This is a genomic window from Actibacterium pelagium (assembly GCF_002285415.1).
Taxonomy (GTDB): domain Bacteria; phylum Pseudomonadota; class Alphaproteobacteria; order Rhodobacterales; family Rhodobacteraceae; genus Actibacterium_B; species Actibacterium_B pelagium.
This window is the reverse complement of record NZ_NSBU01000004.1, coordinates 1-57042: the sequence shown is the minus strand read 5'-3', so window position 1 is coordinate 57042 and position 57042 is coordinate 1. Positions and strand designations below refer to the sequence as shown.

General features: G+C 58.8%; 53 protein-coding genes and 1 tRNA gene (1 of these 54 only partly in view). 30 read left to right on the top strand and 24 right to left on the bottom strand.

Annotation, left to right across the window (positions count from 1 at the left end):
* Together queG and CLM58_RS00550 are read left to right on the top strand one after the other, a co-directional pair.
* Positions 1-225, top strand: the end of a protein-coding gene (gene queG / locus CLM58_RS00555) for a tRNA epoxyqueuosine(34) reductase QueG (RefSeq protein ID WP_095593970.1). 819 nt of this gene lie to the left of the window's left edge; the window shows 225 of its 1044 coding nt (coding positions 820-1044); its start codon lies off the left edge, out of view; its stop codon occupies positions 223-225.
* Positions 226-301: 76 nt separating this feature from the next.
* Positions 302-1486: a PQQ-dependent sugar dehydrogenase gene (locus CLM58_RS00550; protein WP_095593969.1), complete on the top strand. Its 1185-nt coding sequence runs from the start codon at positions 302-304 to the stop codon at positions 1484-1486.
* On the opposite strand, the gene CLM58_RS00545 is transcribed toward CLM58_RS00550, so the two are convergent.
* Complete coding sequence (locus tag CLM58_RS00545) at positions 1483-2280, bottom strand: DUF4198 domain-containing protein (RefSeq protein WP_095593968.1); 798 nt, start codon at positions 2278-2280, stop codon at positions 1483-1485. The genes CLM58_RS00550 and CLM58_RS00545 overlap by 4 nt on opposite strands.
* On the opposite strand from CLM58_RS00545, the gene CLM58_RS00540 reads away from it, so the two are divergent.
* Both CLM58_RS00540 and CLM58_RS00535 read left to right on the top strand, forming a co-directional pair.
* Positions 2270-3415, top strand: coding sequence for a HupE/UreJ family protein (locus CLM58_RS00540; protein ID WP_095593967.1), 1146 nt, complete (start codon positions 2270-2272; stop codon positions 3413-3415). The genes CLM58_RS00545 and CLM58_RS00540 overlap by 11 nt on opposite strands.
* 64 nt (positions 3416-3479) lie before the next feature.
* Positions 3480-3662: a hypothetical protein gene (locus CLM58_RS00535; protein ID WP_095593966.1), complete on the top strand. Its 183-nt coding sequence runs from the start codon at positions 3480-3482 to the stop codon at positions 3660-3662.
* A 12-nt stretch (positions 3663-3674) separates the two neighbouring features.
* Here CLM58_RS00535 and CLM58_RS00530 read toward each other — a convergent pair whose 3' ends face one another.
* The 3 genes from CLM58_RS00530 to CLM58_RS00520 all read right to left on the bottom strand — a co-directional run bounded on the left by CLM58_RS00530 (position 3675) and on the right by CLM58_RS00520 (position 7129).
* Positions 3675-4325, bottom strand: a complete 651-nt coding sequence (locus tag CLM58_RS00530; RefSeq protein ID WP_095593965.1) for a histidine phosphatase family protein — start codon at positions 4323-4325, stop codon at positions 3675-3677.
* Between the two features lie 177 nt (positions 4326-4502).
* Positions 4503-5207 (bottom strand): response regulator transcription factor, encoded by a 705-nt coding sequence (locus tag CLM58_RS00525; RefSeq protein ID WP_095593964.1) that lies wholly within the window; start codon positions 5205-5207, stop codon positions 4503-4505.
* Positions 5204-7129 carry a PAS-domain containing protein gene (locus tag CLM58_RS00520; protein ID WP_095593963.1) on the bottom strand — a complete coding sequence of 642 codons (1926 nt, stop codon included), beginning with the start codon at positions 7127-7129 and terminating at the stop codon, positions 5204-5206. Before CLM58_RS00520 ends, CLM58_RS00525 begins: the two co-directional genes overlap by 4 nt.
* A 224-nt stretch (positions 7130-7353) precedes the next feature.
* Between CLM58_RS00520 and CLM58_RS00515 the strand changes: the two genes are divergently transcribed.
* The 9 genes from CLM58_RS00515 (at position 7354) to CLM58_RS00475 (ending at position 17820) form a co-directional block, all read left to right on the top strand.
* The gene (locus CLM58_RS00515) at positions 7354-9327 is read left to right on the top strand and encodes an AMP-binding protein (RefSeq protein WP_095593962.1); all 1974 of its coding nucleotides are present in this window, start codon (positions 7354-7356) and stop codon (positions 9325-9327) included.
* Positions 9324-10166 (top strand): ABC transporter ATP-binding protein, encoded by an 843-nt coding sequence (locus CLM58_RS00510; protein ID WP_229666160.1) that lies wholly within the window; start codon positions 9324-9326, stop codon positions 10164-10166. Before CLM58_RS00515 ends, CLM58_RS00510 begins: the two co-directional genes overlap by 4 nt.
* A 68-nt stretch (positions 10167-10234) precedes the next feature.
* Entirely contained in the window at positions 10235-11239 is a 1005-nt protein-coding gene (locus CLM58_RS00505; RefSeq protein ID WP_095593961.1) for a branched-chain amino acid ABC transporter permease, read from the top strand.
* 3 nt (positions 11240-11242) lie between these two features.
* Positions 11243-11506, top strand: a complete 264-nt coding sequence (locus tag CLM58_RS00500; RefSeq protein WP_095593960.1) for a hypothetical protein — start codon at positions 11243-11245, stop codon at positions 11504-11506.
* A 1-nt stretch (position 11507) separates the two neighbouring features.
* Positions 11508-12584 carry a branched-chain amino acid ABC transporter permease gene (locus CLM58_RS00495; RefSeq protein ID WP_095593959.1) on the top strand — a complete coding sequence of 359 codons (1077 nt, stop codon included), beginning with the start codon at positions 11508-11510 and terminating at the stop codon, positions 12582-12584.
* A 76-nt stretch (positions 12585-12660) separates the two neighbouring features.
* The gene (locus tag CLM58_RS00490) at positions 12661-13944 is read left to right on the top strand and encodes an ABC transporter substrate-binding protein (RefSeq protein ID WP_095593958.1); all 1284 of its coding nucleotides are present in this window, start codon (positions 12661-12663) and stop codon (positions 13942-13944) included.
* 101 nt (positions 13945-14045) lie between these two features.
* Positions 14046-14867, top strand: coding sequence for an ABC transporter ATP-binding protein (locus CLM58_RS00485; protein ID WP_095594765.1), 822 nt, complete (start codon positions 14046-14048; stop codon positions 14865-14867).
* Between the two features lie 49 nt (positions 14868-14916).
* Positions 14917-16092 (top strand): phenylacetate--CoA ligase family protein, encoded by a 1176-nt coding sequence (locus CLM58_RS00480; RefSeq protein WP_095593957.1) that lies wholly within the window; start codon positions 14917-14919, stop codon positions 16090-16092.
* Positions 16093-16137: 45 nt separating this feature from the next.
* Entirely contained in the window at positions 16138-17820 is a 1683-nt protein-coding gene (locus CLM58_RS00475; protein WP_095593956.1) for a peptidoglycan-binding domain-containing protein, read from the top strand.
* On the opposite strand, the gene CLM58_RS00470 is transcribed toward CLM58_RS00475, so the two are convergent.
* Entirely contained in the window at positions 17817-18902 is a 1086-nt protein-coding gene (locus tag CLM58_RS00470; protein WP_095593955.1) for a site-2 protease family protein, read from the bottom strand. The two genes, CLM58_RS00475 and CLM58_RS00470, sit on opposite strands and share 4 nt — an antisense overlap.
* A gap of 126 nt (positions 18903-19028) precedes the next feature.
* On the opposite strand from CLM58_RS00470, the gene CLM58_RS00465 reads away from it, so the two are divergent.
* Entirely contained in the window at positions 19029-19652 is a 624-nt protein-coding gene (locus tag CLM58_RS00465) for a LysE family translocator (protein WP_095593954.1), read from the top strand.
* A gap of 2 nt (positions 19653-19654) precedes the next feature.
* On the opposite strand, the gene CLM58_RS00460 is transcribed toward CLM58_RS00465, so the two are convergent.
* The 4 genes from CLM58_RS00460 to CLM58_RS00445 all read right to left on the bottom strand — a co-directional run bounded on the left by CLM58_RS00460 (position 19655) and on the right by CLM58_RS00445 (position 21453).
* Positions 19655-20479, bottom strand: coding sequence for a hypothetical protein (locus CLM58_RS00460; RefSeq protein ID WP_095593953.1), 825 nt, complete (start codon positions 20477-20479; stop codon positions 19655-19657).
* On the bottom strand, positions 20457-20984 hold the full coding sequence (locus CLM58_RS00455) for a hypothetical protein (protein WP_095593952.1): 528 nt from the start codon (positions 20982-20984) through the stop codon (positions 20457-20459). Before CLM58_RS00455 ends, CLM58_RS00460 begins: the two co-directional genes overlap by 23 nt.
* Positions 20985-21182: 198 nt before the next feature.
* Positions 21183-21308 carry a type B 50S ribosomal protein L36 gene (gene ykgO / locus CLM58_RS00450; RefSeq protein WP_010141322.1) on the bottom strand — a complete coding sequence of 42 codons (126 nt, stop codon included), beginning with the start codon at positions 21306-21308 and terminating at the stop codon, positions 21183-21185.
* A gap of 70 nt (positions 21309-21378) precedes the next feature.
* A tRNA-Val gene (locus tag CLM58_RS00445) sits at positions 21379-21453 on the bottom strand.
* A 150-nt stretch (positions 21454-21603) separates the two neighbouring features.
* Here CLM58_RS00445 and CLM58_RS00440 point away from each other — a divergent pair.
* Positions 21604-22464, top strand: a complete 861-nt coding sequence (locus tag CLM58_RS00440; protein WP_095594764.1) for an N-formylglutamate amidohydrolase — start codon at positions 21604-21606, stop codon at positions 22462-22464.
* A gap of 90 nt (positions 22465-22554) precedes the next feature.
* Here CLM58_RS00440 and CLM58_RS17295 read toward each other — a convergent pair whose 3' ends face one another.
* A complete protein-coding gene (locus CLM58_RS17295; protein ID WP_229666159.1) occupies positions 22555-23124 on the bottom strand; it encodes a thermonuclease family protein in 570 nt (189 codons plus the stop codon).
* Between the two features lie 72 nt (positions 23125-23196).
* Positions 23197-24450: a DNA polymerase IV gene (locus CLM58_RS00430; protein ID WP_095594762.1), complete on the bottom strand. Its 1254-nt coding sequence runs from the start codon at positions 24448-24450 to the stop codon at positions 23197-23199.
* Between the two features lie 137 nt (positions 24451-24587).
* Here CLM58_RS00430 and CLM58_RS00425 point away from each other — a divergent pair, with 137 nt between their 5' ends.
* The 5 genes from CLM58_RS00425 to CLM58_RS00405 all read left to right on the top strand — a co-directional run bounded on the left by CLM58_RS00425 (position 24588) and on the right by CLM58_RS00405 (position 31153).
* Positions 24588-25481: an SPFH domain-containing protein gene (locus CLM58_RS00425; RefSeq protein WP_188720488.1), complete on the top strand. Its 894-nt coding sequence runs from the start codon at positions 24588-24590 to the stop codon at positions 25479-25481.
* The gene (locus tag CLM58_RS00420) at positions 25481-25747 is read left to right on the top strand and encodes an NfeD family protein (RefSeq protein ID WP_095593951.1); all 267 of its coding nucleotides are present in this window, start codon (positions 25481-25483) and stop codon (positions 25745-25747) included. Before CLM58_RS00425 ends, CLM58_RS00420 begins: the two co-directional genes overlap by 1 nt.
* Before the next feature lie 564 nt (positions 25748-26311).
* Complete coding sequence (locus tag CLM58_RS00415) at positions 26312-27400, top strand: TRAP transporter substrate-binding protein (protein ID WP_095593950.1); 1089 nt, start codon at positions 26312-26314, stop codon at positions 27398-27400.
* Positions 27401-27503: 103 nt separating this feature from the next.
* Positions 27504-28502, top strand: a complete 999-nt coding sequence (locus CLM58_RS00410) for a TRAP transporter small permease subunit (RefSeq protein ID WP_095593949.1) — start codon at positions 27504-27506, stop codon at positions 28500-28502.
* An 11-nt stretch (positions 28503-28513) separates the two neighbouring features.
* Complete coding sequence (locus tag CLM58_RS00405) at positions 28514-31153, top strand: TRAP transporter large permease subunit (RefSeq protein ID WP_095593948.1); 2640 nt, start codon at positions 28514-28516, stop codon at positions 31151-31153.
* Between the two features lie 33 nt (positions 31154-31186).
* On the opposite strand, the gene CLM58_RS00400 is transcribed toward CLM58_RS00405, so the two are convergent.
* Entirely contained in the window at positions 31187-31396 is a 210-nt protein-coding gene (locus tag CLM58_RS00400) for a hypothetical protein (RefSeq protein ID WP_095593947.1), read from the bottom strand.
* 155 nt (positions 31397-31551) lie between these two features.
* Here CLM58_RS00400 and CLM58_RS00395 point away from each other — a divergent pair, with 155 nt between their 5' ends.
* Complete coding sequence (locus CLM58_RS00395) at positions 31552-32742, top strand: alpha/beta fold hydrolase (RefSeq protein WP_095593946.1); 1191 nt, start codon at positions 31552-31554, stop codon at positions 32740-32742.
* Between the two features lie 16 nt (positions 32743-32758).
* On the opposite strand, the gene arfB is transcribed toward CLM58_RS00395, so the two are convergent.
* The 4 genes from arfB to CLM58_RS00375 all read right to left on the bottom strand — a co-directional run bounded on the left by arfB (position 32759) and on the right by CLM58_RS00375 (position 36389).
* A complete protein-coding gene (arfB, locus tag CLM58_RS00390) occupies positions 32759-33175 on the bottom strand; it encodes an alternative ribosome rescue aminoacyl-tRNA hydrolase ArfB (protein WP_095593945.1) in 417 nt (138 codons plus the stop codon).
* 371 nt (positions 33176-33546) lie between these two features.
* On the bottom strand, positions 33547-34443 hold the full coding sequence (gene mepA / locus CLM58_RS00385; RefSeq protein ID WP_095593944.1) for a penicillin-insensitive murein endopeptidase: 897 nt from the start codon (positions 34441-34443) through the stop codon (positions 33547-33549).
* On the bottom strand, positions 34410-35786 hold the full coding sequence (locus CLM58_RS00380; protein ID WP_095593943.1) for an MFS transporter: 1377 nt from the start codon (positions 35784-35786) through the stop codon (positions 34410-34412). Before CLM58_RS00380 ends, mepA begins: the two co-directional genes overlap by 34 nt.
* 30 nt (positions 35787-35816) lie before the next feature.
* Entirely contained in the window at positions 35817-36389 is a 573-nt protein-coding gene (locus CLM58_RS00375; protein ID WP_095593942.1) for an acyl-CoA thioesterase, read from the bottom strand.
* Positions 36390-36521: 132 nt separating this feature from the next.
* On the opposite strand from CLM58_RS00375, the gene CLM58_RS00370 reads away from it, so the two are divergent.
* The 3 genes from CLM58_RS00370 (at position 36522) to yaaA (ending at position 39751) form a co-directional block, all read left to right on the top strand.
* A complete protein-coding gene (locus tag CLM58_RS00370) occupies positions 36522-36797 on the top strand; it encodes a YggT family protein (protein WP_095593941.1) in 276 nt (91 codons plus the stop codon).
* Between the two features lie 74 nt (positions 36798-36871).
* Positions 36872-38917, top strand: coding sequence for a DNA helicase RecQ (recQ, locus tag CLM58_RS00365; RefSeq protein ID WP_095593940.1), 2046 nt, complete (start codon positions 36872-36874; stop codon positions 38915-38917).
* 54 nt (positions 38918-38971) lie between these two features.
* On the top strand, positions 38972-39751 hold the full coding sequence (gene yaaA, locus CLM58_RS00360) for a peroxide stress protein YaaA (protein ID WP_095593939.1): 780 nt from the start codon (positions 38972-38974) through the stop codon (positions 39749-39751).
* Between the two features lie 3 nt (positions 39752-39754).
* Here yaaA and CLM58_RS00355 read toward each other — a convergent pair whose 3' ends face one another.
* Positions 39755-42214 carry a response regulator gene (locus CLM58_RS00355; RefSeq protein ID WP_095593938.1) on the bottom strand — a complete coding sequence of 820 codons (2460 nt, stop codon included), beginning with the start codon at positions 42212-42214 and terminating at the stop codon, positions 39755-39757.
* An 82-nt stretch (positions 42215-42296) separates the two neighbouring features.
* The gene (locus CLM58_RS00350) at positions 42297-43472 is read right to left on the bottom strand and encodes an acetyl-CoA C-acyltransferase family protein (protein ID WP_095593937.1); all 1176 of its coding nucleotides are present in this window, start codon (positions 43470-43472) and stop codon (positions 42297-42299) included.
* A 214-nt stretch (positions 43473-43686) separates the two neighbouring features.
* On the opposite strand from CLM58_RS00350, the gene CLM58_RS00345 reads away from it, so the two are divergent.
* The 3 genes from CLM58_RS00345 to tdh all read left to right on the top strand — a co-directional run bounded on the left by CLM58_RS00345 (position 43687) and on the right by tdh (position 46570).
* Positions 43687-44256 (top strand): helix-turn-helix domain-containing protein, encoded by a 570-nt coding sequence (locus CLM58_RS00345; RefSeq protein ID WP_095593936.1) that lies wholly within the window; start codon positions 43687-43689, stop codon positions 44254-44256.
* Positions 44257-44348: 92 nt separating this feature from the next.
* Positions 44349-45536, top strand: coding sequence for a glycine C-acetyltransferase (locus CLM58_RS00340; protein ID WP_095594760.1), 1188 nt, complete (start codon positions 44349-44351; stop codon positions 45534-45536).
* A gap of 8 nt (positions 45537-45544) precedes the next feature.
* Positions 45545-46570, top strand: coding sequence for an L-threonine 3-dehydrogenase (gene tdh / locus CLM58_RS00335; RefSeq protein WP_229666205.1), 1026 nt, complete (start codon positions 45545-45547; stop codon positions 46568-46570).
* 66 nt (positions 46571-46636) lie between these two features.
* On the opposite strand, the gene zapE is transcribed toward tdh, so the two are convergent.
* Complete coding sequence (zapE, locus tag CLM58_RS00330) at positions 46637-47725, bottom strand: cell division protein ZapE (RefSeq protein WP_095593934.1); 1089 nt, start codon at positions 47723-47725, stop codon at positions 46637-46639.
* 112 nt (positions 47726-47837) lie between these two features.
* Here zapE and CLM58_RS00325 point away from each other — a divergent pair, with 112 nt between their 5' ends.
* Positions 47838-49079 carry an MFS transporter gene (locus CLM58_RS00325; RefSeq protein WP_095593933.1) on the top strand — a complete coding sequence of 414 codons (1242 nt, stop codon included), beginning with the start codon at positions 47838-47840 and terminating at the stop codon, positions 49077-49079.
* A gap of 32 nt (positions 49080-49111) precedes the next feature.
* On the opposite strand, the gene CLM58_RS00320 is transcribed toward CLM58_RS00325, so the two are convergent.
* The 4 genes from CLM58_RS00320 to mbfA form a co-directional block, all read right to left on the bottom strand.
* Positions 49112-50254 (bottom strand): hypothetical protein, encoded by a 1143-nt coding sequence (locus CLM58_RS00320; protein ID WP_095593932.1) that lies wholly within the window; start codon positions 50252-50254, stop codon positions 49112-49114.
* A gap of 223 nt (positions 50255-50477) precedes the next feature.
* Entirely contained in the window at positions 50478-50933 is a 456-nt protein-coding gene (locus CLM58_RS00315) for a YaiI/YqxD family protein (protein ID WP_095593931.1), read from the bottom strand.
* Positions 50930-51856, bottom strand: a complete 927-nt coding sequence (locus tag CLM58_RS00310; protein ID WP_095593930.1) for an AEC family transporter — start codon at positions 51854-51856, stop codon at positions 50930-50932. Before CLM58_RS00310 ends, CLM58_RS00315 begins: the two co-directional genes overlap by 4 nt.
* Positions 51857-52834 (bottom strand): iron exporter MbfA, encoded by a 978-nt coding sequence (mbfA, locus tag CLM58_RS00305; protein ID WP_095593929.1) that lies wholly within the window; start codon positions 52832-52834, stop codon positions 51857-51859.
* A gap of 151 nt (positions 52835-52985) precedes the next feature.
* On the opposite strand from mbfA, the gene CLM58_RS00300 reads away from it, so the two are divergent.
* On the top strand, positions 52986-53603 hold the full coding sequence (locus CLM58_RS00300; protein ID WP_095593928.1) for a TetR/AcrR family transcriptional regulator: 618 nt from the start codon (positions 52986-52988) through the stop codon (positions 53601-53603).
* Positions 53604-53688: 85 nt separating this feature from the next.
* Here the strand turns inward: CLM58_RS00300 and CLM58_RS00295 are convergent, their stop codons facing one another.
* The gene (locus CLM58_RS00295) at positions 53689-54135 is read right to left on the bottom strand and encodes a YHS domain-containing (seleno)protein (protein WP_095593927.1); all 447 of its coding nucleotides are present in this window, start codon (positions 54133-54135) and stop codon (positions 53689-53691) included.
* A 627-nt stretch (positions 54136-54762) separates the two neighbouring features.
* Here CLM58_RS00295 and CLM58_RS00290 point away from each other — a divergent pair.
* A partial coding sequence (locus tag CLM58_RS00290) for a hypothetical protein (RefSeq protein ID WP_198950941.1) occupies positions 54763-57042 on the top strand: 2280 nt, incomplete at its 3' end.

The window sequence follows — 57042 nt, the reverse complement described above, 5'->3', positions numbered from 1 at the left end:
GCCGAATTGGCGACGCTGGATGATGCGGGGTTCCGGGCGTTGTTTTCGGGCTCTCCGATCAAACGGATCGGGCGGAACCGGTTCGTGCGGAATGTGCTTTATGCGATCGGCAATTCGGACAGCGGACGGTTGCGGGCTGTTGCGCAGGGCCTGTGTGACGATCCTGACGCGACGGTGGCCGATGCCGCACGTTGGGCGGTGGCTCGGTTAGAGGCTGAGGATTAAGGTCACGGAAATGTTGTGCGTGGCAGGTTCGATTTCGTGCCCGCCGCCCCTATCTTTCAAGGCAAGGAGATTGCCCATGGTTCGTTTCACCCTTTCCGCCCTTGCCCTGACCCTCGCCACCACGGCCCAAGCCGATCCTGTCGCCCAAGGCGCGCCCAATGTTCCCAGCTTCAAACCTGCCTTCGAAGGCCAGACCCGCGTGGAAGAGCAGGTCTCGGGCTTTGAGCCGCAGTTGGAAATCTTCGCCACCGGGCTGGAACGTCCGTGGGGCATCACGCCCTTGCCCGAAGGCGGCTATCTTGTGACCGAACGGCCGGGGCGGCTGCGCTATGTCTCGGCGGCAGGTCAGGTGTCTGATCCGCTGACCGGGGTGCCTGAGGTGCTGAACAAAGGGCAGGGCGGGTTGCTGGATGTGACGCTGGGGCCGGATTTTGCAAACACACGGATGGTTTATCTGACCTATGCGAAACGTCTGCCCGGCCTGCGAGAGCGCAATGCAACCGCCGTGGCGAAGGGACGACTGGCGGACGACATGAGTGGCTTGGAACAGGCGGAAGATATTTTTGTCCAATCACCGCCCAGCACCAGCCCGATGCACTATGGCTCTCGTATCCTGTTCGGCGATGATGGGCTGGCGTTTGTGACCTTGGGCGAACACTCTTCGCGTGGCGAACGAGAGCTGGCGCAGGATTTGGGTACAACCTATGGCAAGGTCATCCGCATCGCGCCTGACGGATCGGTGCCCGAGGGCAACCCATTTTCAGGCGAGAACGAAATGCCGGAGATCTGGTCCTACGGTCACCGCAACCCCCAAGGCGCGGCGCTACACCCGGAAACCGGGGCGCTCTGGACGATCGAACATGGCCCCAAAGGCGGGGACGAGTTGAACCGAATTGATCCCGGCGCGAACTATGGCTGGCCGGTGATCACCTATGGTGAGAACTACAGTGGTCTGGCCGTTGGTGACGGGATCACGCAGGCTGAGGGGATGGAGCAGCCGGTCTATTACTGGGACCCGGTCATCGCGCCCTCTGGCATGACCTTCTACGACGGAGAGATGTTTCCCGAATGGCAGAACGACCTGTTGATCGGCTCGCTCAACCCCGGAGGGCTGGTGCGTTTGCGGATCGAGGACGGCAAAGTCACCGGGGAGGAACGGTTTCTCGTAGGAGAGGCGCGGTTCCGCGATGTCGAGGTTGCACCTGACGGGTCCGTTCTGGTCCTGCTGGATCAGGGATACATCTTGCGCCTGTATCGTTAGGGCGTCGCGAAGCTAAGGCCTGCCCAAAGCGACTCCCAAACGGCGCCTTCAGACGGGTCATCTGCCCCGGTGTCGCGCAGGACGACCGCATCCAGGAGATAGCTGTGGCCGGGTTTGACCGGGATGATCGCCCGCCCGGCCTCATCGGTACGTGTGAAGAAGACGTTGACCGTTTCGCCCTGTTTTTCGAACACCTCGACCTGCGCGTCGACGCGTGGTTCCCCAAGATAGAACACCTGCACCGGCATGCCATCGCTTAGGTCGTCGGTGTATGGGTTGGCCAAGGCGACGATCTCTGTCTGAAGGCCGAACGCCCGGTCCTGGCCGGACCCGCTGCCGACCGAGACCAATGATTTGACGTGACGCGTATAGCTTTCGACAAACCCTGTTTCAGGCAGGCCCCGCGCGGCGTGGTCTTCCAGTGCCGTGGCAAAATCCTTGTGCTCGACGAAAGATTTGAACTTTTCCCAATCGCGATAGGTCAGCCGGTCGGGTGTGGTTTCCAAAGTGATGATGGCCAGCCCGTCCTGTTCCGGCAAAGCCCGGATTGCTGGCCGGTCACCAAGTCGGGACGTCACTGCAACCGCACTGTCGCCTTGCCAAATGGTGGTCGAGCCATATCGATTCTCAAACCAGGACATCCTTACGCCCTCAAAGTTCTCTCCCACCCTTATGTGCGCAGAAAGAGAGGTTGACGGCTCGAGCATAAAATCTTCTGGTTCGATCCAAAGCTCGTGCGCGAGCGTAGGAGTAGTGACGTTAAGAAGCAGGAGCGTGGACAGAATGCGGATCATTGGAAAAGCCTTTCGGGTTGCCCGAGACTTGGCCCGGGCGGCGCTGCTGTCAAGCTTTGTCGCCGCGCCTGCTGTCGCGCATGAGGTGCAACCGGCGGTCGCAGATGTGACGGTGGATGCCGAAATCATCACGCTGCAGATCGAGCTGACAGTCGAACCGATCCTTGCCGGGATAAGCCTTGCCGGGTTGGCCGATACCAACGATTCTCCGCTTTCGGGCCTGTATGACCAGATCCGCGCGCAGGACGGCGAAGCCGTGACGCAGGCCTTTCTGGCCCGCTGGCCGGATATGCGTGACAAGCTGGTACTGGATGTCGAAGGCGAACGCCTTCTGGCCGAAGTCACAGAGCTGCGCGTACCGCCCGTCGGCAATGTAGAGCTGGCGCGACTTTCGACATTGATCTTGTCCGCTGGTCTGCCTGCCGGGGCTGACCCGGTACGCGTTGGCTGGGCAGAAGAATTGGGACCGTTGGTCGTGCGTCAGATGGGGGAAGGGGATGACCTGTATACCGGTTATCTCACCAAGGGTGCGCTAAGCGACCCATTGCCCCGCGCTGGTGTGGCCGAAGTGGGCGGGTTTGAGAGCTTCCTGCGCTATGTCGTGATCGGGTTTGAACATATTCTGCCCAAAGGGCTGGACCATATCCTGTTTGTGCTGGGCCTATTTTTCTTCTCTTTGAAGATGCGTCCGCTGTTGATCCAAATCACCGCCTTTACACTGGCACATACGGTGACGCTGGCCTTGGCGACGCTTGGGCTGGTGACCGTCTCTCCCGCGATCGTAGAGCCACTGATCGCAGCCTCGATCACCTATGTCGCGATAGAGAATATCCTGCGCCCCAAGCTGGGCTGGTGGCGCACGGCTGTCGTGTTCGGATTTGGCCTGTTGCATGGTCTGGGATTTGCCAGTGTGCTGGGCGATATCGGGCTGGATCCGTCGCGCTTTATCGCCAGCCTGATTGCTTTCAACATCGGGGTGGAAATCGGCCAATTGACGGTTATCGCCGCGGCCTTCCTGTTGGTCGGCCTGTGGTTTGGCAATCGCAGCTGGTATCGCGCGGCCATCGCGATCCCGGTGTCCTGCATGATTGCTGTCATCGGCGGATGGTGGGTGATCGAGCGGACCTTGCTATAGATCATTTGGGAACTCGCGCGCTTCATGTTAGCCTGCCTGCCCACCCTGAAAAGAGGAGGACAGGATGGCCAAGCATATTCTCGATAACTCTGAGAAAGCGGAAACCGATAGCCGGGCGGCCCAGTTTACCCGGATCGAGCGCGATCAGGCCCCGCGGCCGCAGACCAAGACATTGCAGCAACGCGCCGCCGATCGCGACGATGGGTCCCGCGCCAAAGCCTATACAAAGATTGAGCGCAAGGGGTAAGCCGCGCAGTCTTTAGAAATGTGATTTCAGCGCCTGCCGCACTGGCGTGTCCAGATGCGGCGTGGCCCCGAACTGGTTCAGGAACAGCTCGTCTCCGCGCCATTCGAACTTGTGAACAGAGGTGTTCTGGACGCTGAGGAACATCTTTGATTTCGCCTCGATTTCCAGCCGCAAGGCGATGGCCACAAGGGTCGAGATTACGCCGGTCGAGGTCACCAGAACCGCGGGCCCCTCTGCGGCGGCATCGCGTAGCGCGGCTAGGATGCGCGTGCGAAAGGCCTCGAAGCTTTCCAACCCTTCATGCACGCCATCGTCTCGCCAGACCCGCAGGACCTGCGGGATTTGCGCAGCAAAAGCTTCCTGACTGTCGGGGAATTCGACCCCGTGGCTGGCTTTCACGGCGTGGGACAGGCCAAAGTAGTCCAGCTCGTTCAACCGAGGGTCGGTGACATGGGGTTTGCCATCAAGGTTCAGCTCTTCGGCGGTTTGGATTTGTCGGCGCATCGCGCCCGAGATCACGCGATCAAACCCACCGGTTTCTTGCAGATACATCCCCAGACACTGCGCCTGTTTGCGGCCAAGCTCTGACAGGTTGTCATAGCTTTCTTCATCCTTGGCCTGAGAGTTTGCCTGCCCGTGGCGAATGAGTGTGAGTTCTGTCATCGGCGTCTCGCTTTCGCGACAGACAGACACGGGATTGGCCCGAAGTTCAAGGGTGGTTATGGGCGGGTGGCCGCTGCTGGGACCCCGGCCGCCGTGTCCAAAGCATCATCTCAGAACGCAAGAAAGGCATCGGGTAAACCGGAACATCAAGCTGCTTCTGGCGTCTTTGCCGGAAGATCAGCTCCAGCGGACCTCGCCCAGAAAGATATAGCCCGCGCCGTAGATGGTTTTGATCAGGCGGGGGTTCTTTGGGTCTTCGTTCAGCTTGGTGCGCAGCCGAGAGATGCGCACATCCATCGCCCGGTCAAAGCTTTCACCGGCAGCGCCGCCCAGCTCTTCCTGCATTTGAGCGCGCGAGATCAGGCGGCGGGGACGTTCTAGAAACAGGCGCAAGACCTCGCCCTCTGCATGGGAAATCGCGCGTTCCTCGCCATCGGGGCCGGTCAGGACATAGCGGTCGAACTGCGCGGTCCACCCTTCGAAATGGGCGGTGTTGCCGGTGCCCTGATTGTCATCGCGATCCCGACGCAGGCGGGCGCGGACGCGGGCGACGACCTCTGTCGGGTCAAAGGGTTTGATGATGTAGTCATCGGCCCCCAGTTCCAGTCCGGTGATACGGTCCTGCACTTGGGCGCGGCCCGAGATGATGATGATCGCCGCGCCCGATTCCAGTGCCAGACGGTGCACCAGTGCCAGCCCATCCTTGTCGGGCAGGCCAAGGTCCACAAGGCAGACATCGGGCGCGCCCGAGGCCAAGGCGGCCTCGAATTCCGTCGCGCGGGCATAGGTCGTGGTGCGGAACCCGGCCTCGGTCAGTGCCTCGGACAGCATGTGACGGATCTGCGGCTCGTCATCCAGAATGGCGACATGGGCTTGGGTCATTGGGCAGGGTCTTCCTTCAGGGCCTTGGCCAGTTTGTGGGGGGCGAAGGGTTTCGACAGGATCGGAAACACACCTTCGGCGGCCTGCCGGCGCGCGTCGTTTTCGGGCAATGAGGTCATCAGGCACATACGCCCCGCGAACCCCTGGGCCTTGAGATCGGTCAGCAGGTCGAACCCGGTGCGCTCTCCGGCCAGAATGAAATCAGACAGCACAAGCGTCAGGCCGGGCAGGTCGGCCATGGCGGCGGCTTCTTCAGCCGAGGCGGCCTCGATCACGCTGTAGCCATGGGCGATAAGCTCTTCGCGAATGGTTTCGCGCAGAACGGGGCTGTCTTCGACCAGAAGGATCATGCCCGGCGTCTCGGAATGAGTGACCTTGCGAAGCGGATAGCGCAGGCTGACGCGCGCGCCCTGTTCGGTATTGGTCAGGATGACACGGCCCCCGGCCAGTTTGGTGGCATCGACGACCATTGTCAGACCCAGACCGCTGCCCTCTTCGCCCTTGGTGGTGAAGAACGGGTCGGTCGCGTGGCCAAGGGCAGTGTCGGAAAAGCCGGGGCCTGTGTCGCTGACGCTAAGCTCGACCCAGGTATCGCCGACAGGGCGTGCAGCCACGGTGATCCGGCCTTCGGTGTCGCCGATTGCGTCACGGGCGTTCAGGATCAGGTTCAAAAGCGAATCCTGCAGGCTGCCGGCGTCCAGCATCAGCGGCGAGGAAAAACCGCTACACGCTTGGTTCAGTGCAATCTGTTTGCCCAAAGAGGGTCGCGCCATCGTACAGATCTCGCGCAGAAGGCCCGGCAGGTTCACGGGCTCTGGTCGCACTGGGCGCAGGTCGGACATGGTCGCGATCCGGTCCAGCAGCGTGCCGCCTCGGCGCACGGCGGCCTTGGTGGCGGCGATCAGCTCAGCGGATTCGTCGGCGGGGTTCAGGCGTTCAAGCTGGCTTTGCAGGCCAAGGATGATCGTCAGCAGGTTGGCAAAGTCATGGGCCAGCCCGCTAGTCAGCTGCGCGGCCAGTTCGCGGCGGTGGGTCTGGGCAAGGGCCGACCGCGCCTGCGCCTCTTCGGTCACATCGGTGGACAGGATGTAAACGCCATTCGTGGTGCCGTCGGGCGCGACGTCGGGCGTGGTCGCGACACGGATGCGCCTGCCCGAGGTGTCATGTGTGAACTCGCAGACCCCGGCCGTGCCCTGCATGGCGTCTTCGAAGGTCGGTCGCAGCTTGCTAAAGGCGTCGTCGCCCAGAACCTCTGCGATCGGCAGGCCGATGATCTCTTCCCCGCGTCCGGGCAGGATCGTCGGCAGCTTGCGGTTCGAGAACGTATACAGCCCATCGGGATTCACATGGGCGATGTGGGCGGGCATCATGCGCGTGACGGTTCGGGTGCGCGCCTCTGTCTCTGTCAGCTGGCGCTGAACCTCGGACAGGGCGGTGTTTGTCGCGGCCAAGGCGCGGTTCGATTGGCCCAACTGGTCGGTATAGGTCATTAGCTGGTCAGACAGCTCTTCCGAGCGCAGGCGCAGCAGCTCTTCCTGACGACGAATTTCGGTGATGTCCGTATAGACCGTGACCCAGCCCCCTTGCGGCAGTGGGCAGCCCTCGATGCTGATGATGCGCCCGTTCGAGCGGGTGCGTTCAACGTAATGAGATTCGAATGTCAGGGCCTGATCGACACGGGCCTGCACGAACTCTGCCGGATCATCGACCTCGCCGTATTCGCCGCGTTCAACCAGAAACTGGATGGTCTGGGCAAAGTCCGCACCGGGGGTGAACAGGTGTTCTGGCAGTTCGAACATTTCACGGAAGGGGCTATTGCTGACCACCAGTTTCAGGTCGGCATCATAGATCGACAGGGCCTGCTGAATAAGGTTCAGGCCCGCCTCTGTCATACGGGTGCGTTCAGCCTGTGGCTGCGGCATCGATCTGTCCTCCCATCTCATGGCTAGCACCGGAATGGCGGACCGAAAAGGGGGGTGGGACGCGAATTTTTGAATGAAATCGGGCGTGTAACAATTCGTTAGATTCTGGAAAAACTCAGGAAAAGTTTGACCATGAGTTTGCTCATGTTCCTAATACAGGGACCAGAGTCGCGTTGGGAATCGCGACCTGAAGGGCCAACCAACTGGCCGATGGGAGGAATAACTTGACCGCTGTAACAACGTCTTCGGGCGACTTGCAGTCCGTGCCTGCGCTTCTGGCGCGCAACGTCGCGAAATACGGCGACAAGCCTGCGTATCGGGAAAAGGAATTCGGGATCTGGCAAAGCTGGACCTGGGCGGAATCCGCCGAGGAAATCCGTGCGATCGCGCTTGGGTTTCTGGTGCTGGGGCTGGAACGGGGTGACCATGTCGCCATTATCGGGCGCAACCGCCCGGCGCATTACTGGTCGATGGTGGCCGCGCAGATGTGCGGGGCCGTGCCGGTTCCGCTGTATCAGGACGCCGTCGCCGAAGAGATGGCCTATGTGCTGGAACATTGCGGCGCCCGCTTCGTCGTCTGTGGCGACCAGGAGCAGGTCGACAAGGTTATCGACGTTCAGGAAACCGTGTCCGGCATCGAGCACGTCATCTACAACGACAAACGCGGTCTGCGGAAATACGACCATAGCCACCTGAACTGGCTGAAGGATGTCGAAGCCGAAGGTCGTGCCGCCGAGGTGCGTCTGGGCGAGGAACTGGACGCGCGTATCGCCGAACTGAATTACGACAGCACCTGCGTGATGCTGTACACCTCGGGCACCACCGGCAAGCCAAAGGGCGTGGTGATGTCCAACCGGAACATCATCGAGACCTCGAAGAACTCGTCTGAATTCGACGGGCTGCGTCAAAGCGATGACGTTCTGGCCTATCTGCCGATGGCTTGGGTCGGTGACTATATCTTCTCGATCGGTCAGGCCTACTGGTGCGGTTTCTGCGTGAACTGCCCGGAAAGCGCCAACACCATGATGACCGACCTGCGCGAGATCGGCCCGTCCTATTTCTTTGCCCCACCACGGGTTTTCGAAGGTCAGTTGACCAACGTGATGATCCGGATGGAGGACGCGGGCAAGTTCAAGAAGAAGCTGTTCGACAAGTACATGGCGCACGCCAAGAAAGTCGGTCCCGCCATTCTGGACGGCAAACCCGTCAGCGGCGCGGACAAGTTCAAATACTGGTTGGGCAACTTGTTTGTCTTTGGGCCGTTGAAGAACACCCTGGGCTTTTCGAATGTGCGCGTGGGCTACACCGCGGGCGAGGCCATCGGCCCCGAAATTTTCGACTTCTACCGTTCGCTTGGGATCAATCTGAAGCAGCTGTATGGCCAGACCGAAGCCTCGGTCTTTATCACGCAGCAAAAGGATGACGAGGTCGACCCGAACACGGTTGGCACCCCGACCCCGGGGGTCGAGCTGCGTATCGACGAAGACACCCGCGAAGTGTTCTATCGCTCGCCCGGTGTCTTTGTTGAGTACTTCAAAAACGCCGATTCAACCGCCTCGACCAAGGATGCCGAAGGCTGGGTCGCCACCGGCGACGCGGGTTTCATCGAAACCAACGGCCAGCTGCGTATCATCGACCGCGCCAAGGACGTTGGCAACATGGCCAACGGCGACATGTTCGCGCCGAAGTTCGTCGAGAACAAACTGAAGTTCTTCCCCGATATCCTTGAGACAGTTGTCTTTGGAAACGGCAAGGAAATGTGCACGGCCTTTATCAACATCGACCTGACGGCGGTGGGCAACTGGGCGGAACGTAACAACATCGCCTATGCCTCGTATCAGGAACTGGCGGGCCACCCGCAGGTTCTGGACACCATTCAGGCCCATGTCGAAGAGGTGAACCGCTCGGTCGCCGAAGACAGCATGCTGTCGGGCTGCCAGATCCATCGCTTCCTTGTTCTGCACAAGGAACTGGACGCCGACGACGGAGAGCTGACCCGGACCCGCAAGGTGCGCCGCGGCATCATCGAAGAGAAATACCACGATCTGGTCACCGCGCTTTACGACGGGTCCACCAAGGTCTCGACCGAGACCGAAGTGACCTATGAAGACGGTCGCAAGGGCAGCATCAAGGCCACGCTTGAGCTGCGCGATGCAGCTGTTGTGCCGGTCGCAAGCAACAAGGTGGCAGCGGAATGAGTGTAGAGCAGATGACAACAACTGGTGTCCCCGCTGAACCCTATGTCACCGCGGACGGTCGTCAGATCGGTAACGTATTGATGGAGATGAAGAATATCACGCTGCGCTTTGGTGGCGTGGTGGCGATCAGCGACATTTCCTTTGATATCCGCGAAGGCGAGATCCGTGCGATCATCGGCCCGAACGGCGCCGGGAAATCCTCGATGCTGAACGTGATCTCGGGCTTCTATGTTCCGACCGAAGGCGAGGTCTGGTTCCGCGGCTCCAAACGTCCGCAGATGAAACCCTATCAGGTGGCCCAGCAGGGGCTGGCGCGGACCTTCCAGAACATCGCGTTGTTCAAGGGTATGTCGACGCTGGACAATATCATGACCGGCCGCATGACCCGTATGAAGACCAACATGCTGCAACAGGCGATGTGGTGGGGCAAAGCCCAGAAGGAAGAAGGCGAGCACCGCGAAGCCGTTGAAAAGATTATCGACTTCCTTGAAATCCAAGCCATCCGCAAAACTCCCGTGGGTCGCCTGCCCTATGGTCTGCAAAAACGTGTGGAGCTGGGGCGGGCGCTTGCGGCAGAGCCGGACATCCTGCTTCTGGACGAGCCCATGGCGGGCATGAACGTCGAGGAAAAAGAGGACATGTCCCGCTTTATTCTGGATGTGAATGACGAATTCGGCACCACCATCGCCCTGATCGAACACGATATGGGCGTGGTCATGGATCTGTCCGACCGCGTGGTCGTGATGGATTACGGCCGAAAGATCGGTGACGGCACCCCTGACGAGGTGCGCAACAACCAAGAGGTCATCGACGCCTATCTGGGGGTCGAACATGACTAAATTCACCATGCAGAAACCGTGCACATCGCGTGCAGAAACCATGCGCACAAACTGCGGGGAGGCCGCCAATGTCTGACAACCTCATTTACGCGATGGAAGTGACGCTGAACGGCCTGATGGCTGGCGTCCTTTATGCGCTGGTCGCGCTGGGCTTCGTGCTGATCTACAAGGCCTCGGGCATTTTCAACTTTGCGCAGGGCGTCATGGCGCTGTTTGCGGCGATGACCCTTGTGGGTATTGAGAAAGGCCAAGTCCCATTCTCGCACCTGATCAACGCGGTGCTGGGCACCGAGGTGCATCACTTTGGCTGGCACCTGCATTCGTTCCTGGCGATAGCCTTCACCGTGGTGGTGATGATCGGGCTGGCCTGGGCGGTGCAACAGGTGATCTTCAAACACCTTGTGGGCCAAGAACCCATCATCCTGTTCATGGCGACCATCGGTCTGGCCTACTTCCTTGAAGGCGTGGCTGACCTGATGTGGGGGTCCGAGATCAAGAACCTCGACATCTGTCTGACCTCGAACCTGTGTATGCCGCAGGGCATCAACGAGGCGATCGACCAGACCACCTATGAATGGTTCGGTTATGGCTTCTTCATCGACAACCTCGACATCACGGCAACCATCGTTGCGATGGTTCTGGTGGCAGCGCTTGTGGCCTTCAGCCAGTACACCAAGCAGGGCCGCGCCATGCGCGCCGTGGCAGACGATCACCAGGCCGCACTGTCGGTTGGTATCTCGCTGAACTTCATCTGGGTTCTGGTCTGGTCGGTCGCGGGCTTTGTCGCGCTGGTCGCGGGCATCATGTGGGGTGCCAAGTCGGGCGTGCAGTTCTCGCTGTCGCTGATCGCGCTGAAGGCCCTTCCGGTTCTGATGCTGGGCGGCTTCACCTCGATCCCGGGCGCCATCGTGGGCGGCCTGATCATCGGCGTGGGTGAGAAACTGTTCGAATTCGCCATCGGCCCGATGGTCGGCGGCGCGACCGAGAACTGGTTCGCCTATGTTCTGGCCCTTCTGTTCCTCGTCTTCCGCCCGCAGGGTCTGTTCGGCGAGAAGATCATCGAAAGGGTCTAGGGCGTGAACAAGCTGATTGCCATCATCAACGTGATCGCCTGGTCGGGATTCTGGGCCTTCGGGTACCTCGCGCTTAGCGCCGACTTCTCGGACACTTCCCAAGTCATGACAGCCCTGTTGCTGGCAGCACTTGGGGCCGGGGCTGGCCTGTGGGCCTATATGCGGCTGATCCGTATCAACGAAGACAGCGGCTATGCAAAGCCGCCCAAACGCGCGGTGCCAGAGCAGTATCGCAACGACGACACTGCCGAAGGGGGAGCTTTATAAGATGTTCTATCGCGAAGCCGGTGATTTCCACACCACTTACAAAGACGACAACCAGACCTTCCCGATCAAGTTTGACCGGATCCGGTATTATGTCGTGCTGGCCGTAGCCTTTGGGGTCATTCCCTTCCTGATCAACGACTACTGGGCGAATGCCGTGTTCGTGCCCTTCCTGATCTACGCCATCGCGGCGATCGGGCTGAACATCCTGACTGGCTATTGCGGTCAGGTCAGCCTTGGGACCGGGGGCTTCATGGCTGTGGGGGCCTATGCCTGCTACAAGCTTATGACGGCATTCCCTGAAGTCAGCATTGTCTTCCACCTGATCGGCGCAGGTTTTGTGACCGCAGGCGTCGGGGTCCTGTTCGGCCTGCCGTCCTTGCGGATCAAGGGGTTCTATCTGGCGGTGGCGACGCTTGCCGCGCAGTTCTTCCTTGTCTGGCTCTTCAACAAGGTGCCGTGGTTCTACAACTACTCGGCCTCGGGCCAGATCAACGCACCCGAACGCACCGTCTTCGGCATGGCCGTAACCGGTCCGAACACCGAAGCTTGGGCGAAATACATGATCTGCCTGGTCTTCCTGACCGTGCTGGCTTGGATTGCCCGCAACCTGACCCGCGGCACTGTTGGCCGCAGCTGGATGGCGATCCGCGACATGGACATCGCGGCTGAAATCATCGGGGTGAACCCGCTGAGGGCCAAGTTGACCGCCTTTGCCGTGTCGTCCTTCTTTGTCGGCATCGCAGGCGCGCTGTTCTTCAGCGTCTACCTTGGCGCGGTCGAAGTGGGCGAGGCATTCGGCATCAACAAGTCGTTCCTTGTTCTGTTCATGATCATCATCGGCGGTCTGGGTTCGATCTTTGGATCGCTGGCAGGCGCGGCCTTCCTGGTTCTGCTGCCGGTGCTTTTGAAAAACATTTTGGTGGGTGGTCTTGGCTGGCCCATCGATATCGCCGCCCACATGGAGCTGATCATTGTCGGCGGTCTGATTGTCGTCTTCCTGATCGCCGAGCCGCATGGGCTCGCGCAGCTTTGGAAGATCGGCAAAGAGAAACTGAGATTGTGGCCCTTCCCGCACTAGGGGTGGGCTGCGGAACCTGAAACCAACGATCCGGGGCCAACCCGGACCATCGGAAAACCATGGGAGGATTACACCGATGAAATTGAAACTGGCAACTCTGGCACTGGGCTCGGTTATGGCCGCAGCGCCTGTTATGGCGGACCTCGTGTTCCCGTCGCTGTCTTATCGCACCGGCCCTTACGCGGCAGGCGGTATCCCCTACGCGGATGGCTACGCCGACTATTTCACGCTGATCAACGAGCGTGACGGCGGTATCGGTGGCGTAATGGCGAAGGTCATCGAATGCGAGACCGGCTATAACACTGAAAAAGGCGTGGAATGCTATGAGGCGACCAAGGGCGAAGGCGCTCTGGTTTACAACCCGCTGTCGACCGGCATCACCTACCAGCTGATCCCCAAAGTGACCGCAGACGGCATCGCGCTGTACACTCCGGGCTACGGCCGTACTTCGGCGGCGAACGGCAAGGTGTTCTCGAACGTCTTCAACTTCCCGGCCAACTACTGGAACGCGGCTTCGCTGGCGGTCAACCACCTGCTGGACGTGAACGGCGGTGACATCAAAGGCAAGAAGATCGCTCTGGTCTATCACAACTCTGCCTACGGCAAAGAGCCGATCAAAACGCTGGAAGCCCTGTCTGAAAAGCACGGCTTTGAACTGCTGGCGATCCCGGTTGACCACCCGGGTCAGGAACAGAAATCGCAGTGGCTGCAGATCCGCCGCGAAAAACCTGACAATGTCCTGATGTGGGGCTGGGGCGTTATGAACCAGGTTGCCATTCAGGAAGCCGCGAACATCCGTTACCCGATGGAAAACTTCATCGGCGTCTGGTGGTCGGGTGCTGAACACGACGTGACCCCGGCGGGTGACAAGGCGACCGGCTACAAGGCTGTGACCTTCCACAACGTTGGTTCCGACTTCCCGGTCTTCGACGACGTTCAGAAATACGTCGTGGACGCAGGTAAAGCCGCAGGCGCTGGCGATAACGTCGGCAAGGCGCTGTACAACCGTGGTTTCTATGCCGCGATGCTGATGGCTGAAGCAGCAGCTGCTGCCCAGAAAGCCAGCGGCAAAGCAGACATCGAAGCATCGGACATGATCGCAGCGCTGGAAAGCTTCTCGATCACCGAAGAGCGTATGGCCGAACTGGGCATGCCGAACTTCGGTCCTGCGTTCGAGGTAAGCTGTGCCAACCACGGTGGCCCGGGCACCGGTGCGATCCAGCAGTGGGACGCAGCCGCCGGCACCTGGTCGCTGATCTCTGACTTCGGTCCTTCGGACATGGACGTGATCCAGCCGCTGATCGACGCGGACTCGGCCGCCTATGCTGCCGAAAACAACATCGCAGAGCGCTGTAACTAAGCGTTTCTTCCCCCGGCCGCCTTTAGTGCGGCCGGGGTCCTCTTAAGAATTTTTGCCAAGACGAAGCGGCGACCCTGCGCCCCTTGAAGAAAGGCCACAATATGCTGGACAGCGGCAAGACCGAGACCCTGCTTGAGGTCAACAATATCGAGGTGATCTACAATCACGTGATCCTCGTGCTGAAGGGCGTCAGCCTGAACGTTCCCAAGGGCGGCATCACCGCGCTTCTGGGCGGCAACGGCGCGGGCAAGACCACCACGCTGAAAGCGATTTCCAACCTGCTGCACTCCGAGCGCGGAGAGGTCACCAAGGGCACCATCAATTACCGCGGCGAGCGGGTTCAGGACCTGGACCCCGCCGAGTTGGTGAAGAAAGGCGTCATCCAAGTGATGGAAGGCCGCCACTGTTTTGAACACCTGACCGTCGAGGAAAACCTGATGACCGGCGCCTATACGCGCGGCGACGGGCGTGGTGCAGTCAGCGCCGATCTGGACATGGTCTATGAATATTTCCCGCGCCTGAAAGAGCGGCGCAAAAGCCAAGCGGGCTATACCTCGGGCGGGGAACAGCAGATGGTGGCCATCGGCCGCGCACTGATGTCGCGCCCTGAGACGATCCTGCTGGACGAACCTTCGATGGGTCTGGCTCCGCAGCTGGTGGAGCAGATCTTTGAGATCGTGAAATCCCTGAACGAGAAGGAAGGCCTGACTTTTCTTCTGGCCGAGCAGAACACCAATGTGGCGCTGCGCTATGCGCATTACGGCTACATTCTGGAATCTGGCCGCGTTGTGATGGACGGTCCTGCTGCCGAGCTGCGCGAGAACCCGGACGTGAAGGAGTTCTATCTGGGCATGGCCGAGGAAGGCCGGAAGTCGTTCCGCGACGTGCGGTCTTATCGCCGCCGCAAGCGTTGGCTGAGCTGATCACCCAACGCCGCCCCAGCATGCAAGCGCCAGACAAAGGAAGTCCTCTATGAGCGCCCATTTCGACACTTTGGAAACCCGGTCCGCCGACGAACGCGCCGCGCAGCAGTTGCAGGGCGTGAATGCGCAGTTGGCACGCTATGGGCGGGGCCCTTTGGGTGATCTTTCCGAACTGACTTCGCTGCCGGTTCTGCGCAAATCCGATCTGGTTGAAGCGCAGCAGAAGAACCCGCCGTTCGGGGATATCCCCGTGGGCGAGATTGCGCATGTGTTCCAGTCGCCGGGTCCGATTTATGAACCGGGCGGCACCAGCCACGACTGGTGGCGGATGGGTCGTTTTGTGCACGCTGCCGGGATCGGCAAGGGCGATATTGTGCAAAACTGTTTTGGCTATCACCTGACGCCAGCGGGCATGATCTTTGAAAACGGTGCTCAGGCCGTTGGCGCCCGCACCGTGCCCGCCGGCACCGGCCAGACAGAACTGCAGGCGCAAGCCGCCGCCACCATCGGGGTCACCGGCTATGCCGGGACTCCGGACTATCTGAAGGTCATTCTGGATAAGGCCGACGAGCTTGGACTTGATCTCTCGCGCTTGACCAAAGCCGTGGTCAGTGGCGGGGCGCTGTTCCCGTCCCTGCGTCAGGAATATGCCGATCGCGGGATCACCTGCCTTCAGGCCTATGCGACCGCTGATCTGGGCAATGTTGCTTATGAATCTCCGGCGATGGAGGGGATGATCCTTGATGAAGGCGTCATCGTGGAAATCGTCACCCCCGGCACCGGTGATCCGGTTGCCCCGGGCGAGGTCGGCGAAGTCGTCGTGACCACGCTGAACCCTGACTACCCCCTGATCCGTTTTGCCACCGGCGATATGTCGGCGGTTCTGCCGGGGCAAAGCCCCTGCGGCCGGACCAACACCCGCATCAAGGGCTGGATGGGCCGCGCGGACCAGACCACCAAGATCAAGGGCATGTTCGTACGCCCTGAACAGGTGGCCGCATTGGTATCGAAACACGTCGAGATCGACCGCGCCCGCGTCATCGCCACCCGCAGTGGAGAGCAGGACGCGATGACCGTTCAGATCGAGACCACATCCGCCGACATCGGCAAATTTGAGCCGTCGGTGGTTGAGACGCTGAAAATGCGCGGTAAGATCGAACTTGTGGCGCCGGGGGCGCTGCCTCGGGACGGTTTGGTGATCGAGGATCAGCGCAGCTACGATTAAGGCGGGAAAGGCATCGTCATTTCCTGCGACAGTGGAGGAAATGTGATGCGGAATTTTCTGACAACAACGGCTTTGGCCCTGTCTTTGGCAGGCCCGGTCGTGGCCGCGGATGTGGCGCTTGTTATTGGTAACAGCGCCTATCGAGAGCTGCCGCGCAATCCAAGGGGCGATCGGGTGGTCAGCCCGGCGCGCGAGCTGCGTGACCTGGGTGTGCGGGTGATCGACGGGCGCAACTTGCGCGCCTCGCCGCTGGATGACAGTTTTGCCGATCTGGTCAAGGTCCTGTCTGATCGCCCCGGTCCACATCGTGTTGCGGTGATTCTGTCGGGGCAGTTCGCGGAAACCGCCAATGACAGCTATTTCCTGCCAATCGACGCCAAAGATGACATTGACCTCGCGTCGGTCCGTGATGAAGGCCTGCCGTTGTCGGCCGTTCTGGCCGTTCTGGCCGATTATCCCGGTGAGGCGCTGCTGCTTTTGGGGGAAGGTCGCGACAGTGGCGATCTGGGGCCGTTCTTGTCCTATGGTATCACCCTGCCGGATGTCCCGCAGGGCGTGACTGTTTTGCAGGGCCCGGCGTCGGACATCGCTGATTTCGTGCAAGAGGTCTTAACTGAAGGCGACGCGCCCACAGTCGAGGCGGCAGAGGTTGATCACGGCCTGATTGCCAGCGGCTATATGCCCGCAGGCCGCGTCTTTTTTGGCACCTCCGCGCCGGTTGCAGCCCCGACCGCGCCGCCCGTAATCTCTACGCCCGCACCGGTGGTCAATATCAACGAACCAGCCCTCTGGGAGACCACGCGCAAGGCCGACACTGTCGCCGCCTATCGCAACTATCTGGATGCCTTCCCCGAGGGGCCTAACGCCGCCACAGCGCGCGCGATGATCAAGGAAATCGAAACAGAACCCTTCCGCGCCGAACGTCTGGCCGAGCAGGACCTGCGCCTTAGCCGGGATGCAAAACGCTCGATTCAGCGCAACCTTAACCTGCTGGACTATGACCCGCGCGGCATCGACGGACTGTTTGGTCCGGGTTCTCGTCGTGCGATCCAATCTTGGCAACGTGATAACAGGTTCCCGGCGACCAGCTACCTGACCGGCAACCAGATCGCGCTTTTGAATTCTCAGGCAGAACGCCGTGCTGCAGAACTGGAAGAAGAAGCCCGGCAGCGTCAGGAACAACGGGACCGCGAAGACCGCGCCTATTGGGAGAAGACGGGTGCCTTGGGCGATGCGCCGGGGTTGCGGGCCTATCTGAACCGCTATCCCGATGGCCAGTTTGCCGAGGTTGCACAGGAACGTCTGCGTGTGATCGAAGAAGCCGCCCGTGCCGAGGCTGACCGGCGCGAAAGCATTGCTTGGGAACAGGCGTCACAGATAAACACGGTCGAAGGCTATCAAGCGTTCATCAACGACTTCCCCGGTGGTCGACTGGCAGAAGAGGCGCAGGCCCGCATTGATGCGATGACCCGCGACCCCGCCGAGGTGGCTGCCGAAGAGCGTGCGCGCCAGATCGAAGAGAACCTGAACCTTAGCCGTCGTACCCGCACGGTGGTCGAAGACCGCTTGGCCAAGATGGGCCTGAAACCGGGTAAGGTAGACGGGGAGTTCACCGACGAGACCCGTCGCGCGATCCGCCGCTATCAGGACGCGCGGAACATGGAAGTAACCGGCTATCTGAACCAACAGACGATTGTTCGCCTGATGGCCGACAGCCTGTTCCGCTAGGCCTGTGATGGAGGGGTGTTGACGATCAGCCACTCTCCGATGTTCTCGCGCGTGATGTAGCCGCAGAACGTGCCAGTTCTGTCCCGCACGATGACGGCGGGGACATCGGGTTTGGACAGGTGGTCAAGCACCTCTTCCAAAGGGGCGGACCGCGCAACCGTGGGCAGGTGCCCGGTCATGGCCCGGACCACCGACCAGTTGGGGCCCAGTTCCTTGGTGTCCTGCATCAGGACAGCGCGGGTTAGCACCCCAACCATATTGCCTTGCCCGTCGAGAACCGGAAATTCGGATTGTGCAGTGCGGATCAACGCCTGGCCCGCAGCGGCCCCGTCGTCGTTGACCGATAGCGACTCGAACGCGGTGATCATCGCGTCTTCTGCCCGTGCGGCGCGGGCACGGTCATGCAGGGCCACGTCCGAATATTCGGCAGCGGCGGCCATGAAGATGAAAACCCCGATCAGCAGCAGCAACGGATTGCCCGACATCAGGCCCAAAAAGCCGAGCAGGAAGGCCAGTAGCTGTCCGGCTCCAGCCGCGATGCGCGTGGCCTGAACCCGGCCGAGGCGAATGTTCAACAACGCCCGCAGCACGCGCCCGCCGTCCATCGGGAAGGCGGGCAGCAGGTTGAACAGGGCCAGAAACAGGTTCACGGCGGCCAGCCGTCCAAGAAAGCTGTTGGCAGGGTCGTCGATCGCTTCGACCACTTGCAGGGACATGGATGCGCCGAACAAGAGGGTCAGGAAGAGCCAGATCACGATGTTGACCGCCGGACCCGCCAAGGCGACAAGAATCTCTTGACCCGGTTTTTCCGGCATACGTTCCAGCCGCGCCATCCCGCCAATTGGCAGCAGCGTAATATCCGGGGTTTTGATTCCATAGCGGCGCGCGGTCAGGGCGTGGCCGAACTCATGCGCGATCACGCAGGCGAACAGGGCGATGATGAAGGTCACGTTGACCAGCGCGGCTTCGGGACCGCCATTCAGCCAGGCAGAGCCTCCGATCCAAGCAAGCAGCAGGAAGAAGGTCGCGTGAACCCGAAGTTCCGACCCGAACAGGCGTCCAATGGGAAAAGACCAAGTCATAAGGCAAGTCTATGGGAACATTTGAAAAAGACAAACCGACCATGTGACGCAATGCACAACACCCTTGGTTGCCCTGACACGTTGAAGGCCATAGCTTGCCGGAAATTGAAGTAAGGTCCCGACGATATGCTGCCACCTGAAACCCTGTATGCCTTTGGTCTTGCCGCCTTCCTGCTGTCACTGGCGCCGGGACCGGACAATATCTTTGTGCTGACCCAGTCGGCGATGACGGGCGCGCGGTCCGGCGTGATTATCGTCTTGGGTCTTTGCAGTGGGGTACTGGTGCATTCTGCGGCGGTCGCCCTTGGCTTGGCCGCCCTGGTCAACACCAGCGTCGTGGCCTTCACCGTGTTGAAGTTCGCAGGCGTCGCTTACCTTCTGTATCTTGCGTTCAAGGCCTTTCGGGCACCGGTACAGGCCATCGGCGGGGACGCCGCTCGAATGTCGCCTGTCGCGCTGTATCGGCGCGGACTGATCATGAATATCACCAATCCCAAAGTGGCGATCTTCTTCCTCGCTTTTTTCCCGCAATTCATGGACCCCACTGCCGGATCAACCGGATTGCAGGTGGCGCAGCTGGGAATGGTGTTTGTCGTCGTCGCGCTTGCTGTCTTCAGCGCGATCGCCTTGGCGGCTGGCGGGCTTAGCCAGTTCCTCACCCGGTCCGCACGGGCCCAATCGGTAATCAACCGGGTTGCCGGCTTTGTCTTCGTCGGGCTTGCAGCCAAAGTCGCCTTCAGCAGTCGATGATGCTAACGCTGGACTGCCTTGCCGCTGACGGCCAAGGCTAGTTCTTCGCGTATGATCTTGGCCATCTCGGCGGCTTCGGATTTCAGGACATCCTGCAGTAGCTTCCCATCGTCCTTAGCAAGTTTGAAATAGTTGATCGGCTTGCTGCGATGGGACCAGTTAACTGTGACCGGAGTGCCTGAGCGGCCTTTACGCAGGGTTCCCGTGACCTGAAGCGCAGTTATGACGTCAGGGTTAATCTTGCTTCCAGTTAGGCCAAGGTAGATGCGCGTTGTCAGTTTCAGTTGGGTATAACCTGACCGACCGCGGCGCAAACGCGGGCCTTTTGGTTCAATGGGGCCGCTGCCTATCAGATAGGCCTCTACATCCTTCGCCGGCTGGGCATCGCGCAGAACTTGCGAGATCACCTCGGTCGCGGCCTTGGTCTCGTCCTCGGAGTGGCTTGTTGCGGCCCCGACCGCCCCGCCGATGATGGCGGCCCCCAAGGCGATGGGAATGATCAAGACGCATCCAATTCCGCCGCAACCAGTGCCCATCTCCAACGCGCCAGCAGCCGCACGCCCGGCCCCATACGCTGCGCCGCCCCCACGACCGCTGCGGGGTTGAACGAACTTCAGGTTGGATTTGTCCGTGACCGCAGAAACGGTGACCATTTCGGCGCCTGAAAGCCGCCAAGGGCTGACATAGGGTGCGGGTTCCTTCTTTGCGCTACAGGCCGCAAGGCTGGCCATGGCTAGGATTGCGATGCCCCTTCGGGTGTGACGCAGGAAGCGCTTCGACGGAGGCTCAAGGTCAAGATGGCGGTTATTGGACAGACGTAGCAGCAATGGTCTCTCCTGTTTGTAGGTCTTCAATCCAAAAGCGATAGCTGTGGCGCGCCGCGCCTTCTTCCCCGAAAGCGCGATAGTGACGGTTGGGTCGCAGGGTCCCCACGATCTTGAAGGCAACGAAAGTCGGGCCAGGGCTGAACGGGTTCATGCCGCGCCAGGTAAGCCCCGGAAGGAAGAAATACCCAAGTTCGCGATCGCCCGCCGGAACTGCCAGAAATTCTGCTGTGCTGTCATCGGAGAAGGGAACCTCCTTCACGGCTTCTTGGTAAGAGGCGGCGATCTGCGGGTTTCGGATGAATTCGGGGTTAAAGACCTGTCGTTCATCAATCACGATCAGCCGCACACCGCCTAGCACGCCAAAGTCGCGACCCATCTCGACATAGGCCACCTTCCGGGTCTTCGGGTCCGGCGGAATGAAGGCGTTTTTGTATGTATCGGAGTTTTCGGTGGTACAAGCCGAAACGATAAAAAAAGTTAAAATGGCAAAGTTTCTGAAACTCATCGCGCAGATCCCCCCTACGCTAAAAGATCTCTTAGCTTAGCACTAATCAGTGATTAATTCAATTTATTTGATCAGTGATCAATTTAACGGGATGGTACACCACCTGTGAAACTCACGCACTGAGATGTTGGGCAACCCCAAAACAAAACCGCCCGGGGCCGAAGCACCGGGCGGTTTCGCTAAATCAAAAGCTCTCGCTTAGCCCTGACGGGCTTTGAAGCGGCGCTGTGTCTTGTTGATCACGTAGACACGACCTTTACGGCGCACTACGCGGCAATCGCGGTGACGCTGCTTCAGCGAGCGGAGTGAGTTACGGACTTTCATGGCCTTCTCCTCTTTCGCGGCGCGCGGGCGCCTCTGGTTGCGTGGTCCACCCCGAAGGGCAGGAATTCAATGGTGGGCGGTACAAGGATCGAACTTGTGACCCCTTCGATGTCAACGAAGTGCTCTACCGCTGAGCTAACCGCCCATCCCGCCACGATCCCGGCGCCCTAAACAAATAGGACGCGGCAGTCCCGCGTCGGTCCGACGGTCTATAGAAGGAGTCGGAACAAGGCGCAAGGGGGTTTTGGCAAGTTAAGAAATTGCACTATACATATTTTCGATCAAGGATATGTGGATGCCCAGCCAAGCCTACAAAATATTGGAGCCAAAGACGCGCCAATCCAGCGTTATCTTCGCTTCGCCGCACAGCGGGCGAGACTATCCGGCTGACTTTTTGCAGGAATCAGTTCTGGACGGGCAAGAGATTCGCTCGTCCGAGGATGCCTTTGTCGACCAGTTGATCGAAGCGGCCCCGTCCCTTGGCGCGCCCGCGCTTCTGGCGCAGCTTCCGCGCGCCTATGTCGACCTGAACCGCGCCCGCTCAGAACTGGACCCGGCGGTGGTCGAAGGCATCGCCGACAAGTCACTGAATCCGCGGATCGCTTCAGGCCTTGGGGTGATCCCCCGCGTGGTCGCTGGCGGGCGGTCCATCTACAGCGGCAAGCTGATCCGGGATGAGGCCGAAGCGCGCCTGTCTCGTGTCTGGGATCCGTACCATGGCGCGCTGGCCGCCTTGATGCGCAGCGCACACAACCAGTTCGGCGAAGCGATTCTTGTCGACTGCCATTCAATGCCACATGAAGCGCTAGAGGCGATGTCGCGCAACGGACGCCCCCGGCCCGACGTGGTGCTGGGCGACCGCTTTGGCGCCAGCGCCCATGTCGAAATCACCGACCGCATCGCCCGCGCCTTTTCGTCCGAGGGCCTGACAGTTGCCCGCAACAGCCCCTTCGCCGGCGCCCATATCGTGCAGCACTACGGCCGCCCCGCCAAAGGCCACCACGCCATCCAGATCGAAATCGACCGTGCGCTGTACATGGACGAGGCCACCATCACCCCGCGCCCCGATTTCGAAGACTTCCGCGCCCTCTTCACCCGCGCCATGGCCGAGATCGCCCAGATCGGGCGGCCCAAGGCACAGATGGCGGCGGAATAGGTCAGGAACCAAGGTCAGCGTACCGTCGTTGGAGGGGTGGGGCCTAGGTTGGTTGCGCCTGCAAAGCTAACGCTGTGTATCCTTAGCTTCCTACGCAGTTTGCTTGGCTTCAAATCTTTTCCAGACATGCATTCGGCCTTTTTGGCGTGCATCTGCCAGCCACAGCTTGCGCCGCACACCCTTAACCTCCAGCGACTGGTATTTGCCTCCGGAGAACTTCGGCCAATCAATCGCGAGGCCAAGCTTTACCATTTCTGCCGACAGATCGGTGCCGTCTTCCAATCGGCATTTTGCTACAGTCCGGCCGTGGTCGTCTTCATCTGTGATCTCGGCTTTGACGGTTTTACCTTTGCACAATGAAACCAAAGCCCACTTGGCTTTCTTCCCATAAGGGTGATTCAACTCAGGTGCATCTACGCCGAACAGACGAATTTGCGTATTTTTGATGACAATCGTATCGCCGTCCACGACATACGCTGATCCCGTGATGAATGTCTTTGGAGGCTGGGGCTCGGCGCTCTTCGCGTCAAACGGTTCGGGTGCAGCTTTGACGACCGGACGAAATTCAGGGTGGGTTGGTGTCCTTTGTGGCGGTTCAGACCTTCCGACGACAACGCCAACAATCAGTAGCACCAACAAAATACCAATTAAAATTTCCAACGCAAAGTTCCGAAGTTCAATCTATACAGTAGTAAAAACAGGTTATCCGCCCTTGAGTTGAGTGCCAACCCTTTACCTCAAGCTCCGCCCCTTCCTAATCGCATCCTTCCCGAACTTCTCGCGGATCGCATCACTCGCCCGTTCCGCCCGGTCGCGTTTGGCGGCGTTGGGGTCCAGAAGGTCTGGAGTCAGGTCGGCTTTTCCCGCCGGGGTCAGCTCTGACAGCCCGACGCCGATCAGGCGATAGGGGCCCTCGTTGCCCACCTGATCCAAAAGCCCCCGCGCGGTGCGGTACAGGCGGTCGGCCATTTGGGTGGGTTCGCGCAGGGACACCCGGCGCGAGATCAGCGAATGGTTGGCCCGTTTCAGCTTTAGCACCACCACGCGCCCCGCCAGATCGCGGGCCTTGGCGCGGTCGGTGACCTTCTCGGCCAATCGCCACAGGTGGCCGTCCAGCAGATCAACACTCGCCGTGTCCTCGAAAAACGTGGTCTCGTTCGAGATGCTTTTGATTGGCGTGCGGGCAGAGACACGGCGCCGATCCTCGCCTCGTGCCAAATGATAAAGTCGTGTGCCCATCGACCCGAACCGTGCCTGCAGGTCTGTTTTGTCCCATCTCAGAAGGTCAGCAAATGTATGGATGCCGGCGCGGTCCAGCCCGGCCTGCGCCGCGGTCCCCACGCCCCAGATCATCCGCACTGGTTTGTCGCGCAGGAAATCGGCGGTCTCGGCCTTGCCGATCACCGAAAACCCGCGGGGCTTATCCAGATCGGACGCGATCTTGGCGAGGAACTTGTTGTGCGACAGCCCGATGGACCCCGTCAGCCCCAACTCGTCCTGCATCCGCTTCACCAGCCGCGCCAGCATCACCGCAGGCGGCGCGCCGTGCAGCTTGGCGGTGCCAGACAGGTCCATGAAGGCCTCGTCCAGCGACAGGGGTTCGACGATCGGCGTCATCTCATCCATCATCGCGCGGATCTGGCGGCTGACCTCTGTGTAAACAGAGCCTCTTGGCTTGATCACTACGGCCTCGGGGCAGAGTCTCAGTGCCTGAAACATTGGCATCGCTGAACGGACCCCTTTGATCCGCGCGATATAGCAGGCGGTCGAGACCACGCCACGCCGTCCGCCGCCAATTATCACTGGTTTATCAACAAGTTCCGGGTTATCGCGCTTTTCCACGCTGGCATAGAATGCATCGCAATCCATATGCGCAATCGACAGATCCAACAGCTCTGGATGGGCTATGATCCGGGGGCTGCGGCATTGCGGACAGCGGGAACCATCCCCATATACATGTAGACATTCGCGGCAAAGGGAGGGCATCAGACCATCATTCAAAGGGCGCGGGGGCACAGGTTAGCAATTCCACAAATCCCCGTCACAAATTTTGTTTTCGTTCGTTTATCTGCCACATTTCAGGGGCAAGACGAGTTCAAGTTTTCACTTTCGGAGATTTAGACGTGGACCTTTTTGAAATAGCCGACGCGCTTGGCGGCTCGAATATTGTTCTGCTGCTTCTGGCCGCTTTCATCATCCTATGTGTGTTCCTTGGTGTGCGGATCGTCCCGCAGTCCGAGAAACACGTGGTCGAACGCTTTGGCCGTCTGCATGCGGTGCTTGGGCCGGGCATCAACTTTATCGTGCCGTTTCTGGACCGCGTAGCGCATAAGATTTCCATTCTCGAACGCCAGTTGCCGAATGCGCAGCAGGACGCGATCACCTCGGATAACGTGCTGGTGCAGGTCGAGACCAGTGTCTTTTACCGCATTCTGGAACCCGAACGCACCGTTTACCGGATCCGTGACGTTGATGGCGCGATTGCCACGACCGTGGCCGGGATCGTCCGCGCCGAGATCGGCAAGATGGAGCTGGACGAGGTGCAATCCAACCGCGCCAAGCTGATCGAACAGATCAAAGCCTTGGTCGAAGATGCCGTGGATGATTGGGGGATCGAGGTGACACGCGCCGAAATTCTGGACGTGAACCTGGACCAAGCCACCCGCGAAGCCATGTTGCAGCAGCTGAACGCCGAACGCGCCCGCCGCGCTGCCGTGACCGAGGCCGAAGGACAGAAGCGCGCCATCGAGCTGAACGCCGATGCTGAACTTTACGCCGCCGAGCAAACCGCCAAAGCGCGCCGGATTGCGGCCGAGGCCGAAGCCTATGCGACCGAGGTTGTGGCAAAGGCCATTGCTGATAACGGTCTGGAAGCCGCGCAATACCAGGTGGCGCTGAAGCAGGTCGAGGCATTGACCGCGCTGGGCGGTGGCGAAGGCAAGCAGACCATCGTCGTGCCGGCAGATGCGATGGATGCCTTTGGTAATGCGTTCAACATGCTGAAAGGACGTAGCTGATGTGGAATGAGTGGTGGATTTGGGTCGCAGCCGGGATCGGTCTGGGCATCCTTGAGGTCCTGGTTCCCGGCTTCCTTTTCCTAGGCTTCGCCATCGGGGCAGGGGTGATCGGCCTGCTGCTGGCTGTGGGCGTGGCCCTTAGCATGCCGCAGCTTTTGGTAACCTTCGGGGTCGTGTCGCTTGTCTCTTGGCTGGTTCTGCGCCGCGTCGTGGGCCTGCGGCAGGGGCAGGTGAAGCGCGTTCACCATGACATCAACGAAGACTGACGACCTTGCTCCGGCGTCGTCAAGCGGGCGCTCTGCTGGTGGAAAGAGTTTACCTCTGCAAGTTGTAATCACGAAGCAGCGCCAACTTGGCGCTGTTTTTCGTTTCGCTTGGAACGAATCAAATGCAGCAGATCTGACCGGGTTTCGGGGTCCAAATGCAGGTCACGTAACGTAATCCTCGATAGATCAATCCGCCGCTTTAGGCTGGATTGTTGGCTTACATGAGTGAACCGAAAAACCTATCAGGCTCTTATATACATGAAACTTCGCGTTTTTTGCCGGATTGGGGGCTGGGCTCTGTTCTGTCATCGGCCTTTTTTACCTGTTGAATTAAACTGTTAGCGTTAAAGCCCCTTGTTTCTAGGGTGCCCCGGCTGATCCTTCGGGTTTTCTGGCAATTTGATGTCTGAGCATTCTTTGGGCAATTGGTCTTTTAATTTAACCAGTACAAAGAAAGTGTTTGAAAATCTGACCGCGCTGACTAGTGTGAGCGGACCATCCGGACACTCGAAACAGATCCGGAGCACATAATCAATTACGACTGATTAGGAGGAGAACCACTCAATGGAGCGTCGTAAGTTTCTAAAAGGTGCCGCACTTGGCGCCGCCGCGACCGGTTTGGCTGCACCCGCAATTGCCGGTAGCCACGCGAAAACCATGACCATCGTATCGACCTGGCCGCGTGACTTCCCGGGCTTGGGTGTATCGGCACAGCGTCTGGCTGCGCGTATCACCGAGCTGTCTGAAGGTGCGATCCAGACCGAGTATTTCGCAGCAGGCGAGCGCGTTGGCGCGCTGGACGTGTTCGACGAAGTGGCCTCTGGTAACTCGCAGGCCTACATCGGTGCGGACTACTACTGGACCGGTAAGCACCCTGCACTGGCTTATTTCACCGCTGTGCCGTTCGGCATGAGCTTTGCCGAAATCAACGCATGGATCCTCTACGGTGGTGGTATGGATCTGTGGGACAAGGTTCAGGACCAGTTCGGTCTGAAGGGTCTGCCCGCAGGTAACACCGGTACCCAAGCTGGTGGCTGGTTCAACAAAGAGATTGAATCGGTTGACGACTTCAAAGGTCTGAAAATGCGTATTCCTGGCCTGGGTGGTCAGGTTCTGGGTAAACTGGGCGCGTCGAGCATCTCGGTCCCCGGTGGCCAGATCTATGAAAACCTCGTTTCGGGCACCATCGATGCAACTGAATGGGTTGGTCCGTACAACGACTACTTCATGAAGTTCTACGAAGCGGCCAAGTACTACTACACCGGTGGTATGCACGAGCCGGGCTCGCAGCTGTCGCTGACCACGAACAAGTCGTGGTGGTCGTCGCTGTCCGAGACCGAGCAATCGATCATCACCGCAGCTGCGCTGGAAGAGAACTCGAACTCTTACTTCGAAGCGATGGCGCTGAACGGTCAGTACCTGAACCGCCTCGTGAACGAGCACGGTGTTGAAGTGCGTTCGTTCAACGAAGACGTTTGGGACGGCATGGCAGAAGCCGCAGAAGAAGTGTTCGAAGAGACCGCTTCCTATGACGCGCTGGCCGCTGAAGTGAACGGTGCTGTTCAGGACAAGATGCGTGAAATCGGTCTGGGTATCTCGCTGTTCGAAGGACAGTTCGTGAACCAGCGTAACCGGATCCTGGGCCTGAACTAATTCCGGCCAACGGATTAACTAATGAAGGACGGGGCCTAGGTCCCGTCCTTTTTCGAAATGGGCCCAAGGCCGCATTTCCATCGAACAACTCCAAGGGGTCCATATGTCAGACGCCACCGAGCAAACCGAAATTCCACGTTTCGGCGCACCCGCAATCGCTACACGCATATTTGGATGGTCGATCCTGACCGTCCTTGCTGCGTTTCTGATCAATAACGTGCTGGTCGTTTGGGGGGGCTTCCCCGGCGTCCGCGGCATTGGCGGAGAGACGACAGGCGGCGCGCTGATGCAGCTGGCCCTTTACGCCCTCGCCATTGGCGCAGCGGTCTTCTTTGTCATGCGCAACCAGACCCAGTCCCTTCGCTGGGACGCGCATCTGGTCCACAGTTTCAACATCTACCTGATCCGCGCCCTGTTCTGGTCGGTCTTCCTAGTTGGCGTCGTTGACGCATGGGTCGCCTTCATGCGCGCGGAAGAGCTTGCCGGCGTCTGGTTCGGCGACGCGATGGGCAAGAACTTTGCCCGTGCCTCGTGGCTGGGGACGCATGTCCATGTGCCGCTGGTTATTGCAGGCTTCGTGATCGCGCTGTTCACCCGGACCCTTGGCTTTACCTGGCTTGCCCTGCTGATCGTGGCAGCCGAGCTGCTGATCGTGATCTCGCGCTTTGTCTTCAGCTATGAACAGGCGTTGATGGGCGACCTTGTGCGCTACTGGTACGCGGCGCTGTTCCTGTTTGCCTCGGCCTATACCCTGTATGACGAGGGCCACGTGCGCGTGGATGTCCTGTATGCTGGTCTGGGGCGCACGACCCGTGGCTACCTGAACGCGCAGGGCACGATCCTCTTCGGCCTGTCCACGGCTTGGGTCATCATGATCATCGCCTTCAACGGTCCGCAGTCGATCGTTAACGCGCCGATCAAAAACTTCGAGATCAGCCAGGCCGGCCCCTTTGGTATGTACATCAAGTACCAGATGGCTGCCTTCATTGGCGTCTTTGCCATCACCATGATCGTCCAGTTCGTCAGCTACTTCTTCGAAGCCGTTGCCGACAAACGTGATGAACCCGGACACCGAGAACCCGCCGAGGGTTCGGCGCATTAAGGTAAGCTGACATGGAACTTTTCTTTCTTCTTCTTCTGCTGGTCATCATGGCCGGCGCTCTTGGGTCCGGTTACCCCGTGGCCTTTGCCTTGCCTGGCGCAGCGATCATCACCATTGGTCTTGCAAGCGGCACGGGCTACTTGCTGGAGGGCAATACTGACGCCTTCTTCCACTCTGGCGGACCGCAGCAATGGCTGTCGGCAGGGGTGACCAACCTCAGGGGGGTCTATTGGGAGGTCGAGAGGGATACGCTCATTGCGATTCCACTCTTCATCTTCATGGGCATCATGCTTCAGCGTTCGAAAATCGCCGAAGACCTTCTGTTCACCATGGCACAGCTGTTTGGCCCGGTTCCGGGTGGTCTGGGCATCTCGGTTGTCTTCGTGGGCGCGCTTCTGGCGGCGACCACCGGCATCGTGGGCGCGACCGTTGTGGCGATGGGCCTGATTTCGCTGCCGTCGATGTTGCGCAACAATTACTCGACGCCGCTGGCGACGGGTACGATTGCAGCCTCGGGGACACTGGGGCAGATCATTCCGCCCTCAATCGTTCTGATCATTCTGGCTGACCAGTTGGCTTCGGCCGCTGACCAGGCTTCGACCATGCGCAAGGCTCTGCACAAGGAAGCCACTGGCGAGATTTCCATGCCGTCGATCTTCGACGTTGCGGGGACCTCGGCGGGCGAGATGTTCCTTGGCGCCTTCATCCCCGGCATCCTGCTGGTGGGCCTTTACATGGCCTATATCCTGATCTTCGCGATCCTGCGTCCAAAAGCAGCCCCGGCCGTGCCGCATGAAGGCAGCTTCGACTTTGCGTTCTGGCGTCAGGTCTTCATCACGCTGGTGCCGCCGCTGGCCCTGATCTTCCTTGTTCTGGGCTCGATCATCGGGGGTATCGCGACAGTGAACCAAGCCGGTGCCATCGGTGCCGCTGGTGCGCTGATCATGGCCGGCTATCGCCTGCCAGACAAAGAGACCCGTGGCCTGTATTGGCCCGCGCTGATCGCCTTGATCGCGCTGGGTATCCTGACCTACGCCTTGGCCAACCACGAGATGAACATCAAGTCGATCGACAATGCGGAAGACCAGTTTGGTATTACGCTTGGCATCATCGGCACAGCACTTCTGATGCTGGCCCTGTTCTGGTCGGGCGTCCGCGCCCTGCGCATCGAAAACACGTTGCAGCAGGTGATGCTGGAGACCGCCAAGACGACCTCTCTGGTGTTCATAATCCTGTTGGGTGCCGCGATGCTGACCGCTGCTTTCCGCGCCTTTGGCGGCGAAGAGCTGGTGCGTCACTTCCTTGTATCGCTGCCGGGCGGGTTCTGGACCCAGTTCATCATCGTCATGCTGGTGATCTTCCTTCTGGGCTTCTTCCTGGACTTCATCGAGATCGCCGTGGTCGTGGTGCCAATCGTCGCCCCGATCCTGCTGTCCGATCCGGGTGCGAACATCACCGCGGTCTGGCTGGGCGTTATGATCGGTCTGAACATTCAGACCAGCTTCCTGACACCACCTTTCGGCTTTGCGCTGTTCTACCTGCGTGGGGTTGCCCCGAAGGTCGTGAAGACGGTGCAGATGTACAAGGGCGTTATCCCCTTCATCGGTCTGCAGCTTCTGGCGCTGGTCATCGTGGGCTCTTACCCGCCGCTGGTGAACTATTTGCCAAACCGGGTCAGCTTGCTTGCTGAAACCAGCCCGCCGCCGCGGAACCCGAAACTGCAGATCTGTCTCGAAGACTATGTGACAGACAAACTGGCAGCTTCGAATGCGGTGCCTTCTGCGATTTCTGCGGCTCAAGGGCTGGATCTGTCGGCACTGCCGAAAGACCTTGCCGGCGATCTGAAGAAAAGCTTTGAGGCGGCCGGGAAAGCCGTGGCTGGCTTGGACGACATCGACACCGCAGCAGCGGCTGTCATGGACGCCGAGGATGCCTATCGCCCCGTCCTGACCGAAGTGCGTTTCATCGAAAAGCAGATCCGCTCTTTGCAAGAAGAAGCGGACGAGCTGAAGACGCTGGCCACACGGTCCGATAGTGAAGAGGATCGGGCAAAGTACACCGCCGAGATGGAAGGTCTCCTGTCCGAAATCGCAGCACTTGAGGGCGAAGTCCCCGCAGAGTGGGAGCAGGTCCACAAGGACTTCGTTGCCCTGACCTCTGCCGAGGACAAGGCGCGCACGACCTATCGCCGTGCAGCCGATGACTCTTGGGGTGGCGCGGCCGAAGTTCTGGCCGTGTTGCAATCCAACGACGCTTACGCGGCGCTGGAAGGCCCGCTGCAGGACATCCGCTCTGTGTTTGAAACCGGTTCAGGTGACGAAGCTGTCGACAAGATCAAAGACCTCGAAAAAGTGGTCGGCGATGTCGAAGGGGCGGGCGATGTGAAGTCGACACTGTCCAAGGCGCGTCGTGCTCTGGACAAGGACAAACGCGAAGATGCGCTAGAGCTGTACCAGGAAACCCTGGAAGAGTACGCAGCCCAGACCGAATGGCGTGCAGACGCTGCCGGGCTTGTCCCCGGTCTGGAAGCCTATCTTGAGGCGATCAAAGGTACCCTTGGTGCCCGCGCTCAGGAAAAGCTGAACCGCGAACAAGCGTTGGCCATGGCCTCTTGTACGGCCCACCATCGCGACCTGTCGCTGAACTTCTGATCAAGTTTCGGGGGCAAGGCTTCGGCCTTGCCCTCAAACAGCCTTTACGTTTTCCCGATTGGCATATGCCCAAGGGAACGCCAACGTCTTACCGACAATCAGCATCCGCCGCATCGCAAGCAATTTCTTGGCAATGAACCGCGCCTGAAGCGCCCGTTCTCGACGACCAATGGCCATGTAGTGGGCGGTGTTGATCGAGCCGTCCTTGTGACGCTTGATATCGCTGACTTCAAAATTTTCCATGTCAGGTGCCTCCTTCTGAATGTGAAACCATTCAAACGCAGGCCGTGATCTGGTGCTTGAAGATTGCCTTAAGAAACCCTTGTCATTTCCTTGTGGTTTTCTTCAGTCACAGAAAATCACTTGAGTGATCCAAGGGTAAGGCTGTTCAATGAAGCATGAGCTATCGTTTCGCCAACTGTTCCCTCGACCCGGAAAGGCACACCTTTCTCAGGGAAGGAAAGCCGGTTCATGTCGAGCCGCAGGTGTTCGAACTGATCCTCGCATTGGTCAAGCAGTCGGGGCTTTTGGTGACAAAAGAAGAGTTGATCGACACGGTCTGGCGGGGGTTGAACGTATCGGATGCGACCATCAGCGCCCGAATAAACGCGGCCCGTAAGGCGGTTGGTGACAATGGGCGGGAACAAGCCATTATCAAGACGGTTCATGGCCGGGGCTTTCAACTGATCGCTGAAGTCTCTTCCTTGGAAGGCGCAGGGCTGGCCAAGCCCACTGAGTTCGAGGTCAGCAGTCAAAGTATTCGCTTTGCAGCCTCCGTTGATGGGGCGCAGATTGCCTATGCGCAAAGCGGGACCGGCCCTCCCTTGATACGCGTTGGGCATTGGCTGTCCCATCTAGAGCTTGATTGGCAAAGTTCGGTCTGGCGCCCCTTGATCGATGCGTTGGGCCAAGACCACACGCTTTATCGATATGACCAGCGCGGAACTGGGTTGTCGACGCGCGTTCTTGAAAGCCCTGATCTCGATGTGTTCGTCGCGGATCTGAAGGCAGTCGCGGATGCCAATGACCTTGACCGCTTTCCTGTCTTTGCAGCCTCTCAGGCCGTTCCAGTTGCCATTCGCTTTGCCCAGAAACACCCGGACCGTGTCAGTGGTCTGGTCCTCTATGGCGGCTTTGCTGTCGGGCGCGCACTGCGACCCGCCGCGCCAGATGACATTGACGAAACCACTTTGCTAAGTCTGATCCGCGCGGGTTGGGGGCGTGCCGACAGCCCATTTGTACAGGCCTTTGCCTCTTTGTCGTTGCCCGATGCGACGCCGCAGCAGATGGAGAGCTTCGTAAAGATGCAGATGGAAACGGTATCGCCGGAAAACGCGGCTCGTTTGCGTCAGATCGTTGACCGTTTCCATGTTCGCGACAGTCTGCCTAAGGTTAAGGCGCCGACGCTTGTGATCCACGCGAACGCCGACGCGATGCAGCCGATAGAGCAGGGGCGTGTGCTTGCCAGCGAGATTCCGAACGCCAGATATGTCGCCTTGGAAAGCCGAAACCATATACCGTTGCCGCAAGAACCAAGTTGGAGTCAGATGGTTGAGGAAACGCAACGGTTCCTGGAAAGCCTCGGATAACCTGCGTTTTTCAGAGCTAATCCCGATCAACTTTACCGCGTAGTGCTTTGACCTGCCCGCGCTGTTTCTTCGCGTCCAAGCGTCGGCGTTTCGATCCAAGGGTCGGTTTTGTCGGGATGCGCCGCTTGGGCTTGTGGGTGGCTTTGACGATCAACTCTGCCAGACGTTCCCGCGCAATTTCGCGGTTGCGGGACTGGCTGCGGGTCTCGTCGCACTGGATGATGATCGCCCCGTCTTTGGTCCAGCGCCGTCCAGCCAGCTTGCGCAGGCGCGTTTTGACCGGGTCTGGCAGGTTGGGGCTGCGCGCGGCTTCGAACCGCAGCTCGACAGCCGTGGCGACCTTGTTCACGTTCTGCCCACCGGGGCCAGAGGCACGGATGAACTGTTCAGTCAGTTCCCAGTCTTCCAAGGTTATGCTGTCGGTAATCCGCAAGGTCGGTCTGCCAAATCGTATGTACGGGTTCTGTACCGGTTCTGTATGCAAAACACATCCGTGTTTCAGCAACTGAAAAGGGCTGCCCGGATGTCGGTCAGCCCTTCGAGTTTTTTGGGAGATGGGCCAGTTAGAGCAAAGCCCAATCGGGAATGTTCAACCTAAAAGTCTGCTTTCAGGTTACGGCCTCCCCAACTGTTCGGACACCTCTCTCCAATATCACTCTAGACACTGGACCACCTCCTTTCTGCTGTTGCCGTTATCCACAGGGTGCCACAGATTTGGTGTATGTCAAAAGAAAATCCGCAATGGGTCGGGGTTAATGCCCACAAATTGATGTTTTTGCGTGCAGCATGCGTAAATGATGGCAATTAGCGGGATTTCAGGACCGATTGGCACTGTCTAGGAAGCTCTGCCATGGTGTATTCGCGCGGATGCTTCTTGCGCGGGGCAGGTTTCGCCGGTTTGGCTGACTTGGGCACTTTGGGTGGCTTCAGATAGTCAGTGACCCACCAGCGCAGCGTTTCATCACAGCCATCGCCCCCTTTGGAAAGGTTTGCGACTGTCGGTGTCTGCGTCTTGCAGTTTGTCGAGCCTTCTGGACATTTCAGCCGCACATGGAAATGGGTGTTATGCCCGTAAAGAGGACGGATTTTCTGCAACCATTTCTTATCTTGACGGGTCGCGGTCTTGCACATCTCGACCTTCGCAGGGGCCGTGACAAAGATACGGTCCACCGCCGGATCAAGGGCGGCTGCCTTCAGGATCGCTGCGTGGGCTGAGGTCCAGTTGTCGTTCACACGGCGCTGATCATCACTGCGAATGTTGAGCGAACTGATCTTTTCGCGGTCGTTCCGCGTCAGGTTCAACCGCTTCGGCGGCAGCATCCAGATATCGATATCCAGCCCGATCTGATGCGACCGGTGCCCGCTGGTGGCTGGGCCGCCGCGCGGTTGGCTGATGTCGCCGATATACAGACCTTTCCAGCCGTGGCGCGTGGCCTCGCGGCTGAGGCGCTGGATGAAATCAATGGTTTCGGGGTGTCCCCAGTTGCGGTTGCGGCTTAGGCGCATGGCCTGCCAGGTGGGACCGGTTTCTGCCAATTGCTCTAGCCCCGCGGCACATCCGCGTGCATAGGTTCCGATGGCTGCTGGCTGTTGTCTGGACCCGAACTTCTTAGCCCCGAAAAGCTGACTTGCTGGGGTTTCTGCCTGTGCGCTTGCCGCCACTAGCCCTACGATGAGGGCGAAGAGGGTATTACGGACCATGTGTCTGCTCGTTCGCCGTCCGGTTTCACCCAGATTAACAGGATCAATCCAATAAGGAAGAGCAGGATGATCGGAAGCACTCCAAATTGCTGACTTCCGCTCAAATCAGTGAAAAGCCCGATCAGAAGCGGAGCAAGGAAAGAGCTGGCTTTACCTGCCAAGGCGTAAAGACCAAACGCTTCCGTCATGCGGCCACCATTGGCCTGACGCACCATCATGGTGCGGCTGGCGGATTGCAGCGTACCACCTGCGCCGCCGATCAACGCACCGATGGCGTAGAAGGTCAGGTCGGGCAGGCGGGAGTCGGGTCCGACTTGCAGGCCCATGACTTCGGTCCGAGATGTGTAGAAGGCGGCGACAGCCAGTCCCAGCAGGACAAGGATGCTGACGAAGATGACGCGCTTGGGGCCAAAACGGTCGTCCATCCGACCACCGAGCCACGCGAACAATGCGCCCGAAACCACCGCGATGATCCCGAAGATTCCCACTTCGATCACCGACCAGCCCAATACCCCGGCGGCATAGATCCCGCCGAAGACATAGAAGCCATTCAGCGCGTCGCGATAGAACATGGACGAGCCCAGATAGGCAAACAAGCTGCGCTGTTTCGGCAGCAGTGACAGGCTGGCCATCAGTTCGGCCTTACCGTCTGAGATGGCGCGCCGGATCGGCTTGGCATTGGGTTTCGGGGTCTCTTTGACCCACAGGAAAAACGGGATCATGAAAACCGCGTACCAGATGGCTGACAGGGGGCCGACCGCACGTGTGCCCTCGCGCGCGCTGGCATCCAAACCGAAGATGGGGTCGATCCCGATCAGGGTCTTCCCGGTTGTGGCGTTTTCGGCCAGTAAAACCAGCATCAGAACCAGCGTGACCAGCCCACCAAGATAGCCGACGGCCCATCCGGTACCAGAAATCCGTCCCAGTTTTTCTTTGGGGCCAAGGTCAGGCAACATCGCGTTGGTAAAGATCGTCGCGAATTCCATCCCGATCAGTCCGATGGCGAAGAGTAGCATCGTGGTGAAGACGTTGAAGTCACCGGGTGCAGTCCACCAAAGACCGTAAGCGCCGACCACATACAGTAACGAAAACAGCCAAATGAACCGCCGGCGAGAGCCTGACTGATCCGCGATCGCCCCCAGAAGCGGGGCAAGAACCGCGATCACTATCCCGGTCGCACCAATCCCATAACCCCAGATGGCCTGCGCCCGGGCACCGTCGCCCATAAGCTCTTTGATGTAAGGGCCGAAGATGAAGGTCAGAAGCAGAGTGTTATATGGCTGGCTGGCCCAGTCAAAGGCATACCATCCCCAAATGCGTTTCTTTTCCGCTTCTGTCGCCATACTGTCCGCCCAACCCCATTTGGTTAATTATTAAGCGGCAACAGTGGGTGGCGGCAAGGGGGCTTTCTTCTCGGTCAGTTCTGGCGGCCATGGACGTTGGGCTTCCGCACGGACCCAGGCCCGAACCCAATCGGGCAAAAGCGGGCTTACGGCACCATCCAATAAACGGTCTGCAACGACGTTGGTGCGCACCAGTCCGTTCTTGTCGGTGATCGCCGTGCGCAGCAGCAAATGGTTGGCGCAGTCCTCGCCCCGCCAAATGCCTTGTTCGATGTAGATGAACTTGTCATCCCACCCAAGGATACGGGTGCGCATCTCAAACCGGTCGAAAGCGCGGATGCGGCGGCGGTACCGCACGGTCGAGCCTGCAACAGTCCCCGACCAGCCCTGATCCATCATCGCTTTCAGCATGCGTTGCCGGGTGAACAGGCCAAAGCGCCCCATGTCGAACAGGGTCAGTGTGCGGCCGTTGTTCAGCTCCATCCAGATGTCGATGTCCCACGGCCAGCAGATATGCTTGCTGACATGGGTGTCGAAGAGGCCAAGCTTCTGGGCGCGGCGCTGTTTCAGAATTTCTTTGGCGAAACGAATAATGGGATACATGGGAGGACCTTTCGCCGAACAGTTGTGACCGATCGGCAGCGGCGTCAACGGCGACGCTGCGTTAGGTTCTTGCCACTGCGACAAGTTGCGCTTAGCTGTAGGGGACTGACCAACCGTAAGGCTCTGACTGATATGACTTCGATCCTGCAAATTCTTTACCTGATCCTTGATATCGCTTGGTTCATCGTGATCGCGCACATCATCATGAGTTGGCTGATCAGCTTCCAGGTTCTGAACCTGCGTCAGCCCCTTGTGGCCCAAGTTTGGGATGGGCTGGAGCGTATCCTGCACCCGGTCTATTCGCGTATTCGAAACTTCCTGCCGAACACGGGCGGGATCGATCTGGCGCCGCTTGTGTTCCTGGTCGGGCTTTATGCGGTTCGGATTATTCTGGCGAATAACCTCTAAGCCTTGTTCGCGGATTCCTAGCGTGGGATAGTGCAGGGAAATAAGAGCAGTTTTACTCAAGCCCCGCAGGTCCCATGTCTTCAGCCCAATCGCTGTTGTCTTCCGTCTTTGGTTTTGACCGGTTTCGTCCCGGTCAGGCCGAGATCGTCGATGCAGTGATCGCAGGGCAGAACACGCTGGCCATCATGCCTACGGGCGGCGGAAAATCCCTGTGTTACCAATTGCCAGCACTGTGTCGGTCCGGCCTGACGGTGGTGATTTCTCCACTGATTGCCCTGATGCGCGATCAGGTGCGGGCGCTGCAAGAGGCGGGTGTGGCCGCAGGGGCCCTGACCTCTGGCAATACCGAGGCAGAGACCGACGCGGTCTTTGCAGGGCTTGAGGACGGGTCGCTCAAACTTCTTTACATGGCACCGGAACGGCTGGCCTCGTCGGGCACGGCGCGCATGTTGCACCGCGCCGGCGTCAGCCTGATCGCCGTGGACGAAGCGCATTGCGTCAGCCAATGGGGCCATGACTTTCGCCCGGATTACCTGCGGATCGGCGCGCTGCGACAGGCGTTGGATGTGCCCTTGGCCGCCTTCACCGCGACGGCAGATGCCGAAACCCGGGTAGAAATCGTCAATCGCCTTTTCGATGGGGCCGAGCCGCAGACGTTCCTGCATGGCTTCGATCGGCCCAATATCCACCTGGCTTTTGCCGCCAAGGACACGCCCCGCCGCCAGATCATGAATTTCGCAGCCGCCCGCAAAGGGCAGTCGGGCATTGTCTATTGCGGGTCGCGGAACAAAACGGAATCCCTTTCTGCTGCTTTGAACGAGGCAGGCCATAGCGCCTGTTTCTATCACGGCGGGATGGAGGCCCCGGACCGCCGCACGGTTGAGGCGCGGTTTCAGTCCGAAGACGGGTTGATCGTCGTCGCCACCGTAGCCTTTGGCATGGGCGTCGACAAGCCCGACATCCGGTGGGTGGCTCACGCTGACCTGCCCAAGTCGATCGAGGCCTATTATCAGGAAATTGGTCGCGCTGGTCGTGACGGGGCCTCGGCGGAAACCCTGACGCTTTATGGCCCGGATGACATTCGCCAGAAACGCGCGCAAATCGACGAAAGCCCCGCCCCACCAGAACGGCGCATGGCGGACCACGGCCGTCTGAATGCTTTGTTGGGGCTGGCGGAATCCCTTGGGTGCCGTCGGCAGGCGTTGCTAACCTATTTCGGTGAGGCTTCTAAACCCTGCGGCAACTGTGACCTGTGTGACACCCCGCCCGAAACCTTTGACGGGACCGAAGCGGTGCGCAAAGCCCTTTCAGCCATACTTCGAACGGGCGAATATTTCGGGACTGGCCACTTGATCGACATCCTTCTTGGGAAGGAAACCGACAAGGTACGCGACCGCGGCCATGACGCGCTGCCAACCTTTGGCGTGGGGCGTGAATTCGACCGTCGTCAGTGGCAGGCCATCATCCGGCAGATGATGGGCCGCGATCTTGTGCGCCCGGATCCCGACCGCCACGGCGCGCTGCGGATGACAGAAAATGCCCGGCCATTGTTGCGCGGCGAGGACACGATTGAGCTGCGCAAGGATAGCGTGGCCAAAGCGCCCTCGCGCCCGTCGGTCAAGATGCTTGTGTCGGACGAGGACGCGCCGCTTCTTTCCGCGCTAAAGGCCAAGCGCAAGGTATTTGCCGAAGCCGCCAAGCTGCCTGCCTACATGATTTTCAACGACCGGACCCTGATCGAAATGGCCGAGACGCGACCCGATACTCTGGACGCCATGGCCCGGATCAGCGGGGTCGGCGCAAAGAAACTGGAACGCTACGGCGCCGATTTTCTAGAGGTTATCCGCGGCGCCCCTGCGCCCGAGGCACATCCCGCGCGACGCAAACTGGCAGGCCGCGAGGCCGGGCCGATCTTTGATCAGCTTCAGGCCGCCCAGATGGAGCTGACCCGTGGCGAATGCGGCACGTTGAAGTTCCTCAGCTGCAATCCGTCGACCCTGCGCCATATCGCGGAACGCCGCCCCGCCAACCTGTCTGACCTTGAACGCCTGCCCGGCATGGGCCCCCAGAAGGCAGAGCGTTTTGGCCCTGCCTTCCTGCGCGTCCTAGAAGAGGCTTGACCCGCCGCGCAGCATTCTATTTTCCTGCCATGAAGTTCTGAACAAAGGATCGCCATGCTTGTCGTCATTTCCCCTGCTAAACGACTGGATGAAACCGTAGCCCCGCGTCCTGACGCAACGCTGCCAGATTTCCAAAGTGACGCGACCCATCTGGCGAAAGTGGCCGGGGATCTGGACGTTCCCGACCTTCAAAAACTGATGAAGATCAGCGAAGATCTGGCAAAGCTGAACGCCGGGCGATTTGCCTCGTTCGAGGCGACGTCGACCCCCGAGAACGCGCACCCTGCCGCTTTGATGTTTGCAGGCGACACCTATGCCGGATTGGAAGCCCCGACCATGGACGAAGATGCGCTGCGTTGGGCTCAGGATCACCTGCGTATTTTGTCGGGGCTTTACGGGTTGCTGCGCCCGCTGGATCTGATTCAGCCTTACCGGCTTGAGATGGGCAGCCGTCTGGCGAACACTCGGGGCAAGTCGCTGTATGATTACTGGGGCGATCAACTGGCCGAAGCTTTAAACCAGCAGGGCAAAGCGGTGGGCACTGACACATTGATCAACTGCGCCTCGACCGAGTATTTCAAAGCGGCGGACCGCAAGGCCTTGGCGCTGCAGGTGATCACCCCTGTCTTCCTTGAGCAGCGGGGAAATGACGCGAAGATCATCAGTTTCTTTGCCAAGAAAGCCCGTGGTTCCATGGCGCGGTTCGTGATGGAGAACCGCCTGTCCAATCCAGAGGATCTGCGCGATTTCACCCTTGGTGGCTACCGTTATGACGCAGATCGCTCGACCCCAGAGCAGCCTGTTTTCCTGCGTGCTGAAGCTCAGGCTGCCTAGGCGCTAGCCAGCCTTAACTAAAGACGTGCGGGCCGAGGGCGAATGGGTCTGAATCGCTGTCAGGATCTCTGACCGCCGCAAAGGTTTGGTCAGATAGGCGTTCATTCCGACCGCGAGGAAAGCAGCATCATCGCCGGGCAGCGCATGCGCTGTCAGGGCGATGATCGGGATCGGCGGCCGGTTTTGAGACTGCTCCATCTCTCGGATGATCCGCGTGGCCGTCTTGCCATCCATTTCTGGCATCGAGACATCCATGAAGATCATGTCGGGCCGATCTTCGCAGTAAGCGTCGACTGCTTGTTGACCGTTTTCGGCGAAGGTCAAATCAATGTCTTCCCCTTCCAGAAACTTGCGGAAGACGAGGCGGTTGGTTTGATTGTCTTCGGCGGCGAGAATACGCAACCTAGCCCTGACGTCACGGTTTTCGATCCGGGACGGATTGGCTTGCGGGTCGGAAGCACCATTGATCAGTTGGGTCAGCGTTTCATGTAGTGTTTTGCGCAGGCTGGGTTTTTGCAGCACCTTGTCCACACAGGTTTGGATCTCTGGTCGCCCCAAGACGGTCGGGTCCGAAGTCAGCATGACAATAGGGGTCTCGGGACGTGCCTCTTTCAGTTTCATCGACAACTCTATTCCGTCCATCTCCGGCATAAGGAAGTCTGTGATAATCAGGTCGAACGTCGCCCCACTTTCTATCTTTCGCAACGCATCAGGACCGCTGGCGCAGGTGACAATCTGCGCACCTACCGGGGTAAACTGACGCTCTAGAATGGTGCGGTTCACCTCTTGATCATCGACAACCAGAATGCGCGTGTTTTCAAGCGAAGAGGTCTCAGGCTCTACCTCTTTGGTTTCGGTGATCGGCAATGTCAGGCAAATGCCAAAGCACGATCCGCTTCCCTTTGTCGATTCCACCCAAAGGTCACCATCCATAAGTTCAACCAGACGTTTGGTGATCGCAAGACCAAGGCCCGTGCCCTGAAACCTGCGGGTCTCGACGTCTTCAACCTGATTGAACTCACCAAATATATGCGACTGCATCTCTTCAGAGATGCCGATGCCCGTGTCTTCGACCGTGATGTGGATTTGCTGTTGGCCAATGGCATCGGATTCGATTCCAACAACACGAACAAGGATATGGCCTGCTTCTGTAAACTTGACCGCGTTGCCGATCAGGTTGGTCAAAATCTGCCGGATGCGACCCTGATCACCGATGAAGGATGTGGGGTGGAACAGGTCATAGTCGATATAAAGCTCCAGCCCCTTGCCGATCGCATTCCCCCGCAAAAGCATGACAACTTCGTGGATCGTGTGTTCCAGATTGAAAGGTTCGGGGTGCAGGGTCAGCTTGTCTGCTTCGATCTTCGAGAAGTCCAATACGTCATTAAGTAGCTTGAGCAGCGATTCCCCTGAATTCCTGATCGTATCTGCGTAGAGCCTTTGTTCGTCCGTTAGTCGGGTCTCGCAAAGAATGTCCGCCATGCCGACCACGCCATTCATTGGAGTGCGCAATTCGTGGCTCATATTTGCGAGGAATGCAGATTTGGCGCGATTGGCGGCCTCGGCGGCTGCGCGTGCTTGATCCAAGGCCTTTTGCTGGGCCTTCTGGTGCGAAATGTCGACGCGCAACCCCACACGTCCGCCGTCGGGGGTTGCAGCTTCTTCGATCCGCAACCATCGCCCGTCGCTTAGCGGTTGCTCTAGCGCGCTGTCACTGCGGCGGTGGTCTTCCAGCCGACCCTTCAGCCAGGCGTCTTCGCGGCCGATCGCTTCGGCATAGTGGCCATTGTCCAACCCATATTGAAGAATGTTTTTGAAAGAGTTGCCGGGGTGGGCGATCTCGGGCGGAAGTTTGTAAATCTCCTTATAGCGCTGGTTGCAAAGAACCATTTTCTCGTCGCGATCATAAATCACGAACCCATCAGAGATCGTGTTTATCCCTGCACATATTTGCATCAGGTCGCTGACGTCGACCACCAAACTGACGATTTCACCGTTTGGGGTGCGACGGTCTTTGATCTTGAAATACTTGCCCGAATCCAGCCTGATCGTCGCGTCCGGGATTGTCTCTAATGACCAGCGTTCTAGAATCTGGTTGTGCCAAGCTTCCGGGTCCTGACCTTCCAGATCGACATGGCCGTTTTGCGACAGATTGTGAAGGATTTCAGAAAATCCCAAGCCCGTTACGGCTGCTAGGTCTAAGGATATATTGCGAAGATAGGGGGCATTCGCGGTCACCAGCCGATGGTCACGATCATAAATGGCGATGCCGTCGCCCAAATGATCCAGCCCACCCCAAACCATTGACCCGGAGGCTGTGTTTACATTCGAAGAAGATGTGACGGAGGGGCCGTCAAGCAGTTGGCGTTGCAAACTGGCAAGCTTGCCGCGCGCGTCTTCCAAAGCCTCCTCGGCCTTAATCCTCGCCGCTTTCTCTGCGGCGAAAGCCGAATCCATTTCCATAAAAAATCCTACACCCTGTAATCAGGGCGCAGGATTTCACAAAACGTCTAAAAACGCCGTTAACACACTTTACCGGGGCGGATTACATCGCCTCGATCGCGACGGCGATGCCTTGTCCGCCACCGATGCACATGGTGGCCAGCGCGCGTTTGGCGCCAATCCGCTCCATCTCGTACAGTGCTTTGATGAAAATGATCGTGCCTGAGGCACCGATCGGGTGGCCCAAGGCAATGGCGCCGCCATTGGGATTAACCTTGGCCGGGTCCAGGCCAAGCTGCTTGCTGACCGCCAGCGCCTGTGCTGCAAAAGCCTCGTTCGATTCAATCACGTCGAAATCGGACAGGGACAGGCCCGTGCGATCCAGCAGGCCCTGAACGGCGGGAACGGGACCGATGCCCATCACTTCGGGGCGCACCCCGGCGATGTTATATCCAAGGATACGCGCCCGCGGCTTCAGCCCGGCACTGTCAGCCGCCGAGGCCGTTGCCAGCACGACCGCTCCTGCGCCATCGTTAAGGCCCGACGCGTTGCCGGCCGTTACGGTGCCGTCTTTCTTGAAGGCTGCACGCAGTGAGCCAAGCCCATCTATGGTGGTGGCTTTCGGGTGTTCATCCGTGTCAAAGGCGACGATCTCGCGGCGCTTCTTGACCTCAACCGGAACGATCTGGCTTTTGAAATAGCCGTTCTCGATCGCCTTGGCCGCACGTTCCTGACTTTCTAGCGCGAAGGCATCCTGCTGCTCGCGGGTGATGTCATTCTCGGCCGCAACGTTTTCTGCGGTAATGCCCATGTGGCCAGTGCCAAACGGGCAGTTCAAGGCCCCGAGCATCATGTCGACTGCGCCAACATCCCCCATCTTCTGACCCCACCGCGCAGACGGGATGATATAGGGTGCGCGGCTCATGTTTTCGGCACCACCGGCAAGGGCAAACTCTGCATCGCCCAGCATCAGCGATTGGGTCGCCGAAACGATCGCCTGTAGGCCAGAGCCACACAGACGGTTCAAGGTCAGTGCGGGGGTGGTGTGCGGAATGCCCGCCGCGATAGCGGCTGCACGGCTGATATACATGTCGCGCGGCTCGGTATTGATAATGTGGCCCATGACAACATTGCCGATCTGATCGGCTTCAACACCTGAACGGGTTAGCGCCTCTTTGGCCACGACGGTGCCCAGATCGATCGGGGGTGTCCCTGCCAGCGAACCTCCGAATGTGCCGATTGCTGTACGGGCCCCACCCAATACTACGATGTCAGTCATGTATCTCTCCCACGATCCTGGTGACTTTGGTCTGGCAAAGCTTAGGGGAAGTTCTTCAGGGATGGAAACCGTACGTTACGTAGTTCATGTCGCGCAAATCGAGGGGGCTGGCTGGTGTCGGTCCCTGCTGGCTTGTCGCCCTCGCGCTGTCACGCGGGCGGTGAATTGCACCAGACCAATTGACAGTCAGCGAACTGCAATCCATTTTTCCGCAATGACGGAGAAAGATGACGATATCCTGTCGCGCCTGCCCGCGCGGCTAAAAGAGGCCCGACGAGAGAAGGGCCTATCGCTTGAAGCAGTGGCCAAGCTATCGGGCGTTTCCCGGTCCATGGTCAGCCAGATCGAGCGGGGCGAATCCTCGCCCACGATTGCGACGCTTTGGAACCTGACGAGCGCCTTGCAGGTGGATTTCGCGGGTCTGCTGGACGAAACCGCCAAGACGGACCGGATCGAGGTCATTCGTCGTGACCAAGCGCCGACCATCGACAATCGCGGCGAAGGCTGCCGCATTCGCATTCTTTCACCGCCTGAAGAGGCCGGGCGGAACGAAGTCTATCAGTTGGAACTCAGCGCGGGGGGCAGCCTAGACAGCCAGCCCCACAAGCGTGGGACAGTCGAACATCTGACGGTTCTTGATGGCATGGTCGAAGTCACCTCTGGCGACGCGACCGAGCAATTGGCGACAGGCGACAGCGCCCGTTATGCGGCCGACACCGTGCATTCCATCCGCTCGATAGATGGGTCGGCCGTGGCGTTTTTGTTGGTATTCGACGACGTGTAATCCATAATAACGGAAAAATTCCGCAAAAAGGGAATTCTCCTATTTGGGACGTGCTTCCGTTATGCTAGATGGATCGCGAAACGGAGGCCCCAATGAGTGATTCTTTCCTGACCCATATCACCGAGACCCTGACCGAGATCGAGGATCAGGGCCTTTATAAACGCGAACGCCTGATCACCTCGCCGCAGGGCGGGCGGGTGCAGGTGGGTGACCGCGAGGTGATCAACCTTTGTGCCAACAACTACCTTGGTCTGGCCGACCATCCGGCGCTGATTTCAGCCGCGAAGGGGGCGATGGATGATCACGGCTATGGCATGGCTTCGGTCCGGTTCATCTGCGGGACGCAGGATCTGCACCGGGAGCTGGAACAGGCGCTGGCCAAGTTTCTTGGCAAAGACGACAGCATCCTTTTTGCGGCCTGTTTCGATGCCAATGGTGCTTTATTCGAACCGCTGTTGGGGCCGGAAGATGCGGTGATCTCGGATGCGCTGAACCACGCGTCGATCATCGACGGTATTCGGCTGTGCAAGGCCAAGCGCTATCGCTATGCCAATGCGGATATGGACGAGCTGGAGGCGCAATTGAAAGCCGCCCGCGCCGATGGTGCGCGCCATATCATGATTGCGACCGACGGCGTCTTCAGCATGGATGGTTATCTGGCACCGCTGCCGCAGATTACCGCGCTGGCGAAGCAATACGATGCTTTGGTGATGGTTGATGATTGTCACGCAACGGGCTTTATGGGGCCAAAGGGGCAGGGCACGCCCGCGCATCATGGGGTCGAAGTGGATATTCTGACGGGCACTTTGGGCAAGGCTTTGGGCGGCGCGATTGGCGGCTATATCGCCGGGCCCCAACCGGTGATTGACCTTCTGCGCCAACGGGCACGGCCCTATCTATTCTCGAACGCTTTGCCGCCGTCTGTCGTGGCTGCGGGGCTAGAGGCGCTGCGTCTGGTCGAGGCGGGCGATGACCTGCGTGCGCGGCTTTTTGATAACGCTGCTTACTGGCGCGACGGGTTGACCAAGCTTGGCTTTGACCTTCTGCCCGGGGAACACCCGATCATCCCCGTCATGCTGGGGGATGCGCGTCTTAGCCAGGACATGGCCAACGCGCTGTACGAAAACGGGGTCTACGTGGCTGGGTTCTTCTTCCCGGTCGTGCCACGCGGGCAGGCCCGCATCCGCACCCAGATGAACGCCGCTCTGACCCGCGATGATCTGGATGCTGCTCTGGCCGCGTTTGAGTCTGCAGGCCGCAAAACAGGGGTATTGTCATGACCAACGAAATGAAGGCCCTCGTCAAAGCCAAGCCCGAACCGGGCCTGTGGATGGAGCACCGCCCGGTGCCCGAGATCAAACCGGATGAGGTGCTGATCCGCATCAATAAGACCGGCATCTGTGGCACCGATATTCACATCTGGAATTGGGATGAGTGGGCCCAGAAAACAGTGCCAGTCCCGTTGGTCACTGGCCATGAATTTGCCGGTGAAATTGTCGAGCTTGGCAGTGACGTTTCCGATCTTGAGATCGGGCAGCGTTGCTCGGGTGAAGGGCATCTGATCGGCAAACACAGCCGTCAAAGCCGGGCTGGAAAGTTTCATCTGGACCCCGAAACGCGTGGGATTGGCGTGAATGAGCAGGGCGCTTTTGCTGAATATCTTGCGTTGCCAGCTTTCAACGTTGTGCCGTTGCCAGACGAAATTGATGATGAGATCGGGGCGATCCTAGATCCCCTTGGCAACGCGGTTCACACCGCTCTCAGCTTTGATCTGGTGGGCGAGGACGTGTTGATCACCGGTGCTGGCCCGATCGGGATCATGGCTGCTGCCGTGGCCCGCCACGTAGGCGCGCGTCATGTTGTGATCACCGATGTGAATCAGGATCGTCTGGACCTTGCAGCCCGCGTGGCCGATGTGGTTCCGGTCAACGTCGCCAAGCAGAACCTGCGCGAGGTCGAAGGCGCGCTGAAAATGAAAGAAGGTTTCGATGTCGGGCTGGAAATGTCCGGCAATCAGCAAGCGCTGGATCAGATGGTCGAGAACCTTGTCATGGGCGGTCGCATTGCGATGCTGGGCATCCCACCGGGCAAATCCCCTGTTGATTGGTCCCGGATCGTCTTCAAGGCCATAACCATCAAAGGCGTCTACGGCCGCGAGATCTTTGAAACCTGGTACAAGATGATCGCCATGCTGCAAAACGGGCTGGACGTGCGGGGCGTGATCACCCACCGCTTCAAAGTCGACGAGTTTGCCGAAGGTTTTCAAACCATGCGCGCAGGCAGCAGCGGGAAGGTCGTGCTGGACTGGACGTAATCCGTCTTCCCAAAGGGGCTCTCCCCTTCTGGGCGAGACACAGAGAACAGGGCGGGGTGCTTGGGCTTAATCCAGCCCCCAATCCTTGTCCTGCATTTCGCGCAGGCGGCTGGCGGTGCGTTCGAATTCGAAAGAGCCCGTGCCCTCGACATACAGCATCTCGGGCTCTGCCGCGGCCGAGGCGATCAGGCGGACCTTGGCCTCGTACAATGCGTCAATCAGGGTGACGAAGCGCTTGGCCTCGTTGAAATTGGTGCGGCCCAATTGCGGGATGTCTTCCAGTACCAGCAGGCGCACAGCCTCGGCGATTGCCAGATAGTCGCCCGGCCCCAGCATCTTGCCGCAAAGATCCCAGAACGAGGCGCGGGCCATGCCGTTGTGATAGTTCGGCAGTTCGACCGCACGACCTTTGACGGTCAGGACCAGCTTGTCATGGGTGCTAGCTGCCAGATCGTCCCAGATCGCGTCGATGGATTTCCGGGCCTCGGCCCCGGCGGGGGTGAAATACACTTTCTCACCCGTCAGGCGGTTCTGACGATAGTCGGTGTCCGAGACCAGTTCGAAGACTGTCAGGCGCTCTTTGATGGTGTCGATGAACGGGACAAAGCGTTCGCGCTGCAACCCGTCTTTGTACAGGTCGTCCGGAACCCGGTTCGACGTCGTAACGATGGTCACACCGCTTTCGAACAGCAAATCAAACAGACGCCCCACCAGCATCGCGTCGGTGATATCGGTGATCTGCATCTCGTCGAAACACAGCAGGCGCAGGTCGCGGGTCATCTCTTCGGCCACCTGCTTTAGCGGGTCGTCACCCTTGGACTGGCGCATCTTATGCAGGCTTGCGTGGACCTCTTGCATGAAAGCATGGAAGTGGACGCGGCGTTTGCCCGAAATATCGACGTGGTCATAAAACAGGTCCATGATCATGGACTTGCCACGACCGACACCGCCCCAGACATACAATCCTTTTAGCGCTGGGGCTGGCGCCGCTTTCTTGCGGCGGAACAAGGAAAAACCACCAGCTTCTTGCGGCGCGTCCTGCAGTGCTTCGCGCAGGTTCTCGAACAGGCCAAGAACGGCGATCTGGGCTTGATCCTCGTGAATTTCGCCTGCCGCGATGCGCTGATTGTAGATATCGTGCAATGTTTCGGTCATGGAAAACGGCTTAAACCTCCGCGACGGATAAGAAAAGCTGAACTGTTGCCACACAATTTATTGTTTGACCGCAGGTGGTGTGCTGGACAAGAAATGGGCACGGAGACCTGACATGACCCAAAGCCAAGCACGCCTGTTTACACCCGTCCTAATCGGGGGCTGCATCATCATGATGATCAGCTTCGCCGTCCGCGCTAGCTTTGGCGTGTTCCAGATCCCAATTGCCACAGAGTTCGGCTGGCCAAGGGCGGATTTCTCATTCGCTATTGCGATCCAGAACCTGTTCTGGGGTATCGGCCAGCCCCTGTTCGGCGCCATCGCCGAGAAGTTCGGAGATCGCCGTGCGATCATTCTTGGTGCGCTGACCTATGCCACCGGTTTGATCCTGTCATCCTATGCGATCACCCCGGGGCAGCATCAGTTGCTGGAAATGCTGGTGGGCTTCGGTATCGCGGGCACGGGTTTCGGCGTGATCCTTGCCGTTGTTGGTCGCGCTGCCAGTGACGAACACCGCTCGATGGCGTTGGGGATCGCGACAGCGGCGGGCTCTGCCGGTCAGGTGATCGGCGCACCGACCGCCGAATGGATGCTAAGCTTCATGTCATGGCAAGAGGTCTTCCTGGCATTCGCGGCCTTCATCCTGCTGTCTCTTTTCGCTCTGCCGATGATGCGCACCCCTGAGGTCGCCAGCAAGGCCGAGCTGGAAGAAAGTATGAGCAAGATCCTTGGCAAGGCGTTCCGCGACCCGTCCTATTCGCTGATCTTCCTTGGCTTCTTTTCCTGCGGCTATCAGCTGGCCTTCGTGACCGCTCACTTCCCGGCCTTCGTGACAGAGATGTGCGGGGCCATTGACCCGACCGGCATTCTTGCGGGGATCGGCGTCAGCACAACCTCGGCCCTTGGCGCTATGTCCATCGCGCTTATCGGGCTTGCCAATATCGTCGGGACGATTACGGCTGGCTGGCTTGGGAAGCGATATTCGCGCAAGTACCTGCTGTCGGCGATCTACTTTGGCCGCACTATCACAGCGGCGGTATTCATAATGCTGCCGATTACACCGACTTCGGTCATCGTGTTCTCTGTCGTGATGGGGGCGCTGTGGCTGGCAACCGTGCCGCTGACCAGCGGGCTGGTCGCCTATATCTATGGCCTGCGCTACATGGGAACCTTGTACGGGATCGTCTTCTTCTCGCACCAGCTGGGTTCGTTCCTGGGCGTGTGGCTGGGTGGCCGGCTGTATGACATCTATGGCAACTACACGCTGGTCTGGTGGGTCGGCGTCGGCGTCGGGCTGTTCTCGGCCATCGTGCACCTGCCGGTGAAAGAGCGCCCGATGACAGCGGCAGCTGCCTAGAGCATTCCCGGACGGGGTGTGAGGTCAATCTCTCAAAAGGGAAGCGGCGGCAACGGCGGCGGGGATGGCAGTTGCATGCCAGACATGCTGTTCATTGCCGTACTAAGCTGACCAGCGCAGGACTGACAGGGACCTAGGCCCGCCGGGTTAAGCATTTTGCTAAGATTGGCCAGCTGTTCTAGAAGCGGCATGATCGGAACAGGCGGTGGTGCAACGCTCATCGACGCGGCAATGTTCATTGCACCAGAACTGGCGGCCTGCATGCCTGAGAGAACATCATCAAGATCAGGAAGTGCATCCAAATGCACCTGCAAGGTCTGAGCAGGCAGTGGGAGCGGAATTTTAAGCGAGCTCATGAACCTAAGCATCGCATTCACCCTAGAAACCCCGGCGGGGGTCAGGGCGTCTGGCCCAAATGCTTCCTGAATGGTGGCGAGGTCTTCCAGCTTGTCGGCCATCGCTTTCAGGTCGTCCAGCGATACCGGCATGTCGGGTACCGGAATGGTTGATAGCACACCAAGCTGACTTAGCAGCGCCTTTGTCAGACTTGGGTCGGACATCGGCGGTAGGCCCATCGCAGTGGGAAGGGCCGCCGCCTGCCCCAAGGCAGCCATGTTCCAAGCCATCTGTACCCTTGGCCCGGGCAGGGCAAACGGTGGAAAGGTGACGCGCGGCAGCGTTGCAGCAAACCCCATGGCCGTGGAAAAAGTCTGGCCAGAGCTGGTCGTGCCAGCCTTTGCGGCGAAACTTGCGTCGACACGGGCAAGCGCCATAGGGCAAATCCCTCTTGCCCGAAGCGTCAGCGTCATCCTTGCTGCAAGCACCATGTTCTGCATCACCATCGGGGGCATGGACTGCGCCTGTGGCAGCGTGCGCGAGGCCAGACACTTCAACGCCTGCTGGATCTGCGCCATCAGTTGGCGCGGGTTCGTGATCGGAAAGGTTTGAGATACCGCGCCCAGTTTCGTCATCATCGAAATCATCGCGCCGCCGCCCGGCGGCAAAACGGCTGGCAACCTGACTTGGGGCGCGCGCGCATTGAGTGTGGTACGCAAAAACGCATCCGAAGTCGTTTTCGGCAACATGTCCGCAAGCTTCATATCGGCACGAGCTTGCGCCTGCACCTGCAGACCAAGCAGGCTGTTCAGCTTCACCATTTGTGGCGGAACAGCCATCACCGACAAGGTCGCCCTTGCGTTGGGAATTGGCATCGTTGTGATGGTTGAACTGCAGTAATTGGGCATTAAGCTAACCGACTTGAATAACAAAGTGGGCGTAAGCCCGGTATGCGCGTGAAACAAAGAGTATCTTATTTACCAGCCTACGCCTACGCCCATAGAAAACCACCCTATCTTTTCACGATGAGTGGGGGCGCCGAAGAAGCTTGAGGTTAGCTGGTTAAGCTTTGCCCTGACGCTTGATCTCATTCAACGCACGGTCCAGAGCATCAAGAAATCGGCTTCGGTCAGATTTGGAAAAGGCTTTGCCGCCCCCTTGCCGAAACGGGTCTGCCGCGCGCAAATCCGCCATCAGGTCGCGCGTTGCAAGCTTGTTGCCGATGTTGGCGGGGGTGAACGCCTCGCCGTTGTGATTCAATACACGCGCACCGGCCTCGACGGCTTTTGCGGCAAGCGGAATATCGGCGGTAATGACCACGTCACCTTTGCCCGCCTGTTCGGCAATCCATTTGTCGGCTTCATCCGGTCCGTCTGGCACATAGACCATCTGGACCAGCGGGTTTTGTGACGGGCGCAAACCACCATTGGCCACCATCCGTACCTCGACCCGGCGGCGGGTGGCGACGGTTTCGACCTCGGGTTTCACCGGGCAGGCGTCGGCGTCAACATAGATCATGTGCCGACCCAGGCGATCACGGCGGTCACCGTCACGATGCTGGCTGCCGTCGACACAAGAATAGAGGCCGACACGCGCTGTGGCGCGACACCGTAGTGTTGGGCAAGGATGAAGACATTCCCGGCCACCGGAAGGGCCGCCGCCGCGATCATGACCGAGGCTGCGTAGGGTTCCACTGGGAAGACCAGCAAGGCGAAGACGGCGACCGCCGCCGGGTGCAGGACCAGCTTGGCAAAGGCCAGCCAGCCCGCGACCTCGATCCGCTCTGCAGACTTGTCGGCCAGAGACGCGCCGATGGCAAACAGAGCGCCGGGCGTAGCAGCTGAGCCAAGGATTGTCAGAAACTCGTTCATCGGTGCCGGGATCGGCCACTTCAAAGCGGACCAGCTAAGGCCAAGCGCCATCGCGACGATCATCGGGTTGGACAAAAGCCCCAAGCCAACTGTTTTAAGAACCCGAGGAGAAAGCCGTCCTTCTTTTGATCCGGTGATCAGAATGACGATCAGACTGGAAAACACGATAAGGTCGACGGCAAGAACCAGCATGATCGGGCCAACAGCTTCTTGGCCCATCAGCAATGCCAGCATCGGGATGCCCAAGAACCCTGTGTTCCCGATAACGGCACATTGCGCTTCGATCGCGGCAACGGCCGTGGTCTCTTTGCGAAAGAGCGCCACCGCTGTCGCCAGCACATAGACGATGATGCAACCTGCCAGGTAGGCACCGACAAAGTTCCAATCCAGGATTTCACCCAAAGACAGGTTTGCCGAGAACCGGAACAGCATCGCGGAAAGTGCGAAGTAAAAGACGAACTTGGTCAGGGCCGCAGTGGCCTCGGGGCTGAAGAAGCCACGCCGACCGGCACCATAGCCGAGCCCGATCATCAGAAAGAACGGCAGGGTTTTGAAAAAGACGTCAAGCATTTAGCCGCTTCCGATCAGCGCGCCGGCCGCAAAGACAAGCGCCCCACCCAAGACAACCTGAAACGCCGCTTTCAGGAAGGGCGTCTGCATGAACTTGTTCTGAATCCAGGCGATGGCCCAAAGCTCAATGAACACCACGACGAAAGCAACGATCGTGGCGGTCCAGAAGTCGGGGATCAGATAGGGCAAAGCGTGCCCAAGCCCACCGACCATTGTCATGACACCCGAGGCGATACCGCGTTTTATCGGTGAACCGCGGCCCGAGATTTCGCCGTCATCGGATGCGGCTTCGGTGAAGCCCATCGAAATACCAGCACCAACAGACGCGGCAAGCCCGACCAAGAACGTGGTCCATGTGTCTTGCGTGGCAAAGGCTGTCGCAAAGATCGGCGCAAGGGTCGATACCGATCCGTCCATCAGCCCCGCCAGCCCCGGCTGTACCCAAGTCAGGACAAACCGGCGGTGCGACTCCCGATCTTCGCGGTCGCGGGCCTCGTCATCCAGATGCTCTTCTGCCAGTGTCTCGGCCTTGTCCGCATGCCCGCCCTCGGCGGCGGCAAGGTCCCCTAAAAGCTTTCGGGTGTCTGCATCGGTACTGGACTGTGCGGCCTTCAGGTAAAAACGCTGCGCGTCGCTTTCCATCCGCTCGGCCTCGGCGCGCATGCTGTCAAGGCTCAGGTTCTGGGTCAGCCAGATCGGCCGGCGGTTGATGAAGCCAGACACGTGTTCCCGGCGGATCAGCGGAATCGTGTTACCAAAGCGGGCCTTGTGGCGTTCGATCAGCCACTGCCGGTGGGTGTCCTCCTCGGTCGCCATGTCTTCGAAAATGGCAGCGGAGTCCGGGAAATCCGGGCGCAGCGCCTCAGCGAAACTGCGATAGATGCGGGCATCGTCCTCTTCCGATGAGATGGCCAGCGCAAGCACTTCCTGTTCGGAAAGCTCCGCGAAACGTTTGCGGTGTTGAATGCCGGGGATCATGTCGGCTCCTTCCTCGTTGCTGCCAACGTAACCGTGCGTCGGAAAAGAACAATGTGAAAAAGCGAAGCACCCGAATGATCGTCCGGGGGTGGGGTTGTCTGGATTTGAAAGTAGCGCTTATAATTTTGTCCGGGATGGGAAAGAAAAGCATATGACCAAGGAAATCAACCGAGGTCGAAAATTCGAGCAAGTCCTGAAAGGGGCTCGCGAGGTTTTCGTGCGTGACGGGTTTGAAGGGGCAAGTGTCGATGACATTGCCCGCGCCGCCGGCGTGTCCAAGGCCACACTATACAACTATTTTCCGGATAAGCGGTTGCTGTTCGCCGAGGTGGCCCGGACAGAAGCCGCGCGCCTGACAGAGCTTGCTTTGGATCAGCTCGATCCGACCGATGCTCCTGAAGAGACGCTGTATTTGGCCGGGAAGCTTTTGCAGTCGTTCATCACCTCAGAACTGGGACAGGCGCAATTGATCCTTTGTGCGGCGGAATCCAGGCGGTTCCCCGAACTTGGGCAGATGTTCTATGAGGCCGGCCCAAAGCAAGTTCGCGATCACCTAGGGACCTATCTGCGAGAGGCGGATGCCGCGGGCCTGCTAAACGTTGATGATGCCGATCTCGCCGCTGACCAGTTCCATGAGCTTTGTAAGGCTTCGATCTTTCCAAAAATGTTTACCGGAGTTCAAACGCAGTTTGAACCGGCAGAGCTGGAACGAGTCCTGACGGGGGCGGTCCAGACCTTCCTTGCGCGTTATGGTGCTTCCAAAGACTGATCGCATTGCGGTGGCCCCACATCGCAAGACACTTGCTCTGCAAAAGCCGCGCATTGTCGAAGGCAAAGCCCACGGATTGGGTGACTTACCCAAGAATACCGGGCCAGTTGGCCTGCCCCTTGGCGATATTGCCCGGGATGTCCTGCAGCCAAAGCTCGCGCGCGCGAAGGCTGGCATTCAGGTAAAGCTTGCCCTCATAAATTGTCCAGGCTTCGGGAACGGTCGGGGCCAGATAGCCAAGCGACGCCGCATAAGCGCAATAGCCGCCAAACACCGGTGCAAAATCATTGGGCGTGGCCATGAAGGCTTCGGCGTTTTCAGCAGTGTTGAACTGCCATTCGACACCTTTCCAGCTGACGGAATGCTTGTTCATAACACTGTCAGGCTTGCCAGCGTTGAAATAGTTGACGGGGTCGGTCCCGTTAATGGCGACACCACCGGTCTGGAAGATCTCTGGCTCGGCGGCGCGTACGATCGACGGGGAAATAGTGCTGGCGGCAGCAAGGGTGGCAAGAAACTGGCGTCGCTTCATGTGTAAGGTCCTTTTGATATGTGCGAAACAGATTGTGTGTTGTCGCGTTTGGGGGGGGGCGATGTGATGGCGTCAGCCTAACCAAGCCGGACCTGAGGCTCAGTTCACGAGCGCGTGTCTCGCGGTCGCGTGACCAAGCGTGAGGGCTTTTGGCAAAATTCGCGGAAATGGCACCAATCTAGTCCAGTTTCTTTCAAACTTGACGGTGCTACCCTCTGGCTTTTGAAATATTTGTATCGGCTTTCTTAAAGGCGATCACAAGTTTTGAGATGAGTGACCGCCTTATTTTAGACACATTTTGAACAAGAAGTTGACAAATAAACTGGTTGGTTCGAAACTAGTTTAATTAATTGTATTTAAAACAGGATCAATCATCTCATTTTAATTAGTTTGTCCCTTAAATGCGCACATTGTGTAGGGGTTTCGTATTTGTAAGAGAATAGATTGGCGATTTGAGCGCAGGATAACAGGCAGTCTACCGGCAGGTGGGCGGCCTTTTTTATTGGCGTAAGGCCCAAAAGATTTTTCTGCCCGGAAACGGGCATTCGAACATTAGCCCGGTCTGGTCGCAGGGGTGGACAGTTGATTCAGACGTTCAGGGCAACATAGGCAACTAGGAGCATTGTCATGCCGTCTGACAACGAAGTTATCCTGAACGATGAAGAAATCCTTGATGATGGTCTCAGCGTCTCGACCGACCTAGACGACTATGCCCCGGGATCCACCGCAGAGATCACCGCGACCGGTGTCGATGAAGGTGGCTCTGTCACCTTCGAAGTCGAACATGTCAGCGATGCGGGCCCCGACGGCATCTATGGTACTGCAGACGACACCACCGTCGATCTGGGCGGTGACGGGCATGATAGCTGGACTGTCACCGATGGCGGCGAAGGTGATCTGGACGGTGAGGCGAACGGTGTAATCGTTACCGATTGGTATGTCAATCCGGATGACAGCGCAGGTGAACGGTTCCTTCTGTCGGCATATGATGGAACCGATACAGCCTTTGCGACCTTCACTGACGGGATTGGCGACGATGCGGGTGCCCAGGTTGACTTGACTGGTCCAGAACTAGGAAGCGATACACTCAACGGTGCGGTCTATTCGAATGATGCCGTTGGCGCAGGTACAGGCCTGATCAATTCATTTGTACGCATTAGCACCAATGATCCAGAAGAAGATGGCTACAACACCTCTGATCGCCCTCTGGACAATGACGAAAATAACTCCCCGGGATTCACGCGCGACCTGTTCTTTGGCGATATTCCAGTCGTCACGCTCTATGACGACCAGGGCAACGCGACGCTCTATCTTGAATTCCAACTCGACATCAACGAACCGGACTCAGGCGCGACAAGCTACCTTTCACTTGATCAGGTCGAAATCTACGTCTCGGACAGTCAGGTGCCATCTGGCGATCCGGCGCTGCTAGATACCTATGGCGAGCTCGTATACTCGCTCGATACATATAATGAGTCTGGCGTGCTCGTCGACGATAACTGGGTCGCTCTGGATTACACACTCCAGTCTGGCTCGGGTGTCTCTGACATGATCCTGTATGTGCCGTTGGAGTTTTTCGAAGGTGCTACGACGGTTGATGTGAATGATGGTACTTATGTCACTCTCTACTCCGACTTTGGTCATCAGGAGGATTACATCGTCGACGGCGAACTGGTGGCCGATTGGACTAATAACTCCGGGTTTGAAGAGTGGTCCGTTCGGACATTTGTCGAATTCACGGGCATCAAATTCAATGATCTTGATGTAGATGGTGTCAAGGACGACACAGAAGTAGAGCTGGGTGGCTGGGAAATTCGCGCCTATATCGACTTGGATCGAGACGGGGTTCTTGACCAACTGGAATATGATGTTGGGGCGTATGCTACCGACATCACCGATATCAACGGGTTCTACGAACTGAATTTCTTTTTGGACGCGAATGTCCCCTACTCAGAGCTGTACGATGGCCCTACTCTAATCGAAGATGCGCAATACCTGATTGTCGAGGTTATGCAGGATGGCTGGGAACAAGGTCCGGCCGGAGATCCAATCTTGGACGCAGGCCTCAATACAGGCGATGAAATTCTGGGACCGAACGGATATGTGTTCGACCCTACAAGTTCCGATCTAGAGACAGAGGTTTCCGGCAACAATTTCGGCAACTATCAGCCTACCGGCGATATCACCGGGATCAAATATAATGACCTTGCAGGTGACGGAGCCTCTGGGACCAATACTCCGATTTCTGGTTGGACAGTGTACCTGTTTGAAGACGCGATCGATACGAGCGGCGACGGATCACTCAGCGACGCAGAAATCGCCGCTGCACTGTCTTCCGCAACACCAGTTCAGACTGACACCACCGATGACAGCGGGGTTTATCTTTTCGAAGATGTTATGGTCGGAGACTATTTCGTCATTGAGGATATCGACGGTCCGAGTGGGGGTTGGGCACCTACAACAACACCTTGGTATGGCGTGACTGTGGTAGGTGGTGAGACCTACGGTGATGGCGCCTTCGAAGCCACGGATTTCTATAACTTCGAGCTGTTCGACATTGATGGTACGAAGTTCGACGATTTGGACGGTGACGGCTCGATTGAAGATGGAGAGCCTGGCCTTGGTGGTGTGACGATCTTCATTGATCTGGATGGCAACGGCGAGTTTGACTGGACGGATACCGAAGGTGAGGAGAACGGTGTCTGGGACGCAGGCGAAGGGGATCGCTGGACGGTGACGGCCAATGATGGCACGTGGTCGTTCACGGATCTGGACTGGACCTACGACGAAAAGACGGTCTACGAGGTTCTGCCGGATGGCTATGTGCAGACGGTGGGTGCTTCGGGCTACGAGATCGACGGCACCTCTGGCAATGACCAGTCGAACCTGGACTTTGCGAACTTCGAG

What these genes read in the sequence shown, in the direction of transcription:
- CLM58_RS00550 (WP_095593969.1), top strand. Translation starts at nt 302, where the DNA reads ATGGTTCGTTTCACCCTTTCCGCCCTTGCCCTGACCCTCGCCACCACG.
- CLM58_RS00540 (WP_095593967.1), top strand. Translation starts at nt 2,270, where the DNA reads ATGCGGATCATTGGAAAAGCCTTTCGGGTTGCCCGAGACTTGGCCCGG.
- CLM58_RS00545 (WP_095593968.1), bottom strand. Translation starts at nt 2,280, where the DNA reads ATGATCCGCATTCTGTCCACGCTCCTGCTTCTTAACGTCACTACTCCT.
- CLM58_RS00535 (WP_095593966.1), top strand. Translation starts at nt 3,480, where the DNA reads ATGGCCAAGCATATTCTCGATAACTCTGAGAAAGCGGAAACCGATAGC.
- CLM58_RS00530 (WP_095593965.1), bottom strand. Translation starts at nt 4,325, where the DNA reads ATGACAGAACTCACACTCATTCGCCACGGGCAGGCAAACTCTCAGGCC.
- CLM58_RS00525 (WP_095593964.1), bottom strand. Translation starts at nt 5,207, where the DNA reads ATGACCCAAGCCCATGTCGCCATTCTGGATGACGAGCCGCAGATCCGT.
- CLM58_RS00520 (WP_095593963.1), bottom strand. Translation starts at nt 7,129, where the DNA reads ATGCCGCAGCCACAGGCTGAACGCACCCGTATGACAGAGGCGGGCCTG.
- CLM58_RS00510 (WP_229666160.1), top strand. Translation starts at nt 9,324, where the DNA reads ATGAGTGTAGAGCAGATGACAACAACTGGTGTCCCCGCTGAACCCTAT.
- CLM58_RS00505 (WP_095593961.1), top strand. Translation starts at nt 10,235, where the DNA reads ATGTCTGACAACCTCATTTACGCGATGGAAGTGACGCTGAACGGCCTG.
- CLM58_RS00495 (WP_095593959.1), top strand. Translation starts at nt 11,508, where the DNA reads ATGTTCTATCGCGAAGCCGGTGATTTCCACACCACTTACAAAGACGAC.
- CLM58_RS00490 (WP_095593958.1), top strand. Translation starts at nt 12,661, where the DNA reads ATGAAATTGAAACTGGCAACTCTGGCACTGGGCTCGGTTATGGCCGCA.
- CLM58_RS00485 (WP_095594765.1), top strand. Translation starts at nt 14,046, where the DNA reads ATGCTGGACAGCGGCAAGACCGAGACCCTGCTTGAGGTCAACAATATC.
- CLM58_RS00480 (WP_095593957.1), top strand. Translation starts at nt 14,917, where the DNA reads ATGAGCGCCCATTTCGACACTTTGGAAACCCGGTCCGCCGACGAACGC.
- CLM58_RS00475 (WP_095593956.1), top strand. Translation starts at nt 16,138, where the DNA reads ATGCGGAATTTTCTGACAACAACGGCTTTGGCCCTGTCTTTGGCAGGC.
- CLM58_RS00470 (WP_095593955.1), bottom strand. Translation starts at nt 18,902, where the DNA reads ATGACTTGGTCTTTTCCCATTGGACGCCTGTTCGGGTCGGAACTTCGG.
- CLM58_RS00465 (WP_095593954.1), top strand. Translation starts at nt 19,029, where the DNA reads ATGCTGCCACCTGAAACCCTGTATGCCTTTGGTCTTGCCGCCTTCCTG.
- CLM58_RS00455 (WP_095593952.1), bottom strand. Translation starts at nt 20,984, where the DNA reads ATGAGTTTCAGAAACTTTGCCATTTTAACTTTTTTTATCGTTTCGGCT.
- ykgO (WP_010141322.1), bottom strand. Translation starts at nt 21,308, where the DNA reads ATGAAAGTCCGTAACTCACTCCGCTCGCTGAAGCAGCGTCACCGCGAT.
- CLM58_RS00440 (WP_095594764.1), top strand. Translation starts at nt 21,604, where the DNA reads ATGCCCAGCCAAGCCTACAAAATATTGGAGCCAAAGACGCGCCAATCC.
- CLM58_RS00430 (WP_095594762.1), bottom strand. Translation starts at nt 24,450, where the DNA reads ATGCCCTCCCTTTGCCGCGAATGTCTACATGTATATGGGGATGGTTCC.
- CLM58_RS00420 (WP_095593951.1), top strand. Translation starts at nt 25,481, where the DNA reads ATGTGGAATGAGTGGTGGATTTGGGTCGCAGCCGGGATCGGTCTGGGC.
- CLM58_RS00415 (WP_095593950.1), top strand. Translation starts at nt 26,312, where the DNA reads ATGGAGCGTCGTAAGTTTCTAAAAGGTGCCGCACTTGGCGCCGCCGCG.
- CLM58_RS00410 (WP_095593949.1), top strand. Translation starts at nt 27,504, where the DNA reads ATGTCAGACGCCACCGAGCAAACCGAAATTCCACGTTTCGGCGCACCC.
- CLM58_RS00405 (WP_095593948.1), top strand. Translation starts at nt 28,514, where the DNA reads ATGGAACTTTTCTTTCTTCTTCTTCTGCTGGTCATCATGGCCGGCGCT.
- CLM58_RS00400 (WP_095593947.1), bottom strand. Translation starts at nt 31,396, where the DNA reads ATGGAAAATTTTGAAGTCAGCGATATCAAGCGTCACAAGGACGGCTCG.
- CLM58_RS00395 (WP_095593946.1), top strand. Translation starts at nt 31,552, where the DNA reads ATGAGCTATCGTTTCGCCAACTGTTCCCTCGACCCGGAAAGGCACACC.
- mepA (WP_095593944.1), bottom strand. Translation starts at nt 34,443, where the DNA reads ATGGTCCGTAATACCCTCTTCGCCCTCATCGTAGGGCTAGTGGCGGCA.
- CLM58_RS00380 (WP_095593943.1), bottom strand. Translation starts at nt 35,786, where the DNA reads ATGGCGACAGAAGCGGAAAAGAAACGCATTTGGGGATGGTATGCCTTT.
- CLM58_RS00375 (WP_095593942.1), bottom strand. Translation starts at nt 36,389, where the DNA reads ATGTATCCCATTATTCGTTTCGCCAAAGAAATTCTGAAACAGCGCCGC.
- CLM58_RS00370 (WP_095593941.1), top strand. Translation starts at nt 36,522, where the DNA reads ATGACTTCGATCCTGCAAATTCTTTACCTGATCCTTGATATCGCTTGG.
- recQ (WP_095593940.1), top strand. Translation starts at nt 36,872, where the DNA reads ATGTCTTCAGCCCAATCGCTGTTGTCTTCCGTCTTTGGTTTTGACCGG.
- yaaA (WP_095593939.1), top strand. Translation starts at nt 38,972, where the DNA reads ATGCTTGTCGTCATTTCCCCTGCTAAACGACTGGATGAAACCGTAGCC.
- CLM58_RS00355 (WP_095593938.1), bottom strand. Translation starts at nt 42,214, where the DNA reads ATGGAAATGGATTCGGCTTTCGCCGCAGAGAAAGCGGCGAGGATTAAG.
- CLM58_RS00350 (WP_095593937.1), bottom strand. Translation starts at nt 43,472, where the DNA reads ATGACTGACATCGTAGTATTGGGTGGGGCCCGTACAGCAATCGGCACA.
- CLM58_RS00345 (WP_095593936.1), top strand. Translation starts at nt 43,687, where the DNA reads ATGACGGAGAAAGATGACGATATCCTGTCGCGCCTGCCCGCGCGGCTA.
- CLM58_RS00340 (WP_095594760.1), top strand. Translation starts at nt 44,349, where the DNA reads ATGAGTGATTCTTTCCTGACCCATATCACCGAGACCCTGACCGAGATC.
- tdh (WP_229666205.1), top strand. Translation starts at nt 45,545, where the DNA reads ATGAAGGCCCTCGTCAAAGCCAAGCCCGAACCGGGCCTGTGGATGGAG.
- zapE (WP_095593934.1), bottom strand. Translation starts at nt 47,725, where the DNA reads ATGACCGAAACATTGCACGATATCTACAATCAGCGCATCGCGGCAGGC.
- CLM58_RS00325 (WP_095593933.1), top strand. Translation starts at nt 47,838, where the DNA reads ATGACCCAAAGCCAAGCACGCCTGTTTACACCCGTCCTAATCGGGGGC.
- CLM58_RS00320 (WP_095593932.1), bottom strand. Translation starts at nt 50,254, where the DNA reads ATGGCTGTTCCGCCACAAATGGTGAAGCTGAACAGCCTGCTTGGTCTG.
- CLM58_RS00315 (WP_095593931.1), bottom strand. Translation starts at nt 50,933, where the DNA reads ATGATCTATGTTGACGCCGACGCCTGCCCGGTGAAACCCGAGGTCGAA.
- CLM58_RS00310 (WP_095593930.1), bottom strand. Translation starts at nt 51,856, where the DNA reads ATGCTTGACGTCTTTTTCAAAACCCTGCCGTTCTTTCTGATGATCGGG.
- mbfA (WP_095593929.1), bottom strand. Translation starts at nt 52,834, where the DNA reads ATGATCCCCGGCATTCAACACCGCAAACGTTTCGCGGAGCTTTCCGAA.
- CLM58_RS00300 (WP_095593928.1), top strand. Translation starts at nt 52,986, where the DNA reads ATGACCAAGGAAATCAACCGAGGTCGAAAATTCGAGCAAGTCCTGAAA.
- CLM58_RS00295 (WP_095593927.1), bottom strand. Translation starts at nt 54,135, where the DNA reads ATGAAGCGACGCCAGTTTCTTGCCACCCTTGCTGCCGCCAGCACTATT.